Origin of the sequence: Pseudoflavonifractor phocaeensis, from assembly GCF_038439875.1 — a bacterium.
GTDB lineage: Bacteria > Bacillota > Clostridia > Oscillospirales > Oscillospiraceae > Vermiculatibacterium.
Window position 1 is genome coordinate 394464 of the sequence record NZ_JBCDMT010000005.1, and the last position, 57323, is coordinate 451786.

A 57323-nucleotide genomic window follows, 5' to 3' on the forward strand; every position below is an offset into this window, starting at 1 on the left:
TGCTGGAGCATATAGCCCTCAATGGCTTGAAATTCAGCCCGATCCATAACGCAGCCTCCTTTTTATCGCTGCCTTCCCACAGCGGCACCGCAAGGCGAACTCCTGTAAGGGACGCCCCCGCAGGGGCCGCTGTCCCCGGCGGCCCTCCGGCGCATCCTCACTCCCGGTCGGTTTCCCGAATGGGCGTCCCCGCCCCCAGGGCGGCAATTTTCTCCTTCAGCCACCCGGGCGCCTGGTCCAGGGCCACCTTCTCCTGCGCCCCGGACCTCATATCCTTCAGCGACGCCACGCCGTTCGCCACCTCGTCCTCCCCCAGGAAGGCCACAAAGGGCACGGCGATCTTGTCGGCGTAGTTCATCTTGGCCTTAAACTTCTTGGGCTCGGTGTACAGCTGGGCCCGCACCCCGCCCGCCCGGCAGGCGGTGGCGAAGGCGATGGCGGGGGAGAGGTCCTCCGTCATGGGCAGTACCAGCACGTCGGCGGGGGCGGTGGGCAGGTCGGGATTCAGCATCCCCTGCTCCTGCAAAACGTAGAACAGCCGGGTCAGACCAATGGAAATCCCCACTCCGGGCAGTTGTTTGTCGGTATAATATTCCGCTAAGTTATCATACCGGCCCCCGGAACACACCGATCCCACCTCCGGGTGGTCCAGCAGCACCGTCTCGTACACCGTGCCGGTGTAGTAGTCCAGCCCCCGGGCGATGGTCAGGTCCACGGCGAAGTGGTCGCCGGGCACCCCGAAGGCCCCCAGATAGCGCACCACCGTGGTCAGCTCCTCCACACCCCGGTCGAAGCCCTCGTCCCGGCCCCGGAACTCCTCCAGGGCCCCCAGGGGGTCCCCGGCCTGGAGCACGGCCAGCAGCTTGTCCGCCACCTCGCCGGGGACGGCGAAGTCCTCCACCAGGATGGCCTTTACCTTCTCCTCGCCGATCTTCTCCAGCTTGTCGATGGTCCGCATCACATCCCCGGCCTGCTGGGTGAGGCCCAGGATGGCAAACAGTCCGTTCAGGATCTTCCGGTTGTTGATGCGGATGCGGAACCGCTCCAGCCCAAGGCCGGTAAAGGTCTTGTAGATGATGGCGGGGATCTCCGCCTCGTTGATGATGTCCAGGCTTCCGTCCCCGATCACGTCGATGTCGGCCTGGTAGAACTCCCGGAACCGGCCCCGCTGGGCCCGCTCTCCCCGGTAGACCTTGCCGATCTGGTACCGCCGGAAGGGGAAGGAGAGCTCGTTGTGGTGGAGGGCCACATATTTGGCCAGGGGCACCGTCAGATCGAACCGCAGGGCCAGGTCGCTGTCCCCCTTGGTAAAGCGGTAGATCTGCTTCTCGGTCTCCCCGCCGGCCTTGGCCAGCAGGACCTCGCTGGCCTCAATGACGGGGGTGTCCAGGGGGGTGAAGCCGTACAGCTCATAGGTCCCGGCCAGCACCTCCCGCACCCGCTCGAACTGATTCTGCTGCGCGGGCAGCAGCTCCATGAACCCGGACAGGGTCCGTGCTTTCACGCGTTCCATTCTCGTCGCTTCCTTCCTGTTGTAAATCGCAAAAAAGGCGGGAGATTCCATCCCAGTCACGGGACGAAAGCTCCTGCCTTCGTGGTGCCACCCATGTTCAGCGGGCGCTGGAAGACCTTCCAGCGCCGCCCTTTGGCCTCCTGTTACGGGGAGGCGGGCCGTGGGCGTCTCCGCCCCCGCTCCCGGGCCGTCTTTCCCCGACGCCTTGCCGCAGACCCTTCCAGCCCCAGGGGTCTTTCTCTGTCCGGCGGTGTGTCGGCTACTCATGCCCGCTCTGCGCGGTCAAACTGAGGCAATCTTATCCCAAAAACCGGGGCCTGTCAAGTGGGAAAGGGTGCCGCTCCCGGCTTGATGATGTCGCGCCAGTCCAGGTCGCCCCGGGCCAGGCCCAGGATGAGCATCTCGGCCGTGGCCACGTTGGTGGCCATGGGGATATTGTACTGGTCGCACAGCCGGGTGATATAGTCCAGGTCTTGATCCAGCTCGTGGGACTGGGGATCGGTGAAGAAGAGGACCATGTCGATCTCGTTGTAGGCGATCCTGGCCCCGATCTGCTGGCTGCCGCCGTGCTCGTGGGAGAGGTAGAGGGTCACCGGCAGCCCGGTGGCCTCGCTCACCAGCCGCCCGGTGGTATTGGTGGCGCAAATATGGTGCTTGGACAGGATGCCGGAATAGGCGATGCAGAACTGTACCATCAATTCCTTTTTCCTGTCGTGGCTCAAAAGCGCGATGTTCATATCCTATGACCCTTCTTTCTCAGGAAGTTGTCTCGATTGCCCGCCGGGGGCGGGGGGATGGCAGGGCGGCCCTGCCGGGGGCCCGCCTCCGGCGGGGCAAAGCCCATTTCTTTTTTCGTGAAAAAAGAAACGGTCTTTGATGCCAAAGAAAAAAGCCGAACTAAATTTATGGGTGGCGGCTCCTAACGACCGGCGCTCACGTCTGTCAACTCGTGCTTCTCTTAGCGCCGCTGCCGCTGAGTATTGCTGTACAGAAACCTTTTGCAACTCATAGGCGCGCCTGGACGGGTGAAAGTTTGTCAAATAGGCTTCCCCCGGGGGAAGCTGTCTGCGAAGCAGACTGATGAGGGGAGCTTATCGGTTTGGTAGAGCCTTTTTCCCATGTCCCTAGTTCCCCTCATCCGTCAGCGACTTCACCGCTGCCACCTTCCCCCAAGGGGAAGGCTAAGGGTACGTAAACGGCACCTATCAATCAAGCACACGTCAGCGGCGAGCGGCGCAAGAGGAATAACGGGTCGCACAGACGCTCCCGTGCCTTTCCCCCTATCAACGGGCAGTAGACCTTCTACTAAAAAGGGAATCTGCGAGCAAGTTAGCACAAGAGACTTTTCTTTGGGGGTCTGGGGCGGCATTTCTTTTCCTCGGGAAAAGAAATGTCCCCCAGAATCACGCACGTTTGACGTGCAAGCACTTAACATTCAAACGCCCAAACTCTCCCGCAAGGCCCCTCACCGAATCCGCATCAGTGGCACCTTCTGCCCATCGTCGTCGCAAAGTCCGCTTGGCTCCGTTTCCCCCTGCGGGGAAAACTCCGCCCGCTCCCTTGCTCCTCCTCTCCCCAACGAAACCTGACGGTTTCGCCGGAGACCCCGCTATCTGATTTTCATCAACGGCACCTTCTGCCCGTCAATGCGTCTGGCAATATTCAGATACGCCACCGCCGCGCCCTTGTTGGCGCAGAGAATCAGCGGCTTCCCTTGATTGGCGGAGAGCATCACCCGGCTGTCCTCGGGCACTACCCCCAAAAGAGGCAGCCCCGCGGCGTCCATAGCGTCGTCGATGGTGGTGTGCAGCCGCCGCAGCAGCTTGGGCTGGACCCGGTTGACCACCAGGTGGATCTGGTCCACCCGGGCCATCAGCTCGGTGACGGTCCGCTGGGCGTCCCGCAGGGCGGAGGCGTCGTTGGTGGATACCACCACCGCCCGGTCGCACCCGCATACCGCCAGCCGGAAGCCCTCCCCCAGTCCGGCGGGGGCGTCCAGCAGGATGTAGTCGAATTTCTCCCTGGCCTGCCGCAGCAGGTCCCGCATAGCGGGCTCGGGAATCCCCTGGGGCAGGGTGAGGGGGGCGGTGAGCAGGTAGAGCCCCTGGATGTCCGGGTGCTCCACCACCGCCCGCTCCAAAGAGCAGCGCCCCTGGACCACGTCGGTGAAGTCCATCAGGGCCCGGTCGGCCAGCCCCAGGGAAAGATCCAGGTTCCGCAGCCCCACGTCCATATCGATGCAGAGGGTCCGGTGTCCCAGGGCCGCCAGACAAGAGGAGACAGCCCCGGTGAAAGAGGTCTTTCCCGTCCCCCCCTTGCCGGAGGTGACGGCGATCACAGTTGCCATGATGAAAAACCTCCCAGATATCCTATTATAACATGCCAGGAAAGGCAGTTCAATAACTTTTCTCCTTCTCTTGTGTGAGAATGGATAAAAACAGGGCCCCAAAATGGGCTTCGTGATGCGATTTCCACAAAAGAACGCTCCCCCGGGACAAAAGCCTTCCCCAGAACGCTTCCCCGAGAACAGCTCCCCCCCAAAAGCCTTCCCCTGGGGGAAGGTGGCCCGCAGGGCCGGATGAGGGGAACCTTCAGCTTCGCTGCCACGCCCCGTCCCTCACAGCGGTTCCTTTTTGATTTTCGCCCACTTCCGGGGATACCCCTTGGGCGTATTGGAGATTTTCCGCACCCGCACCAGCCGGTGGGTCACCCCGGCGCCGGGCACGTCGTAGTCCACCGGCTCCTCCAGCCGCCCTCCCAGCCGCTTCACGGCCCCTTGGGCGGAGAGGATCTCCTGGCCGCTCTCCACGCTCTTCATGGCTAAGAAGGTCCCGCCGGGCCGCACATAGGGCAGACACAGCTCGGTGAGCAGGGGAAGGGAGGCCACCGCCCGTGACACGGCCGCGTCGAAGGAATCCCGGAACCCCGGCTCCAACGCCTGCTCTTCCGCCCTGGCGTGGAGGCAGGTCACTCCCTCCAGCCCCAGCTCCCGGCAGACCGTCTCCAGCCACTTCACCCGCTTCCCCAGCGAATCCAGCAGTGTCAAAGAGAGGGAGGGTTCCAAAATCTTCAGAACCAGCCCCGGAAACCCGGCCCCGGTCCCCACGTCAATGACCCTTAGACCCGGGGCGTCCCCCCGCAGGGAGGCTCCCCCTCCGGGGGAGCTGTCGCCGCAGGCGACTGAGAGGGTGTTATCTCCACCGCCCGCGTGTCCCGCCCCCCTCAAATACCCCAGCACCGCCGCCGAATCCAAAAAATGCAGCCTTGCCACGGCCTCCGGCTCGGTAATGGCGGTCAAATTCATGACCTTGTTCTGCTCCACCAGCAGCCGGGCATAGATTTCCAGCCGCTCCACGGCCCCCTCGGGGGCCGTCAGCCCCATCTGTTCCAGCCCCCGGTTCAAAATCTCTCTCATCCGATGGCCCCCACCTGGCTGACGATGGCGGGAATGGAGCGCACCACGTTCAGCACCGCCAGAACAAACCCGGCCCCGGCCACCAGGATACAGACGGCCAGCCCTCCCCGGCCCTCCCCGGAGCGGTACCGCACGATGGCGGAGGCCCCCACCCCCGCCAGGGCGGGGGAGAGCATCAGCGGCCCGATACCGTTCAAATACCCCCCGGAGGCAAGTCCGTAGGTCATCAGCAGCACCAAAATGACCATGTACACCACCCCCACCCAGGCCCAAACCCGCTTCATGGGCGTGGCGTACACGATCTCCTCTTTCGGCGTCTCATTTTCCAAGTTTTTCTCGTCAGGCATCGGCTTTCTCCTTCAAAAGGTCCCGTATCTCGGTCAGCAGCACTTCCTCCTTGGAGGGCGCGGGGGGCGCCGCCGGCGCCTCCTCCTTCTTGCGGTGGAAGGAGTTGATGCCCTTGATGAGGCAGAACACCACCAGCGCCATGATGAGGAAGTTGAGCACGGCGTTGATAAAGTTGCCGTAAGTAATGACCGCCGACCCCACGGTGACGCTCAAATCCGCAAAGGAGTTTTCCTTTACAAAGATGCCGATGACCGGCATGATGATATCGGCGGTCAGGGAGTCTGCGATGGCCTTGAACGCGCCGCCCACGATAACGCCCACGGCCATGTCCATCACGTTCCCCCGTGCGATAAACTGCTTGAACTCGGCGATAAAGCCGCCGGTTTTCTCTTTCATGAGCCATTCTCCTTTTCGTCTTTATTTTGCTGGGGCCGTTATGGCGTTATGACTCCCAGCAACCGGAGGGCCATATAGAGCTGGTCATCCGGGGAAACCTCTTCCGCCGTCAGGAGAAGCTCGGTACCGTCCGGCTCCAGATGCCCAAATATCAGAGTTTCCCCCTCCTGCCGGACGAAGCTGGCCGTTCCATTTTCAAAGGGGGTGAGGAAGTCGTATATCAAAGGAATAACGATGGTTCCCTGGGTGTCGATCATGCCCTTTTTACCGTTGTAATGGAGGGGGCTGGCGTAGTCGCCGGCGGTTCCTACCACGACAAGGCCCTCCTGGTCGGGAGAATTGTAAATGCGGGGATAGAGACAGGGCAGGATCACGTTTCCGTCCACGTCCAGGATACCCTTGTTGCCATGGAGGTCTGTGACCACCACAGCGCCATCTTCCTCCACCACCAGATAGGCGTATTGAGCGGGGATATGCACCGCTCCGGAGGCGTCTTTCAGCCCATAGAACCCATTTTCCTGGAAGGGGACAAAGGCGGCCTGGGGGATCGGAGAGATGGTCTTGCGCAGTTCGGGCCGCAGCACCCGGGCGCAGATGCCCGCGGCCTCCGCCCGGGTCAGCCCCCACTCGCCGTGGAATGTCCCGTAAGCGTCGCTCCCGGTCAGCACCCCGGCGCTGTAAAGGCCCAGGATGATTTGTTCGTACTCCCCGTCCGGCCCCACGTCGGGCAGCTCGGTCACCTGCCCGAGGGCCGGCAGCTCCCCGGCGGCAATGGCAAGGGGCTCGGCGAAGGCCCACCTGGTGATTGGAGGCTGCCCCGGCTGACCGTCCCACAGCAGCGAAGAAAAGGCGCTGTTGTACTCCAGAAGGCCCTGGGAGTAGGCGTAATAGCTCGCGTCTCGCCACCAACGCTCCGGCGCCGGACGGAGGTAGCGGGCGGTGGTGAGCTCACTGGAGGAAGGGCCGATCTGGTTGCCGTCCAGGTCCCGGGCAAAGTCGAAATAGAGGATTTTTTCCGAGTCACCAGCATAATAAACGGCGGTGCCGGCCCACTCCTTCCCCACCAGGACGAGGGTGGCGTCCTTGCCGTCCTGGGCCTGTCCCCAGGCATCCAGCTCCGGGGTGTCCAGGGAGATGCCGGGCCGCCCGGGGTCGGAACGGCTCAGGGCCGTCCACCGCCAGGAATCCTCGCCGCCGTAGCCGGTGACGGCAGTGCCGTCGGCGGTGGTAAAGGTGATTTTCCCCCATTCCTCCGGTGCCGGTTCAAAGGTCCCGGCCCCGCCGTGCCCCAAATCATAAAGCCGTAGAAGCAGCACGCCGCACTCGACATCAGAAAGCGGGGCCTCCGGCGCGAACCGCCCGTCCCCCACGCCCTCCATCAGCCCTTCCTCCACGCAGACCCGCACGCCCTCTTCATACCAGCTCCCAGGTTCCACGTCGGAAAACGCGGGGACCTCCGCCCCCCAAGCAGGGGAGGCGAGCATCAGCGCCCCCGCCAGCAAACCCGCCGCCAAGCGTTTCATCTTCCGCGCCTCCATCTCACAATGTAGGGGCGGATATCATCCGCCCGCCCCAGGCATCCATGTTCCCCTCACTCAAACTGGATGCGGTAAATCCCCCCGTCCATCCCCACGAACCCGGCCCCATCCGGCCCGATGTCGCTGGCGAAGGTGAATTCCGCGGGGGTGATGGGCCTCAAATCCCGGTCCAGATAGCAGTAGTAGTACCCCGTCCAGCTGTCCGCCTCTCCCCAGGTGCAGGCCACGAACCCGTTCTGCCCCCGCGCGTCGGAGAACTCACAGCAGACCTCCCGGGCCTCCCCGCCGGGCCGGACCAGCCAGCTCGCCCGACTTTTCCAGTCCTCACCAAAAAACTGCCCGTTCCCGGCGTAGATCAGTTTAGGATAGGCGTAGTCCACGACCAGGGCCCCGTCCCGGTCGATGGCCCCCTGGAGCCCGTCCAGCTCCACCACGGCGTACCCGTCCCGGAAGCTCCCGGCGTAGGTCCACGTGGGCTCCACCGCCCAGTCCCCCCGGGCGTCCACGTACCCCCAAAGCCCGCTCTCGGCATCCTTCCAGGGGCAGACCCCCTCGCCGAAGGCCCACCAGGAGTTGTCAGAGCCGTTTTCCACCCTGGGCAGCTCGGCCTCCACCGTCCCGTCGGCGGCCAGCAGGAACCACTGGATCTGGTCCATCTCCCCCCAGGGGTCGTCCACCTTCGTCCCCACAAACCGCCCGTCGCCGGTGGAGTGGAGGCTGTCATATTCCCCCATGGGCACGGGGAAGGCCCCCGTCCGGTCCATCAGCCCGGTGTTCATCTCCCAGGGCCGCCGGTTTTCGTCCTTCCAGGCGGAGAAATAGCAGTATTCCCCGTCCCGCTCCAGCCCGAAGGAGGGCACCGCCCCCGGCCATTCCAGCAGCCGCCCGTCCAGGGTCAGCACGCCGCTGGCCCCGCCGTCTCCGCCCCCCAGGACGCACACGGGGTAGTCCACCCCGCAGTCGGGGGTCCCGTCCATCAGATAGGTCAGGGTGTACCCCCGCGCGGCGGCGGGAGCCGTAAGGGAAAACTCCTTGCGCAGCTCCGGCTTCAACACACGGGCCGTCATGACGGCGGCCTCGGCCCGGGTCAGCCCGGCCTCCCCGCCGAACCGGCCGTACTCGTCGGTGCCGGTCAGCACCCCGGCGTTATAGAGCGCCAACACCTGCTCGTCGGAGGTGTCGGGCAGGTCGGAGATATGGTTGACCTCCCCCAGCTCCGCCCCCGTCCTGGCCAGCGCCCAGGCAAACTGCGCCCGGCTGGCGGCGACGCCCTCCTCAAAGGAGAAGGAGGAATACTGCTCGCTCAACCCATTCTCTTCCAGATAATACCAGGCGTCCCGGTACCACGCCTCCGGGCTGGGCACCCGCCACACCTGCTGGGTCAGCTCGTCGTAGACCGGGTAGAAATCGGTGCCGTACTCCACGGGGAAGAAGAGCGCGGCATCCTCGATCCACGTGGCGAATTCCAGCGCGGCGGAGTACCGACCGCCCTGGTAGCCCAAAACGGCCTCCCGCCCCGCCAGTCCTTGGGCCCAGTCCCGCTGTTCCTCGTCCAGGTAGAACAGGATACCCCTGGGCTGAAAGCTGACGGCCTCCGGGTCGCTGACGTAGGGGTTGAGGACGGTCCCGTCCTCCAGCTCCAGGGTAAAGCGCCCCAAGCTCCACTCCGCCGGGGCGTGGGGGAGCGCCCCGTCCCCGCCGTGGCACAGATCGTAGAGCCGCAGCGCCAGAGTGAGGCACTCGGGCTGGCTCAGCCGGTCCCCCGGCGCGAACCGGCCCTGGCCGACGCCCTCCATCAGCCCCGCTTCCACGCAGACCTTCACGCCCTCCTCGTACCAGCTCCCGGCCTCCACGTCGGAAAAACCAGAAGCCTCCGCTCCCAGAGCGGGGGAGGGGAGCATCAGCGCCCCCGCCAGCAAAAAAACCGCCAAGCGTTTCATCTTCCGCGCCTCCGTTTCACAATGTCGGGGCGGCTTTCAGCCGCCCGCCTGTGACCCCGTGGGCCCATGGGGCCGCCCGCACCCGGGCGGCCATCCCCCGGCCCTCCGTCTCACAATGTAGGGGCGGATATCATCCGCCCGCCCCCGCGCCTCTACTCAAACTGAATACGCCAAATCATCCCGTCCATCCCCACGAACCCGGCCCCGTCCGGCCCGATGTCCCCGCACCAGTCGAAGCGCTCGCTGGCGCGCAGGGTATCCGGCCCCAGATAGTAGCTGTAAGCCTCGTCGTACCCCCCGTCCCAGCAGGCGGCGTAGCCGTTTTGATAGGCGGGATCCTCATTCAGCCCCGAATCCCGGTCATACCACGTCCCGTCAGGAGCGACCCACCCGGCCCGCCCGTCCCGGTCGGTGACAGCGAAATACCCGGGCGCCTCGCACCCCGGCGAGTTCCAAAACGGCTCGATGTCGGTGTATTGGTAGGGGAGAACCAGCTCACCGTCCAGCCCCAGCACCCCGTACAGCCCGGTGGCGTAATCCCGCACCACGGCGTACCCGTTCTGGAAGGGCCACGCCTCGGCCCAGGTGGGTTCAACGGCCCAGCCCCCCTCCTGGTTTTTGTAGCCCCAGAGGAACTGCTCCTCGTCCCGCCAGGGGCACACCCACTGGTTGAACCCCCACCAGTTGTTTCCGCCGGTGCCCACGGTGCCGGGCAGCTCGGCCTCCGCCTCCCCGGCGGCGTTCAGGTGGAACCACCGGGCGGTGTTTCCCTCCCATTTAATGCCAATCAAGTGCCCGTCCCCGGTGGCCCGCAGGTCGTCATAGACCCCCGGCGGCACGGGAATGTTCCCCTCTCGGTCCATCAGGCAGACCAGCGTGTCCCAGGGGTCCTCGGTGTCCCGGTCAAAGCCCTGGAAGTGGCAGTAGTCCCCGCTCCGGAAAAGCCCGGAGGAGATGGACCCCATGGGCGGCCAGGGCACTGTCCGCCCGTCAAGAAGCAGAATATCCCCGTCCACCAAGGGAAACACCGGGTAATTCACGCCGTCGGAGCCGGTATACGCCCGCAGCGGCGTCAGGGTATACCCCTCGTAGGGGAAGGGGAGCAGCGTAAAGGACAGCCGCAGCTCGGGCCGGGCGATGCGGGCCAGGGCCGCGGCGGCCTCCGCCCGTGTCAGCCCCTTCTGCCCATCGAAGGCCCCGTACCCGTCGGTCCCCGCCAAAATGCCCGCCCGATAGAGGTCCAAAATGCCCTCCTCCCGGGTCCCGGGCACTGCGTCCAAGCGGTTGCGTCCGGGCAGCTCCAGCCCTTGGGCCGCAAAGCCCAGCAGGTGGAAGAAGTCGTACCGGTCGGCAGAGTAGGGGTAGATGAGCCCCCCGTCAAAGGCGGCCCCGGCCTCCCTGGTCCGCCGGAACAGATAGGTATACCCGTCCCAGCTCCAGGAAGATGCGTACTCCTGGGTCAGCTCCGGGCTGTCCAAAAAGGGGAAATTACTGATGTCCTCGCCCACCTCGGCGGCAAATTCCTCCACGCTGGGCCCCTTGGGCAGCGGCCCGGAGCCCCCGTCGGCCTGCCACAGCACCCGCGCGGCCATCACCACGGCCTCGTCGGTGTTCACGGCCCCCATGGGGTCGAACCGCCCGTCACCCAGGCCGATCATCAGCCCATCTTCGGCGCACACTTCCACATAGGGGGCGAACCAGTCACCCTCTTCCACGTCGGAAAACCCCGCCCCCTCCGCCGCCAGGGCGGGGGAGGGAAGGGCCAGCACCGCCGCCAGCAAAACAGCCGCCACGTATTTCATTTCCACCCTCCATTCATTGTGCGGCGGACGGAGATCCACCGTCCGCCGCGGCCTGGATAGGTATAACATTATAATGTTTCACGTGAAACATTCTGCGTTTTAGAAAAATGACATCCTGCCGGCTATGCCGGGCAGGCCCGCGCTGGTGCCGCCCAGCAGCTTTACCGTGGCGTTCCGTTTGCGCCAAAAAGATCAGGGGGCACCGCCGCTGCGTGAAGCATCCCAACGTTCCGCCTCTTAACAAACCTTCCCGGTAAAATGAAATCAGCCCTTGGGCACCAGAATTTCCTTGCCCCCCATATAGGGCTGGAGCACCTTGGGAATTTTCACAGACCCGTCGGCCTGGAGGTTGTTCTCCAGCAGGGCAATGAGCATCCGGGGGGGCGCCACGCAGGTGTTGTTGAGGGTGTGGGCCAGATAGGTCTTGCCGTCCTCACCCTTATAGCGAATCTTCAGCCGCCGTGCCTGGGCGTCCCCCAGGTTGGAGCAGGAGCAGACTTCGAAATACTTCTGCTGCCGGGGGCTCCACGCCTCGATGTCGCAGGACTTCACCTTCAGATCGGCCAAATCGCCGGAGCAGCACTCCAGCTGGCGCACGGGGATATCGAAGTTGCGGAACAGCTCCACGGAGTACCGCCAGAGCTTTTCGTACCACGCCATGGACTCCTCGGGCTTGCAGACCACGATCATCTCCTGCTTCTCAAACTGGTGGATGCGGTACACGCCCCGCTCCTCCAGCCCGTGGGACCCCTTCTCCTTGCGGAAGCAGGGGGAGTAGGAGGTCAAGGTCTGGGGAAGCTTGTCCTCGGGAATGATCTGGTCGATAAACCGGCCGATCATGGAGTGCTCGGAGGTGCCGATGAGGTAGAGGTCCTCGCCTTCGATCTTGTACATCATGGCATCCATGTCGGTCTGGGACATGACCCCCTCCACCACGTTGCCGTGGATCATGAAGGGGGGGATGCAGTAGGTGAAGCCCTTGTCGATCATGAAATCCCGGCCGTAGGCCAGCACCGCCTCGTGGAGCCGGGCGATATCCCCCAGCAGGTAGTAGAAGCCCGCCCCGGACACCCGCCCGGCGGCGTCCATGTCGATGCCGTCAAAGCTCTCCATGATCTCCGTATGGTAGGGGATGGGGAAGTCGGGCGTGGCGGCCTCCCCGAACCGCTCCACCTCCACGTTGGCGGAGTCATCGGGGCCGATGGGCACGGAGGGGTCGATGATGTTGGGAATGACCAGCAGGATCTTGCGGATCTTCTCGGCCAGCTCGTCCTCTTTGGCTTCCAGGGCGGCCAGGGTGTCGGCGTCGGCGGCCACCTCCTGCTTCAAAGTCTCGGCCTGGGCCAGAAGGCTGTCGTCTCCGGTCTTTTTGGCCTGTCCCATGAGCATGCCCACCTGCTTGGACTTGGCGTTGCGGGCGGTGCGCAGGTCCTGGGCGGCCTGGATGGTCTCACGGTTCTCCTTGTCCAGGGCGATGACCTCATCCACCAGGGGGAGCTTCTCGTCTTGGAATTTCTTCTTGATGTTCTCTTTGACCACATCCGGGTTTTCCCGAATAAACTTGATATCCAGCATAATCAATTCACCTCATTATAATGTTGCGCCGGGGCAGGGGGGGACCGGTCGGTCCAAATCAGTACAGGCTGTCGTAGATCTCCTGATACCGCTGGGCGGGGGAGAAGCGGTCGGTGTCGGTGGCGCTCTCCGTGGGCAGATAGTCCTTCAGGGCGGTTCCTTGGGTGACGTCCTCCATCTCCTGGATCAGGTCCCGGCACAGGCCGTACCGGCCCCGGACGTAGGCCTCGTCCACCTGCCAGAAGTAGTCCATGGCCGCCTGGGTCTTTTCCAGCCGGGCCGTCAGGTTGCCCGTCAGGGTCTTTAGGCTCTGGTTTTCCTGGTCCAGCGTTGTCGCCTCAGCTTCCAGCTGTTCCACCTGTTCCCGCAGCTGTTCATTTTCCGCGATCATCTTTTCGATGGTGTCCACGGCGGAGACCGACTGTTTCAAGGCATCCGTGGCCTCGGCGTTGGCCCGCTGCTGCTGGAAATAGGCCAAAAGCAGCAGGAGGAAGGCCACGGCAAAGAGGACCAGCAGATATCCCAGCACAGACATACGGCGCCGGGGGCGGGTGTGCTCCGCCTGGTGCTGGAGATTTTCCCGGTGTTTCCGCTCGCTCAACCCACGGACCCTCCCTTCGGGACGGATTTGACCTGTTCCAGAAGGTCCAGCAGGGTGTTAAGGTCGTTGTCGTCGTAGTACTCCAGCTCCACTTTGCCCTTTTTGGCCCCGTGGACGATGGAAACCCGGCGGCCGAACCGGTCGGAGAGCTCCTTGGCGGCGGCGTCCCGGTAGATCTTATAGGGGTCGCCTGGCTTGGCGGCGGGGGTCTCCTCTGTCTCCTCCCGGAGCATCCGCTTTACCGCCTGCTCGGTCTGGCGGACAGAGAGCCCCTCTTCCACCACCCGCTGGGCCAGATTCCGCTGCTGAGAGCCGGAGGGGGCGGCCAGGAGGGCCCGGGCGTGGCCCGCGGAGAGCTTGCCCTCCTCCAAAAGCTGGCACACCGCGTCGGGCAGGTCCAGGAGCCGGGTGGCGTTGGCAATGGCGGGGCGGGACTTGCCCACCCGCTGGGCCACCTCCTCCTGGGTCATGCCGTACTCGTGCATGAGGACCTTGTAGCCGTTGGCCTCTTCGATGGGGTTCAGATCCTCCCGCTGGAGGTTCTCGATGAGGCCCAGCTCCATGACCTTCTTGTCGTCGGCCTCGATGACCACAGCCGGGACCTCGGTAAGGCCCGCCAGCTTGGAGGCCCGCCAGCGCCGCTCGCCGGCGATGATCTGGTAATAGCCGGAGGCCAGCCGCCGGACGGTGAGGGGCTGAATGACCCCGTGGGTGCGGATGGAGTCGGCCAGGTCGGCCAGAGCTTCCTCGTCGAAACGCTTCCGGGGCTGGTTCAGCCCCGGCTGGACCTGCGAGATGGGGAGGGAGAGGGAACCCTCACCCTGGTTTTGAAGGGCGGCGTCGCCCAGCAGGGCGCCCAGGCCCTTGCCCAGGCCGTGTTCCACTGCCATATTCATTCCTTCTTTCTGTGGGGTAGGGGACAGGCCTCTACCTTATCTATGTAGTCAGCTGTTTTTCCCGATGACCTCGTCGGCCAGGGAGGCGTAAGCCTCTGCGCCTCTGGAATAGGGGTCGTAGGCATCAATGGGCTTGCCGTGGCTGGGGGCCTCGGAGAGGCGCACGTTCCTGGGAATGACGGTGGAATAGACCTGCCCGGGGAAGTGGCGCTTGACCTCCTCGGCCACCTGCATGGACAGGTTGGTGCGGGAGTCGAACATGGTGAGGACCACCCCCTCCATGGCGATGCCGGGATTCAGGGACCGCTTGACGATGCGGACGGTGCCCAGCAGGTCGGAGAGGCCCTCCAGGGCATAGTACTCACACTGCACCGGCACCAGCACGGAGTCGGCGGCGCACAGGGCGTTGAGGGTGAGCAGCTCCAGGGAGGGGGGGCAGTCGATCAGGATATAGTCGTAATTGTCCGCCACCCCGTCCAGGGCCTTGCGCAGCAGGTGTTCCCGGTCGTCCATGCCGATCATCTCGATCCCCGCTCCCGCCAGGGATTTGTTGACGGGGATCACGTCGCAGTAGGGGGTGGAGATGACTGCCTTTTCGCAGGGGGCGCCGGCGATGAGCACCTCGTAAATGCTGGGGTTGGCGGTGGTCTTATCGATCCCGAAACCGGAAGTGGCGTTGGCCTGGGGGTCAAAGTCGCAGACCAAAACCCGCTGCCCCTTGGCGCGCAAGGCGGAGGCCAGATTCACACAGGTGGTGGTCTTTCCCACACCGCCCTTCTGATTCACGATCGCGATTCGTTTTACCATAACGCACAGCCTTTCTCGTGAAGTAAATAGGGTCGTAAAACTTATTATACCCGTCAGGAGAAAGGTTTTCAATAAGAAGCGGGAAAAAAGCCTGCCGGAGCAGAAAGAAACCCGCCGCCAGCGGGTTTTCAGCAAAGGTCCCGGCGGCTGTTCCGCCGGAGTGGCGCGGCGGGAGGACACAAAAGGGGGAAAAGAACAAACAAAACAGGGAAGGCCTGGATGTTTCACGTGAAACATCCAGGCCTTCCCTGAAATCATAAACTTTTCAATGTTTCACGTGAAACAAATGGGCGAGATAAACGTACAACTTTCCCCCGTATCCCTTGCGAGTGTTCGGTACCGCCGTTTTACCCAAGGAAAAGCCCTCCTTTTAGGCGGACTGGCGGGGGATGCGGATAGTGAGGAGAATGGCTTCGTCGGTGTCCCGGCGCTGGCAGTCGGCATGGACACCGGCGGTCTGCATCATGGACAGGCCCCGGGTGACGGTGTTGAGGAAGAGGCGGACGTCCTTAATGATGAAGGTGGGCTTGGTGCGCTTGGGGGCGGGGGAGAGAAGGGATTGGACATAGTCCTCGGTCTTGGCTACGGTGAGGCCGTGCTCAATGACATAGCGGGCGGCGTTTTCCTGCTGGACGGGCAGCTCCAGGCGAAGGAGGGCCCGGGCGTGGCGCTCGGTGAGGCCCGCCTCCCGGAGCAGGCGGAGGGTCTCGGGGGTAAGCTTCAGCAGGCGGAGCTTGTTGGCCACGGCGGACTGGGATTTGCCGATCTGGCGGGCCACCGCCTCCTGGGAGAGGCCGGTGGCCTCCAGAAGGGCCTGGAGGGCCTGGGCCTCCTCCACAAAGTCCAGGTCCCGCCGCTGGACGTTCTCGATGAGGGCCAGGAGGGAGGACTGGTTTTCGTCCACCGTCACCACGATGCAGGGCACCTCGGTGAGGCCCGCCATATGGGCGGCCCGGAGGCGGCGCTCCCCGGAGACCAGCTCATAGCCGGTCCCGTTCCGGCGGACGGAGAGGGGCTGGAGGATGCCGTGTTCAGCGATGCTGGCGGACAATTCCTCCAAACCCTCACGAGAGAAGCGCTTGCGGGGCTGGTTGGGGTTGGGGGCGAGACAGGCAACGGGCAGAAATTGTACCTTGTTACTCTCGAAAAGACCTTTCTTGCGCAGGAACGGCATAATGATCCCCTTCTTTTGAAAAATGGATTAGATAACCATATTTTACCATATTGTTTTGGGAAAGAAGGGGAAGGCCGTCGAGAGGGAAATATTTCCTTGGGGGGCTGCCCTCTCAGTCAGCTTCGCTGACAGCTCCCCCGGAGGGGGAGCTTTTGACAGGGATTGGAGGGGTGGGGCTTTTTTCTTGTCGTTTGCTTGTTGATAGGCGGGCGGGCGGCTGATAGCCGCCCCTACAGGCCTGCGGGGGCGTTGGCGGTGGCGGGGGACGGGGGGCCTTTGGCGGTGGCGGCGAGGGCGGTAAATAAATAGGTTGACATTTGCTTACCAACGTGATATACATGAGGTAAGCAAATGGTTACCTTGAATGGAGGGCTTTGAATATGAACGAGCATGTGAGTTTGTCCCCGGCGGAGTGGCGGGTCATGGAAAAGCTGTGGGACGGGGCGCCCCAGACCATCACGCAGCTGACCGCGGGGCTGGAGGAGGAGACCGGGTGGAGCAAGCACACCGTCATCTCCTTCTTGAATCGGATGGAAAAGAAGGGGGCCGTGACCTACCGGGAGAACGGGCGGGCCAAGGAGTATTTTCCCGCCTACGTGCGGGAGGAGGCCACGGTGGAGGAGGCCGAGCGGTTTTTGGACCGGGTGTTCTCCGGGAGCCTGGGGCTGATGGTCAGTTCCCTGGTGGAGGGGAAGCATTTAAAGGAGGAGGAGCTGCGGGAGCTCCGGGACATTTTGGACCGGGCGGAAGGAGGCGGCGGGGATGCGTGAGGTGGTTTTGTCCGCCACGGTGCTGCTGTGCGCGGTGTTCCTGATTCGGGGCGTATTGAAAGACCGCATCCCGGCGGGGGCCAGGTACGCCCTGTGGGCGCTGGTGGCTCTGCGGCTGCTGGTGCCGGTGAACCTGGGGGCCAGCGCGGTGAGCGTGGCCAATTTGGGGGTCCGGGCGGCGGGCGGCGGCGCTGGGGTGCTTTTGGAACGGGAGGCCGGGTTGGTGGGGGAAGGTTCCCCTCATCCGGCCCTGCGGGCCACCTTCCCCCAGGGGGAAGGCATTGGCAGTGATGTGGAGGGAGCTCCGCAGACGGTCATGGGGGGCGGGGTTTCTCAGGGGGACCCCTCTCAGTCCGGCGTCGCCGGACACGAGGTGAATTTGCCCGAAGGGCAAAGAGAGGGCACCCTAGGGGGGCTCCCCCAGGAGGGGGGAGCCATTGGCAATGGATCGGAAGGTGTTCCGGGGACCGGAGAGGGCGGGCGGATGATATCCGCCCCTACGGTTGGAAGTGGTGAAAGCGTAAGAAGCGTTGGGGTTGGGGAAATCGTTAGAATTGTTTGGATGATTGGCGTGGTGGGGATGGCGGCGTGGTTCGTTGTCTCCAATCTGAGATTGTGGGGGAGGCTGAGGCGGAGCCGGAGGGAATATCCCGTGGAAGGGTGCCCTGTGCCGGTTTATCGGGCGGATTTCTTGGCCTCTCCCTGTCTGGCGGGGGTGTTTCGGCCCGCCATTTACCTCAACCGGGAGGCGGCGGAGCACCCCGGGCGGGTGAAGTACATTTTGGCCCACGAGCTGGCGCACCGGCGGCACGGGGATAACTGGTGGGCGCTGGCGCGGGCGGCGTGTCTGTGCCTGTGGTGGTTCCATCCGCTGGTGTGGATTGCGGCGGTGTGTTCCAAGCGGGACTGTGAGCTCTCCTGCGACGCCGCCGCGGTGCGGGCGCTGGGAGAAGAGGAGCGGGTGCCCTATGGGCGGACGCTGGTGGAGATGGTGGCGGCGGGACGGCCCCGGGCCGGGGAATTATTGAGCGCCTCCACCGCCATGACCGAGGGGCCGAAACAGATCAAGGAAAGGGTGGTTCAGGTGAGTATGTACCGAAAAATTCGGAAAAAGGCGGTGGCCGCCGCCGTGTGTTTGGCGATGCTGGCCGGACTGTGCACCTTCACCGGGGCGGTGGAGCGGGGCGTGGAGACCCAGACGCCCCTTCACGTGGAAGCTGTGCCGGGGGTGACGGCCCTCGATCTGGAGGCCACGGACGAGGTGAGCATCCCCGACTTCGAGTGGGCGGGGAACGAGGCGAGCTACTCCCGGGAGGTGGTGGTGCGGTTCCTGGCGGAGTACGGGAAGCGGCTCTACGGCCTGCCCGACGGGGCCCCCTGGAAGGCCGCCGACGTGGCGGTGCTGGGGACGGGGTACGAGTGGACCGGCGTGCCCGACGGCCAGGGCGGCTGGGGGCAGGAGCCCCATAAGAACGGCAGGACCCGCGAGGTGTGGGAGACCGGGGCGCTGGCGGTGAAGCCCGCGGGCGGGCTGGAGGCCGTGGCGGCGCTCTACAACGGAGGACTGCCCCGGGGAACGGGGGAGTTCGAGGACTACGCGCTGATGGAGCTGGCCTGTTCCCTGACGCTGGAGGACGGGCGGTGGTACGCCCACGGGAACGGGGCGTACAGTCTGGCCCTCCGGGCCAACGTCACGCCGCCGGGAGAGGAGCGGGATTGGACCGACGAGCAGGTCAAGATGTGGAGCCTGGACGCCAGGGTGTCCGCCGCCGTGGCCGGGGACGACCGGGCGGCCTGGGAAGAGGCGGGGCGGCTGTGGGCGGAGGCGTATGTCCGCCAGCACTTGACCGCTTCGGACAACGGGTCCCCCGCCAAGGCGGACGACGTGAGGCTGACCACTATGGAATTGGTGGGGTGGACGCCGTCGGAGACGCCGGAGGCGCTGATGTTCCATTTGGAGTACGCCTTCCGGCCCGTGTGGGGGAAGCGGGCCGGGGCGCGGCTCGTCAACGACATGGACGACAACTATGTGGGGGCCTATTGGCTTGAGGACAGCGACTACGTGACCGTCACCGCCGCCGTTACCCTACGGCGGGGCGGGACGGACAACGGGAAAACCGTTTGGAGCGGCTACCAGTACCAGGGGCAGTACGCCCAGAATTACGCCAATGGAATGGATTTGTCTTTGCCCTTCGCTGTGCCCGAGGCGGCGGGGGCGGGGGTCAAGGACGTGGAGCCCGTGGGGGTCTCCGTCACCTTCCCCGCCGGGACCGACGAGACCCGTCAGAGGTACGCCGTGTTCGGGCTGTGGGCGGCGGAGTTTGGGCAGCAGTTCTACCGGCTGCCGGAGGGTCACCCCCTCCGCTGCGACAGCGTGGAGGTGAACTATGGGCCCAGCTTCACGCCCAGCAAGGTCACCAGCTCCGGGGCCGCCTTGACGGTGATGGGGACCACCGAGGATGTGGGGCTGATGCTGCGGCCGGTGAACGGGCAGAAGGGGGCCGCCGAAGCGCTGGGGTCGGACCGGACGTATGTGTTTTCGCCGGGGACCAACGGCAGGACTTACTACGACGGGAAAATCGACACCCAGTGGCATGTGACGCTGGAACGGAGCTACAACGCCGACGGGTCGGTGACCTGGACCTGCGTCCAGGGGCGGGCGGCCCAGGACAGTGACCGGGAAAAGCCCGCCGCCACGGAGCCCATCGCTCTGCCTTATCACGTGGAGCCCAAGGCGGGGCTGAGCCTGTCCACCCTGGACGGGGACATCATCTGCGTGCCCGACGACGGGAAGGGGGACCTGGGGACCCGGTGGGCGATTCAGTTCGGGCAGCAGTTCTACGCGCTCCCGGACGGGGCGGCGTGGAAGGCCAGCGACGTGGTGGTCTACGACGCCGGGGACAATGTCGGCCTGGCCGTCAAGCCCGCGGGCGGGCTGGCGGCCCTGGAGGGGCAGTTCCCGGAGGGGTACCCCTGTCCCGTGGGGAAGGGGGAGCTGGAGGGGTACGCCCTCGTGCAGTACAACGTGAGCTTCCGGCGGCAGACGGTGGACGCCTTCGGCACCGAGCCGGTGTGGGTCAAGGACCGGGGGGGCATCCAGTGGATCCCCGGGCCCCCCGAGGTTGGGAGCGAGGACTGGCAGGATGCCGCCGAGCACAGATGGAAAAACTTTTTGAACGGAAATTACTCCTATCTCAACGTGTACGCCAACGAGCCGGGGGACCCGGACGAGGCCTGCCGGGCCTGGGCCGAGCGGTATCTGGACGGGCTGCGGGGAGACGGGATGTGTGACAGCGGGAGAGCCCGGGGCGGAAGCCCGCTCCAGGCCGACGACGTGAGGCTGTTGGGGCTGACCCGGACGGCGGTTGGAGAAGTCGACGGGGAGGAGAGTGTCACATTTACCCTGCGGTACGCCCTGCGGCCGGTTTGGGGGATGGAGGTTGCCAAGGCCTGTGCCCCGGATTTGGCCGAGGGGAGCGGGGAGCTGGCGGGGTACGTTGTCAGGTCCGCGTCTGTGGAATTGAGGTTCCGGGCCGGGGAGGCTGACGAGGACGACGGGTATGGGTACCAGAGGGAGCCCGAGGGGGGCTGGTACTGCGTTGGGGTGCGGTATCGGGCGCATCCGATGGGGTGAGTTTGGCCACCTCTGGGAGGTGGAGCCTCCTGGGGGACCATCTTTTCCGCGTGGAAAAGATGGCACCCCCAGACCCCCCAGAAAAGACGCTTGGGGGAGAGTTTCGATTCTCTCCCCCAAGACCCCCTCTCAACGACCAAAGGAGGGGGACTGCGGTCCCCCTCCCTTTGGAAACCTTCCCGGGTTGTTCACAAGAAGGTAAGAAGACCCCGTGGCCACACTTTGTGGCGGCCACGGGGTTCGTTTGTTTAAAACTTCCCCTGGGGGAAAGCTGTTGAGCGAAACGAGACTGGTGAGGGGAACCTGTCTCTTTAGCAGGGCCTTTTCCTTTTTCCGCAGGTCCCCTCATCCGTCAGCCCTTTGGGCTGCCACCTTCCCCCAAGGGGAAGGCTAAGGGCGTACGCAAAACGGCACTTATCGATTAAGCACACGTCAGCGGCCGAGCGGCGCTAAAGGGACTACGTGTCGCACAGACGCACCCGTGCTTATCCCCCTTCTTCGAGCAGTAGACCTTCTACTAAAAAGGGAACCTGCGAGCAGGGCTACACCAAAAGACTTTTCTTTGGGGGTCTGGGGTGGTGTTTCTTTTCCTCGGGAAAAGAAATATCCCCCAGAACTGCGCACGTCTTGATGTGCACACAGTCAAACACCTTACTTACGCCCGGAGGAAGCCTTTGCCGAAAATCTCGCTGGAGTTGGTGATGAGCATGAAGGCGTTGGGGTCTGTTTGGCGCAGGTGGTTGCGCAGCTGGACCGCCTGGTGGCGGGAGAGGGCCGTCAGGATCACGTATTGGTCCTGGTGGGTGTAGGCGCCCTGGCCCTGCCAGACGGTGGCGCCCCGGCCCAGGGTTTCGGTGATATAGCGGCAGACCGGTTCCGGATCGTGGGTGACCACGGTGAAGGATTTGCGGCGGTTGAGGGACTCGATGACGCTGTCCACCAGGATGGATTTGAGGGCCAGGCCCAGCAGGGAGAAGAGGCCGGTCTCGATGTCGAAAATGAAGAGGGCGGCGGCGGCGATGAGGACGTCGGAGATCAGAAGGGCCCGGCCCACGTCCAGGCCGGTGAACTTCTTGAGGATCATGGCCATGATGTCGGTGCCGCCGGTGGAGGCGTCCAGGTTGAAGAGGATGGCCGAGCCCAGGGCCGGGAGGATGACGGCGAAGAAGAGCTCCAGCATTTTCTGGTCCGTCAGGGGGCCGTTGAGGGGGCAGACCCACTCCAAGGCCTGGACCAGGACGGAGTAGAGCAGGGAGCAGTAGACCGTCTTGAGGCCAAAGCCCCGGTTGAGGACCGCGAAGCCCAGGATCAGGTAGAGGACGTTGATGGCGGTGTTGATGACGCCGGGGGTGACCACGGTGGCGGGGATGAGCTGGCCCAGGAGGATGGACAGGCCGGAGACGCCGCCCATGGAGAAGTGGTTGGGGAATTTGAAGAAGTAGACGCCCACCGCCACCAGGGCGGAGCCTAAGGTCATGAGGGCGAATTCGTGGAGGCGGTGTTTTGGGTTCATGGGAGGTTACCTCGATTCGGAAGGTGATGGGGGGATTGGGGGGCGGCCCTCTCAGTCCGGCGAAGCCGGACACAGGGTGAATTGGCCCGGAGGGCCAGGAGAGGGTGGCCTGGGGTGCCCCCGGAGGGGGAGCCCTTGGCAATGAGCGGGGGCGGGTCCTTTTTACGTTCACGTTTTGCTTATTGAAAGGGGAGCGGGCGGATGATATCCGCCCCTACGGGGGTGCGGGGGACGGGGCATTGGCAAGTGACGGGGGCGGGAGGGCTTCCGGCGTTCCCCTCATCCGTCAGCCCTTCGGGCTGCCACCTTTCCCCCAGGGGAAGGCAAAGGGGCGCGGCGTCAGCGGGCGGAGAGGGTGGTCCAGACGTCGTAGTTGGGGATGTCCTTGTAGTCGGGGATGGTGCCCAGGCGCCAGACCGAGACGCTGGTGACGCCGAACATGCGGGCCAGCTGGAGCTTGTCGGCCACGCTCTGGGCGTCCTCGTACCAGAGCTTGTAGCGGCCGCCGTCCTCGGTGGTGTAGGTCAGGCAGGGGTTGTGGCTGGCCTCGTCCCAGACCCGGAGGGAGTCGGGCTGTTGAAGGCGTTTGGCGATGGTGTCCTTACCGGGGTGATAGAAGGTGGTGTCCAGCAGGAGGCCGTTTTCGTCCACGTGGAAGCCGGTGGTGTTGAAGGAGACGGCCAGGGCCGCCCGGCTTAGGTCCTGGACCCCGGTGGCGGGGTCGGTGAGGTGCTTGAGGGCGGTGTAGACCTGGTCGAAGGGGGTGACGGGGCAGTATGTATTGTCCGTGCCCACGTAGTAGTCGGGGATGGAGGACCACTGGTAGTCGTGGGCCATCAGGATGACCTTGTCGCAGGACTCGCCCAGGGACCGGTAGTCGTAGCCGCCGAACCAGGTGTCGGGCTGGACGCAGACGTAGAGGGACTGCTGGGCGGGGAGGGCGGAGCGGAGGGAGGCCATAAAGAGGGAGAAGTTCTCCCGCTGGTCGGTCTTGAGCCCCTCCAGGTCGATGGTGAGGCCGGAGTAGGGCCGGGCGGCGGCGGTCAGGCGGTTCACGGCCTCGGTCTGGAGCCCGGCGGCCACCAGGGAGGCGAAGGTGGAGGCCGAGGCGAAGACGTTCAGGTTGCAGGGGATGGAGTTGGCCGCCAGGCGGCCGGTGACCAGCTCAGAGCCCTCGGGCTTCACCCAGTCGTTGTTGTTGGCAGCGGTGTTGTTGACGGTAAGGGCCCCGTCGGTGTACTCCAGGCGGGCCCAGCCCACGCTGACGGCGTCCATGGCGTCGGTATAGTCCAGCTGGGAGAAGGAGGAGGTGGCGTAGAAGCCGTGGAGCCAGGAGGTGGAGGAGGTGTACCGCTCATAGCAGCGCACCAGCATGGCGGCCGCCTGCTCCCGGGGGGCGGAGAAGGTGGGGAGGAATTTCAGCTGGCCCTTTTCCTCCACGCCGTTGATGATGCCCAGGTCATAGGCGATGGAGATGTAGCCCTTGTCCGAGGAGACGTCGGGGAAGGGGAGGACGGTATTGGACAGGGATTGGGCCAGGCGGGTATAGCCCAGGGCCCGGACGAGCATCTGGGCCATCTCGGCCCGGCTGATGTAATCCTCGGGCCGGATGGAGCCGCCGGGGTCCAGCACGCCGTGGGCGGCGGCGGTCTCCATGGCGGAAAAGCCCCAGTAGTCGGCGGGGCAGTCGATGTAGGTGGGAGAGGCGGGGGCGGCGGCATCCCAGTCGAACATGCGGGTGAGGACGGTGACGAACTCCACCCGCTTCATGGGGTCCCCCACGCCGAAGCGGCCGTCGGGATAGCCGTTCATGAGGCCATAGGCCCCGGCCTTTTCGATGACCTCGGCGGCCCAGGTGTTTTCCGAGTCGGAATAGGCCCGGGCGGCGGGGGTGATGGGGGAGCAGGTGAGGGTGATCAGCGCCGCCAGAAAGGCGCTGGTGAAGCGGCGTTTTTGTTTGCCCATAGTTTTATGATCTCCTTTTCAGGCGGAAGGCGGATGAATACGGGGGTATTATAACAGGTTTCGACCATAAGGGCAATGAGATTCCGGGCACTTCCCCGCCGCCGCCGGCGGACGGGGCGGGGTTTGAAATCCGCCGCCCGGGGGGATTGCTTTTTCGAGCCGTTTCTTGTACAATGAAAGCACAGATGAGAGATTTGGGGAGGACGCGAGATGAAACTGCTGGAAGAGCGCATTCAGAAGGACGGAAAGATCCGCAACGGCGGAGCGGTATTGAAGGTGGACAGCTTTTTGAACCACCAGATCGACGTGAAGCTGTACAACGAGATCGGCAAGGAGTTCTTCCGGCTCTTTGGGGACGAGAAGGTCACCAAGATCCTGACCATCGAGGCCTCCGGCATCGGCATCGCCTGCATCGCCGGGCAGTACTTCGACGTGCCCGTTATCTTCGCCAAGAAGAGCAAGAGCAAGAACATCGACGGAAGCGTCTACACCTCCAAGGTGGAGTCCTTCACCCACGGGAAGGTGTACGACATCATCGTGGCCCGGGAGTTTTTGGGGCCGGAGGACCGGGTGCTCCTCATCGACGACTTTTTGGCCAACGGCTCCGCCCTCAACGGGCTGATCCAGGTGGTGAAGAGCGCCGGGGCCACCCTGGTGGGGGCCGGCATCTGTGTGGAGAAGGCCTTCCAGCCCGGCGGGGATCTGATCCGCGGGCAGGGCATCCGGGTGGAATCCCTGGCCCGGATCGAGAGTATGAGTGAGACGGAGGGCGTCACCTTCTGCTGAGAAGGAGCCAAAGGAGCGGGACCAGGGATTCCACCCGTCGGCGCGGGAGCGCCGTTAATTCGGAGCGAAGCGCAGAATTGCGCAGGGAGGCTTGGCCGACCGAGCATGTGAAATCCAGAGGGGGTCCCCGGCCGGCGGAGCCGGTTGGGGAGGTCCCTGGCCCGGATCGAGAGCATGAGTGAGACGGAGGGCGTCACCTTCTGCTGAGAAGGAGCCAAAGGAGCGGGACCAGGGATTCCACCCGTCGGCGCGGGAGCGCCGTTAATTCGAAGCGAAGCGGAGGATTGCGCAGGGAGGCTGTGCCGACCGAGCATGTGAAATCCAGAGGGGGTCCCCGGCCGGCGGAGCCGGTTGGGGAGGTCCCTGGCCCGGATCGAGAGTATGAGTGAGACGGAGGGGGTCACCTTCTGCTGAGCGCGTTTCGCGCGTGACAAGATTTTTTGCTGCCACAGGCGGCCTGGTTCAGGTCGTGATGAGTGGATGAGAAAAGGGCGAGCCAGAGCGGCGGCCCTTCTTTTCTGCTTTTCCACAGCGGAAATTCCGGCGATGGGGCCGTTTATATAACAAACCCAACCACAACGGAAGATTCATGAGGAGGAAAATGAAATGAAAAAGAAGTATTTGTCGCTGCTCCTGGCTGGGGCCCTTTCTCTGTCCCTGGCCGCCTGCGGCGGGCAGGGCGCCGAAGAGTCCAAGACCCCCGAGGCGTCCGCTCCCGCCCCGTCCGCCGCGGCGGAATCCGCCGCCCCCGAGGGCAAGACCATCAAGGTGGGCATGATCAACATCGGCGACGAGAACGACCAGGGCTACACCTACAACTTCATGCGGGGCAAGGAGGAGGCCACCAAGCTGCTGGCCGACCAGGGCATCAATGTGGAGTGGGTGGTCAAGAACAACATCAACGAGGACTCCTCCTGCGAGGACGCCAACATCGAGCTGGCCGACGAGGGCTGTGAGCTGATCATCAACACCTCCTACGGCTTCGAGCCCTTCATGCTGAAGGTGGCCCCCGACTATAAGGACATTCAGTTCGTCTCCTGCACCAACATGATGTCCGCCCTGGACGATCTGGACAACACCCACAACGCCTTCGCCAACATCTTCGAGGGCCGCTACCTGGCCGGTGTGGTGGGCGGTATGAAGCTCCAGCAGATGATCGACGAGGGGGAGATCAAGGAGGACGAGGCCCTCATCGGCTACGTGGGCGCCTTCCCCTACTCCGAGGTGGTCTCCGGCTTCACCTCCTTCTATCTGGGCGCCAAGAGCGTGTGCCCCAGCGCCACTATGCGGGTGAAGTACGTCAATTCCTGGTCCGACGCCCCCAAGGAGGCCAACGCCGCCAGCGCCCTGGCCGACGAGGGCTGCAAGCTCATCTCCCAGCACTCCGACAACACCACTCCCGCCACTTCCGCCCAGTCCGCCGGGGCCTTCCACTGCGGCTACAACAACGACATGACCGGCGTGGCGCCCGACGCCAGCCTGGTGTCCACCCGCATCGACTGGAGCGTGTACTTCGAGTACTGCATCAAGACCGTGGCCGAGGGGGGCCAGTTGGCCTCCGACTGGACCGCAGGCATGGGTGAGGGCGCCGTGGTGCTGACCCAGCTCAATGAGAAGATCGCCGCCCCCGGCACCGCCGAGAAGGTGGCCGAGGTGGAGAAGCAGATCGCCGACGGCACCATCCACCCCTTCCAGGGTCCCTGGACCGGCATCGGCACCGCCTTCGGCGCCGACGCCCCCGATACCAAGACCATGGCCGAGGGCGAGTTCTACGACGAGTCCAACGTGGCCGCCGGGGCCCCCTCCGCGCCCCAGTTCTACTGGATCATCGACGGCATCACCGAGGAGTGACCGGGGTATTCCCCGGGAAAATCGAGAGCGGGCCGCGCGCAGCGCGGCCCGCTCTCGCCGTAGGGCGGAGGCCGGGGCGGCCTTTCCCCGGCGGCTTCGGCGGATGGAAAAGATAAGCCGCGACGGCGCTTCGCGCCTGTGGTATAATGGACCCGAAGAATCCCCCGGGTGGGGGGAGAGAGGATGATAGCCTTGGAAACTATCAGCGGCATCCGGCTCAAGGGCATCACCAAGCGGTTCGGCTCGGTGGTGGCAAACGACGGGGTGGACCTGGAGGTCCGCCGGGGGGAGATCCTGGCCCTGCTGGGGGAGAACGGCAGCGGCAAGACCACCCTCATGAACATGATCGCCGGCATCTACCTGCCCGACGAGGGGCACATCTACATCGACGGCAGGGAGGTGTCCATCCGTTCCCCCAAGGACGCCTTCCGCTACCACATCGGCATGATCCACCAGCATTTCCTGCTGGTGGACGTGTTCACCGCCGCCGAGAATATCGTGCTGGGGCTGGACGAGAAGAGCAAGTTCGACACGAAAGCCATCGGCCGGAGGGTGCGGGAGATCAGCGAGAAGTACGGCTTCGACATCGACCCGGACCAGAAGGTGTACGACATGTCGGTGTCCCAGAAGCAGACGGTGGAGATCGTCAAGGCCCTCTACCGGGGAGCGGACACCCTCATCCTGGACGAACCCACCGCCGTGCTGACCCCCCAGGAGACCGACAAGCTCTTCGCCGTGCTGCGGAACATGAAGGAGGACGGCAAGGCCATCATTATCATCACCCACAAGCTCCACGAGGTGATGGATATCTCCGACCAGGTGGCGGTGCTCCGCAAGGGCAGGTACATCGGCACGGTGAATACCGCCGAGACCGACCCCCAACAGCTGACCAACATGATGGTGGGCCGGGCGGTGACCCTGAACATCGACCGGCCCCTGTGCGAGAGGCGCAACCTGCGGCTGGAGGTCAAGGACCTGACGGTGAAGAACGGCGAGGGGGTCAAAATGCTGGACGGCGTGTCCTTCCAGGCCTTCGGCGGGGAGATATTGGGCATCGCCGGCATCGCGGGCTCCGGCCAGAAGGAGCTTTTGGAGGCGGTGGCCGGGCTCCAGGGGGGGACGGGGAGCATCCTCTACTATCCCCCCGACCCCGGCGAGCCCATCGCCGGGCAGCACGTGCCGGTGGACCGGGACGGGGAGGAGCTGATGGGCAAGACCCCCGGGGAGATCCGGCGCATCGGCGTGGGGCTGGCCTTCGTCCCCGAGGACCGGCTGGGCATGGGCCTGGTGGGGGGCATGGGCATGGTGGACAACATGATGCTCAAGACCTACGGGGAGGCCAAGGGCTTCTTCGTGGACCGCAAGCCCCCCCGGGAGCTGGCCCGGAAGCTGGTGGAGGAGCTGGAGATCGTCACCCCCGGGGTGGACACCCCGGTGCGGCGGCTGTCGGGGGGCAACGTGCAGAAGGTGCTGGTGGGGCGGGAGATCGCCTCCTCCCCCACGGTGCTGATGACGGCCTATCCGGTGCGGGGGCTGGACATCAACTCTTCCTATACCATCTACCACCTCCTCAATGAGCAGAAGGAGAAGGGGGTGGCCGTGCTGCTGGTGGGAGAGGATCTGGACGTGCTGGTGGAGCTGTGCGACCGGGTGCTGGTGCTCTGCGGCGGCAAGGTCTCCGGCGTGGTGGACGGCCGGACCGCCACCAAGGAGGAGCTGGGGCTCTACATGACCCGGGTGGGCGGCGGAAAGGAGGGGGCGGAATGAACGAGACACAAAAGGCGCCCCTGTTCCGCCTGGCCAAGCGGGAGGGGCTCTCCCAGGGGAAGGCCATGGCCATCCGCCTGGCCTCCATCGTGCTGGCCCTGGTGGTAGGGGGCATTCTCATGGGGGCCCTGGGGAACAACCCCGTCCAGGCCTACGCCACCATCATCGACGGGGCCCTGGGCAAGCCCTCGGCCATCCGGCAGACGGTGAAAAATTTCATCCCCCTGCTGGGCACGGCCCTGGCCATCGCCCCCTGCTTCAAGATGAAGTTCTGGAACATCGGGGCCGAGGGGCAGATCACCGCCGGGGCCATCTGTTCCACCTACTTCGCCCTGTTCTGGGCGGACAAGCTGCCCCACGTGCCCCTGCTGCTGGTGATGGCCCTGGCGGGCATCCTGGGGGGCGGGCTGTGGGCCCTGATCCCAGCCTTTTTCAAGGCCCGCTGGGGCACCAACGAGACATTGTTCACCCTGATGATGAACTACATCATCATCGGGGTGGTGAAATGGCTCCAGGGCGGGCCCTGGGAGAAGGCTCCCAAGGGCTGCCAGCAGATCGCCCAGTTCGACGCCAACGCCGTCCTCCCCAAGGTCCTGGGGGTCTACTGCGGCTGGATCGTGGTGCTGGTGCTGACGGTGCTGATGTACGTCTACATGAAGCACACCAAGCACGGCTACGAGATCTCGGTGGTGGGGGAGAGCGAGAACACCGCCCGGTACGCCGGGATGAACGTGGGGAAGATCATCATGCGCACCATGTTCCTCTCCGGGGCCATCGCCGGGATGGTGGGCTTCCTGCTGGTGTCGGGGGCCAACACCACCCTCTACGACGGGGTGGCCAACAACGCCGGGTTCACCGCCATCACCGTGGCGTGGCTTGCCCAGCTCAACCCCTTCGGCATGGTGGGCATCTCCGGGATGCTGGCCATCCTCCAGAAGGGGGCGGACACCCTGGAGACCCGGATGGGGGTGCCCGTGTCCATCTCCGACATCATTACCGGCATCCTGCTGTTCTTCATGCTGGGGTGCGAGTTCTTCATCCGCTACCGGGTCATCGTCCGGGGCAGGGAGCCGAAGGCGGAACAGGAGGCGGCCAAATGAATGGATTTTTGAATATGTTCCTCATCCCCCTGCTCACCGCCGCCGTCCTCAACGGCACGCCCCTGCTGTACGGCACGGTGGGGGAGATCCTCACGGAAAAGTCGGGCAACCTGAACCTGGGCGTGGAGGGCATGATGTACATGGGTGGCGCCTTCGGCCTGGGGGCGGCCTTCTACTATGAAAAACTGGCCGGGGCGGCCACCTCGGGGCCCGTGGCCGTCGCGGTGGCCCTGGCCGCCGCCTTCGCCGCCGGGGCGGCGGGGGCCCTGGTGTTCAGCTTCCTCACCGTGACCCTCCGGGCCAACCAGAACGTGACGGGCCTGGCCCTCACCATTTTCGGCACCGGGGTGGGCCAGTTCATGGGCCAGTTCATGCGGGAGAAGGAGGGCGGATTCGTGGCCCTCAGCAACGCGCTGAAGGACGTGTTCCAGAAGTCTCCCTTCCCGGCGGCCCTCCAAGAGCTGCCCGTGGTGGGAAAGCTGGTGTTCGGGTACAACATCTTCGTGTATCTGGGCCTTGTGATGGCCATCGTGATGTGGTACTTCCTCGCCAGGACCCGGGCGGGGCTGAAGCTGCGGTCGGTGGGGGAGTCCCCCGCCACGGCGGACACGGCGGGTATCAACGTCACCCGGTACAAGTATCTGGCCACCATCGTGGGCGGCGGCATCTCCGCCATCGGGGGCATGGTGTTCATCATGACCATCGCCGGGGCGGTGTGGAACCACGAGGGGCTGTCCGGGGAGGGCTGGCTGGCGGTGGCGCTGGTCATCTTCTGCCTGTGGAGCCCCCTGCGGGCGCTGTGGAGCTCGGTGCTCTTCGGCGGGCTGATGATCCTCTATGTGCGGCTGGCCATCCCGTTCATTCCGGGGCAGCTGTATATGATCCTGCCCTACGTGGTGACGGTGGTGGTGCTTGTGGTGGTCTCCATGCGGCAGAAGCGGGAGAACCAGCCGCCGGCCAGCTTGGGGAGCGCCTATTTCCGGGAGGAGAGGTAGGGGGTTATTGGGGGGTGCCGCCTTTTGGAAGGCGGTACCGACAGGGGGGCCATCTTTTCCGCGTGGAAAAGATGGCCCCCCAGACCCCCCCCCAGAAAAGACGCCCGGAGGGGGATTTCGATTTCCCCCTCCGGGACCACCCCTTGAAACGACCAAAGGAGGGGCGCCTGTGGTTGCCCCTCCTTTGGAAACCTCCCCGAGTTGTCCATAAGAACGTGGGAAAACCCCGGGGCCGCACTTCGTAGCGGCCCCGGGGTTCGTTTGTAAAGGGCTTCCCCTGGGGTCTAGTGGCCCTTAGCGATAGCGTTAGGGCCACTTGATGCAAGCGAAGTCGTTGAAGCTGTCGAGCGTAGCGAGACTGATGAGGGGAACTTATCGGTTTTGCAGGGACTTTTCTATGTCCGCAGTTCCCCTCATCCGTCAGCCCTTTGGGCTGCCACCTTCCCCCAGGGGGAAGGCTAAGACCAACCATCTGTCAAGCACACGTCAGCGGCCGAGCGGCGCTAAAGGGACCACGTGTCGCACAGACGCTCCCGTGCTTTTCCCCCTATCTTCGGGCAGGAGACCTTCTACTAAAATGGGAATCTGCGAGCAGGTTTGCACCAAAAGACTTTTCTTTGGGGGTCTGGGGGACATTTCTTTTCCTCGGGAAAAGAAATGTCCCCCAGAAGGCCCCACGTCCCGACGTGCAGTCAATCAACGGTGAGGAGGAACATCCATATCCTCCAGCTCCGCCGGGGAAGCGGCCTCCACCAGCTGGAGAGCCTCCGGGTGGGACCGGAGGATGGGGGCGCCGCCGGTGTCGCCGGTGAGGGCCATCAGCTCGGGGAAGTAGGGGGCGGGGAAGATGACCGGGTTGCCCCGGCAGCCCCGGTGGGAGAGGGCGGTGATGCGGCCGGGCCGACGTTGGTGGGCGGTCAGGAGGGCTTTTACGCTCTCCTGGGTCAGGCGGGGCTGGTCACAGACCGAGAAGAGGACGGCGGCGGAGCCCTCCGCCACCGCCGCCAGGCCCAGGCGGAGGGAGAGGGACTGGCCCTCCTCCGGGGCGGGGTTGAAAACGGGGAGGTAGCCCGCCCCCTCCGCCGCCCGGAGGATCTCGTCGTAACAGCTCACCACCGCCGCCCGGTGGAAGAGGGGGGCGGGGAGGGCGGCGAAGGCCCGGCGGTAGAGGGGCAGGCCGTCCACGGGCTCCAGCAGCTTGTTGGAGCCGTAGCGGCGGGAGAGGCCGGAGGCCAGAAGGACGGCGGAGACCGGAGCGCTCATCGCCAGAACTGGGCCGGGCCCCGGGGGATGAACCGGCCCCGGCCCTCCAGAAGGAGGGCGCCGTCCCGGACCGCGGGCTCGCCGTTCAGGAGGACGGTGTCCACCCGGCCGGTGACGGGGGTGCCCTCGTAGGGGTCGTAGTCGCAGGCGGAATGGTTGGCGGACGCCTGAATACTACCAGTAGAATTGGGGTCATAAATTACAATATCACCGTCGGAACCCACCGCCAGGGCCCCCTTTTGGGGGTACATGCCGAAGAGCTTGGCCGGGTTGGAGGAGAGCAGCTCGGTCATGCGGGAGAGGGAGATCCGGCCCGCGGCCACGCCGTAGGTATAGAGGAGGCGCACCCGGTCCTCCACCCCGGGCATGCCGTTGGGGATCTTGGAGAAGTCCTCCCGGCCCAGGGCCTTAGTGGCGGTGGAAAAGGAGCAGTGGTCGGTGCCGATGGTATCCACGGCGCCGTCGGCCACCGCCTGCCAGAGGGCCTCCTTGTTTTCGGGGGAGCGGGCGGGCGGGGCAAAGATATATTTGGCGCTCTCAAAGCCGGGGAGGTGGTAGACGCTGTCGTCCAGCATGAGGTACTGGGGGCAGGTCTCCACGTAGAGCTTCTGGCCACGGGCCCGGGCGGCCCGGACCACCTCCAGGCCCCGGAGGGTGGAGAGGTGGACGATGTTGACGGGGACCCCGGCCAGCTCGGCGATGGTGAGGTAGCGGTTTACCGCCTCGGCCTCCACGGCCGGGGGGCGGGCATCCGGGTGGGCGTCGGGGCCCAGGCGGCCCGCCGCCTTCTGGGCGGCGATGCCCTCGTCCACCAGCTCGCCGTTTTCGCAGTGGCAGCCCACCACGCCCCCCTCCCGGCCGATGGCCCGGATGGCCTCGTAGGCCACGGTGTCCGAGACCCGCATGGCGTAGGCCAGGTAGATCTTATAAGAGGTGATGCCCTGGGCGGTCATCCGGGGCAGCTCGGCCCGGATGGCGTCGTTCCAGTCCTTGATGGTCATGTGGAAGGAGTAGTTGCAGCAGGCCCGCCCGTCGGCCCGGCCGTGCCAGGTATCCAGGGCGGACTGGAGGGAGGCCCCCCGGGCGGGCTCGGCGAAGTCCAGGACGGTGGTGGTGCCGCCGCAGAGGGCCGAGCGGGTACCGGTGGCCCAGTCGTCGGCGGTCTGGTTGGGCAGGCCCTTGTTCATCTCGAAATGGGTGTGGGTGTCGATGAAGCCGGGAAAGACCAGCTTGCCTGCGCAGTCGATGACCTGGCTGTCCTGGGGGGGCAGGCGGTCGGCGATGGCGGTGATGACGCCCTTTTCCACCCGGAGGTCGCCCTTCCGGGGGCCGTCGGGGAGGACCAGGGTGCCGTTTTGGAGGAGGATGGACATGGGATCGCTCCTTTCTGTTGATCCGCGGAACTGAAATGGTGGGTTCATTGTACACCGGAGGGTGGGGGAGGTCAAGGGAGGGAGAGGGACGGAGGACGGCCCGGCCCTGGAAGCCCAGGGAAAATAAATTTTTTTGGAAACTGACTTTCTTTTTTGCATGGGATGGGTTACAATGATGGCAATGAAACCGTGCGAAGGAGGTTTTTTTGTGGAAGTTGGCAAAAGCATGATCCGGGTGGACGCCGCCGACAAGGCCGCCGGACGGGCCAAGTACACCGACGACATGATCCCCCGGCCCCATCTGGTGGCCAAGATCCTGCACAGCACCATCGCCAACGGGCGGGTGAAGGCCATCCACACCGAGGAGGCCATGAAGCTCCCCGGCGTGGTGAAGATCGTCACCTGCTTCGATGTGCCGGATATCCAATACCCCACACCGGGGCATCCCTGGAGCGTGGAGGAAGCCCACCAGGACGTGTGCGACCGGAAGATGCTCACCGACCGGGTCCGCTACTACGGTGACGACGTGGCCGCCGTGGTGGCCGAGGACGAGATCACCGCCCAGAGGGCCCTGCGGGCCATCCGGGTGGAATATGAGGAGTGGGAGCCGGCGCTGGATCCCCAGGCGGCCATGACCCCCGGGGCGGCGGCGGTCCACGACGAGCACCCCGACAACGTGCTGCGGCATATGGACCTGCAGATCCTCAGCGAGGGGGCCCAGGTGAAGAACGCGGAGGAGGTGCTCTCCGACCCCCAGTACCTCCACTTTTCCGGCCACTACGCCACCCAGATGGTCCAGCACTGCCACATCGAGCCCGCCGTGTCCTACGCCTACATGGAGGGCGGGCGCATCGTGGTGGTGTCCTCCACCCAGATCCCCCACATCGTGCGGCGGGTCTGCGGCCAGGCCCTTGGCATCGGCTGGGGTGATATCCGGGTCATCAAGCCCTACATCGGCGGCGGCTTCGGCAACAAGCAGGAGGTGCTGTACGAGCCCTTGAACGCCTTCCTCACCCGTGCGGTGGGGGGCCGGTGCGTGAAGCTGGAGCTGACCCGGGAGGAGGTATTCCAGAACACCCGCTCCCGCCACGCCATCTCCATGGACGTGGAGGCGGCGGTGGGGAAGGATATGCGCATCATGGCCCGGCGGACCAAGGCTATCTCCGACCAGGGCTCCTACGCCTCCCACGGCAACGCCATCGTGGCCAACACCATCACCGGCTTCCGCCAGTGCTATCCCGACGCCCTGGCCCACCACGCGGAGGCCTTCACCGTCTATACCAACCTTCCCGCCCCCGGCGCTATGCGGGGCTACGGCATCCCCCAGAGCTGCTTCTTCTCCGAGTGCTTCATGGACGACGTGGCCAGGGAGATGGGCTGGGACCCCTACGCCTTCCGCATGAAGAACATCATGCCCCTGGGCTACGTAGACCCCACCAACGGCATCACCTGCCACTCCACGGCCCTGCGGGAGTGCATGGAGAAGGGCAAGGAGTTCATCCACTGGGAGGAGCTGCGGGAGAAATACCGGGACCAGACCGGGCCGGTGCGCCGGGGCGTGGGCATGGCCATCTTCTCCTATAAGACCGGCGTGTGGCCCATCTCCCTGGAGACCGCCGCCGCCCGGATGGTGCTGAACCAGGACGGGTCGGTCCAGCTCCAGCTGGGGGCCACCGAGATCGGCCAGGGGGGGGACACCGTGTTCACCCAGATGGCCGCCGAGGCCGCCGGGTTCCCCTCCGGGCGGGTACATATCGTCTCCAGCCAGGACACCGACACCGCCCCCTTCGACACGGGGGCCTACGCCTCCCGGCAGACCTACGTCACCGGCATGGCCATCAAGCAGACCGGGGAGGAGTTCAAGGGCAAGATCCTGGACTACGCCGCCGAGATGCTGGAGCGGCCCGCCGGAGAGCTGGACGTGCGGGAGGGGGAGATCGTGGACGCCGGGACCGGGGAAGTGGTTTTGAAGATGTACGATCTGGCCCAGGAGGCCTTCTACTCCTTCCGCCACTCGGTCCACATCGCCGCCGAGGGGACCCACCAGTGCAAGGACAACACCTTCGCCTTCGGCTGCTGCTTCGCCGAGGTGGAAGTGGATATCCCCCTGGGGAAGGTGACGGTGCTTCAGATCGTGAACGTCCACGACTCGGGCAGGCTTATCAACCCCAAGCTGGCCGAGGCCCAGGTCCACGGGGGGATGTCCATGGGACTGGGCTACGCCCTGTCCGAGGAGATGAAGTTCGACGGCAAGGGGCGGCTTTTGAACGGCAACCTGCTGGACTACAAGCTGCCCACCGCCATGGACCACCCCGAGCTCCACGCCCTCTTTGTGGAGAGCGACGACCCCTCCGGTCCCTTCGGGAACAAGGCTCTGGGAGAGCCCCCGGCCATCCCGGTGGCTCCGGCGGTGCGCAACGCCCTGCTCCACGCCACGGGGGTGGCGGTGAACCGCCTGCCCCTGAGCCCCCAAAAGCTGGTGGAGGAGTTCACCAGGGCGGGGCTGATCTGAGCAGCGGCCCGTTTGAACAGACAACCTTGATTACAAAGGGGTGTTATCGTGTACGATATTACATCTATTTATCAGGCCAAGAGCGTGGATGACGCCATTGAGGCCTTGCAAAGGGACCCCCAGGCCATCGTCATCGCCGGGGGCACCGACGTGCTCATCAAGATTCGGGAGGGGAAGGACGCCGGGTGTTCCCTGGTGTCCATCCACGAGCTGAAGGAGGAGCTGGAAGGGGTGGCGCTGGCCCCCAACGGCGACGTGGAGATCGGGCCCCTGACCACCTTCCGGGGCTGCACCTTCAGCGACGTGATCCGCGGGACCGTCCCCGTGCTGGGGGAGGCCGCCGATATGGCGGGCGGGCCCCAGCTCCGGGCGGCGGGGACCCTGGGGGGGAACCTCTGCAACGGCATCACCTCCGCCGACACCGCCTCCACCCAGATGGCCTTCGGAGCCGTCCTGCGGGTCAAGGGGCCCAAGGGAGAGCGGGAAATCCCCATCGACCAGTGGTACAAGGGCGTGGGGAAGGTGGCGCTGGAGCCGGGTGAGCTGCTCGTCAAGATCGTCATTCCCAAGGATCACTATGAGGGCTGGAGCGGACACTATATCAAGTACGCCATGCGAAACGCCATGGATATCGCCACCCTGGGGGTGTCCTGCCTGGTGAAGCTGTCGGCGGACAAGGCCAGGGTGGACAGCCTGCGGCTGGCCTTCGGCGTGGCCGGGCCGGTGCCCTTCCGGTGCCTGGAGACCGAAAAGGCCATGGCGGGGCTGCCCATTGGGGAGGCCATCGAGAAAATCGGCGCCGCCGCCCTGGCGGAGGTCAATCCCCGGGACAGCTGGCGGGCCTCCAAGGCCTTCCGGCTCCAACTGGTGGAAGAGCTGTCGGGCCGGGCTCTGGCCGAGGCCGCCCGGAAAGGGGGCGCGAAGGTATGAGCATGGAAATTTTGAAGTGTATCGTCAACGGCCGGGACGTAGAGGTGGGCATCGACCCCCGGGAGTCCCTGGCCGACACCCTGCGGGAGCGGCTGGGCCTGACCAGCGTGAAGAAGGGCTGCGAGGTGGGGGAGTGCGGCGCCTGCACCGTCCTGGTGGACGGGGAGGCCATCGACTCCTGTATTTACCTGTCGGTGTGGGCCCAGGGAAAGAAAATACTCACCGTAGAAGGGCTCCAGGATGAAAACGGGGAGTTGTCACCCATTCAGAAGGCCTTCGTGGAGGAGGCCGCCATCCAGTGCGGGTTCTGCACGCCGGGCATCATCATGTCGGCGGTGGAGATCGTGGGCAGCGGGAAGCAGTACACCCGGGAGGAGCTGCGCAAGCTCATCTCCGGGCATCTGTGCCGGTGCACCGGGTATCAGAATATCCTCAGCGCCGTCGAGCGGGCGGTGAATGAGGCCCATAAGTTTGTGGGGAAGTAGGAACTGGTTAAACGGCGAAGATGTTCTACTGTGACACCCACTTAGGGAACGAAAGAAGTGGCTTTCAAGCTAATTTCATTAACTTGAGGTTTTGAACGAAAAGAAGCGAGGCCACCTATCTGTTCACAATGGAACAGATAGGTGGCCTCTTTTGTAATTGTTTGATTGTAAAATTCATTCGGAAAGGGTATACAATAGGTTATGTTCTAATTGCAGCATCTTTTTGTCTGCCGGGCAGAACTCATACTGAGCAATTTCATCTGGTGTAATCCAGGCTATTGCGTTATGCTCTTTCTTTTCCAGCGTTCCTGCAATCATATTGCACAAGTAGAAGTGTAGATGTATGGTATAATCGGGGGCGTCGTATATAATGTCTGTCAGTTTACGCTCTACATTCAACGTGATACCGAGCTCCTCCTGACATTCTCGAACGATACACTGTTCGCCGGTTTCGCCCATTTCAATCTTACCGCCGGGGAATTCCCACAGCAAGCCGCAACTTTTGCTCCTCGGACGCTGACAAATAAGAACTTTGCCGTTTTGCCGGATCACGGCTGCTGTGACTTCAAGCCAGTTCATCTGTTAACACTTTCCTTAGGCGGAATTTATATTCTTTACGGGGACTGCCAGTTTCATCGTTCTCTTCTTCATACGTATAATCTACCAGCTCAAAAATGCCCTGATAATAATATTCTTGTGGAGAAAACTTAACAAATAGGTGAATTTGTTTGCCATCAAGAGCGGCGTTCTTTAGTGCGAGGTTCCCCTTAGCCATAGCTTGGTCGCCGGTTTTTCCTTCACCGGAATAGAGGTAGTCACCATCTGCCGTCCATTTGTCGTGATACACAAATTTACCGCCGGATCTACCAATGGAAGAAATCAGAATAACAGTGGTGTCTGTCGGATTAATGCCCCTGCCAAAACCAGAAATTTTGATTCCAAACTGATCCTCAACCTGCCGGTATGTTAGAATAGGTTGTCTTGCCAGCTTTTCAGCATGGTAATCCTCAGAGAACATGTCATCGATCTTCTTTATCTTATTTGACTTTGGAGGTGTAGCCGCTATTGTAATACGCCGTTGTTCCTCGATGGTTTTGCGCGCAAGTTCATCCTCCTGGCGCTGCTGCACAGCCATCCTCTGAGCCTCTTTGATGTCTTTCGCAATTAAAGATTGGATTTGAATATCCTCTGCTCTAAGAAATTGATCAAATGCTTGAGGATACACGAATCTGGCGGTTTTGGATGCAAACTCAACAGTTGTGCAATTCCCCTCTTGTCCGGTAATCACACCTGTTCCAAATGTTGTATGTTTTACTTTTAGTCCGATCAGATCCATGATGCTGCTCCTTTATGCGCGATTTGGTTCGACCCTTGCAACACACAAAATGATATATATGATATATCATAACATATATTTGCTAATACTTCTAGATCCGTCAACGACGTTTCTGATGTCACGCTTTGATGGGGCAGGACGGATCTTCAAGCAAGACCATGTTAGTGCCTGAGCGGCACTGGGGGGATAACGTGTCGTACACACGCACCCGTGCTTTCCCCCTATCAGCGGACAGTAGACTGACTACTAAAAAGGGAATCTGCGAGCAGATTTGCGCCAGAGACTTTTCTTTGGGGGTCTGGGGCCGCAGCGTTTAGAAAATGCGCCGGTGGCGCATTTTTAGCGGAGGCTGGCCGGCTATGCCGGACAGGTTAACCTTCCATGAGACCGAAAAGAAACGCCACCCAGAAGGACGCACCTTTCGAGGAGCAAGCAGGCATCAATAAAAGCCGCCTTCCCTGGCGCCAGGGAAGGCGGTTTCTGTTTTATACCGGCGTTTCCGTCTCTTCCGGCACCTCTTTTACTAAAGTATGGGAGAGGAACAGCGAGGCCTTGGCGCAGGCGGGGCCCACCAGCTCGTAGAGGACGCCGGAGGAGAGGATGATGGTGGACACCAGCGACCCGGAGGGGCCGGGGAGGAGCCGCTCGGCCAGGACGGCCAGGCCGATGGAGACCCCGGCTTGGGGAATGAGGGCCAGGCCCAGGTAACGGCGGGTGGGTGTGGGGGCGTGGGTAATGGCGCAGCCCAGCCAGGCGCCGGCGTATTTGCCCAGGATGCGCACGAAGAAGTAGACCAGGCCCACCACCCCTGCCGTGGCCAGCATGGGGACCTGGAGCCGGGCCCCTGAGAGGACAAAGAAGAGCAGGAGAATGGGAGGCGTGGCGCTGCCCACCTGGTCAAAGGTCTTTTTTCTGCCCCCGGCGTTGATGTAGGCGGTGCCCACCGCCATGCAGGACAGGAGGGGGGAGACCCCGGCGGCGGAGCAGAGCCCCGTGACGGCCAGGAGGGCGGCCACCACCAGGATGAGGCGGTGGTCCCGGGTGCGGGGGTCGGCGGTTTTGGAGAGGATCAGGCCCACCAGGACACCCCCGGCGATGGAGAGCAGGCTGAAGAGGATGGGCTTCAGGATGGCCAGGGGGTGAAGGCGGGCGCCCCCCTCGGCGGAGACCACGGCGGTGCATACGCTGAAGGCGATGAGGCACACGGCGTCGTCCAGGGCCACCACCTCCAGGATGGTGTTGACGAAGGGGCCCTTGGCCCGGTACTGGCGGATGGTCATGATGGTGGAGGCCGGTGCGGTGGCCGAGGAGATGGCCCCCAGCAGGAGGGAGAAGGGGAGGGAGAGGCGGAAGAAAAAGACCATCACCAGGGTGACCAAGGCGAAGGCGGCCAGGGACTCAAAAATGGTGACCACGATGACCCCCGGACCGTTGGATTTGAGCTTGTTCCATTTAAAGTAGCGGCCCACGCCGAAGGCGATGAAGGCCAGGGCCACGTCGGTGATGAAGTCCATGCCCTGGATGACCTCCAAAGGCAGAAGATTCAGGGCGTAAGGCCCGATGGCGACCCCCGCCAGGATATAGCCGGTGACGTCGGGCAGGTGGAGCTTTTTTGTGACCCGGGTGGCCAGGAAGCCGGCCAGGAGCATGATGGCGAGGGAGAGGGTGACACGGGCCGTGGGGGCCGTGAGGGCATCCAGATGAAGCATGACGGAAGTCTCCTTTCAGGAAGGGAATTGGTTCCTTCCTTCCGATCGCTTGATTATAGGGGCAGAGCGTGATAAAATCAAATCATAATATTTAAGACTGACATAAATATTTAGAATGGAATGGGGAAAGCGCCATGATCGATGTCAAAGTAAAGACTTTGCTGACGGTGGTGCGGGCGGGCAGCTTTACCAAGGCGGCGGAGGAGCTGGGGCTGACCCAGCCCGCCGTGAGCCACCACATCAAGCAGCTGGAGGAGGAATTCGGGGTCAGGATCTTCCAGCGCGGGGGCCGGGAGCTTACGGTGACAGCGGAAGGGGAGATCCTGCTCAAATACGCCGGGCGGCTGACGGCGGTGGACCAGAACTGCCGCCAAAGCCTGGAGGACTACCGCCGGCAGGCCCGGCACCTGAACATCGGCATCACCCGGACGGCGGCGGAGAACCTGATGACCCAAGTGCTGGCCCGCTACTGTGACGAACATCCCAAAACACATATGAATATTATTACGGATACCATTCAGAATCTTTATACTAAGCTGGGACTGTACGAGCTGGACCTGGCCATTGTGGAGGGGGTGCTGCCCAACAGCCAGTACCGGTCGGTGCTGCTGGACACGGATTACCTGTGCCTCGTGGTCTCCCCGGAGCATCCCTTTGCCGGGCGGCAGAGCGTGCTGCTCCGTGAGCTGCGTGGGGAGCGGCTCATCCTGCGGCCCCCCACGGCGGGGACCCGGATGCTCTTTGAAAACTTCCTGGCGGGGCACGGGGAGAGCCTGGAGAATTTCAACGTGATGATGGAGATGGACAACATCGCCATGATCAAGAACCTGGTGGCCATGGACCTGGCGGTGTCGGTCATCGCCCACAGCGCGTGCCGGGAGGAGCTGCGTGCCGGGCGGCTGGTGTCCGTGCCCATTGAGAACGCCAGCATGACCCGGGAGATCAACATGGTGTACCACCACGATTTCAACCACATGGATCTGCTGGAGGAGCTGCGGGGGATCTACGCCAAGGTGGACTGATCCGGCGGCGAAGGAAAGAAAAAGGCCCGGCGGTCATAAGACCGCCGGGCTTTTTTGTATATTCAGCTGTTGCGGAAGCGGGAGAGGAACTCCTGGGTGCGGGGGTTTTGGGGGTCCTGGAACAGCTGGGCGGGGGGGCCCTCCTCGGCGATGACCCCGTCGGCCATAAAGACCACGTGGTTGCTGACGTCCCGGGCGAAGGCCATCTCGTGGGTGACCACGATCATGGTCATGCCCGCCCGGGCCAGGTCCCGCATGACGGCCAGGACCTCCCCCACCATCTCCGGGTCCAGGGCGGAGGTGGGCTCGTCAAAGAGGAGGACCTCCGGCTCCATGGCCAGGGCCCGGGCGATGGCCACCCGCTGCTTCTGACCGCCGGAGAGCTGGCGGGGCTTGGCGTTGATGTAAGGGGCCATGCCCACCTGCTCCAGGTACTTCATGGCGTTCTGCCGGGCGGCCTCGGCGTCCTTTTTCAGCACCTTGCGCTGGCCCACGGTGCAGTTGTCCAGCACCGACATATTGCTGAAGAGGTTGAAGGACTGAAAGACCATGCCCACCTTGGAGCGGTAGGCGGTGGGGCTCACCCCCCGGGCGGCCACGTCCTTGCCGTGGAAGCGGATCTCCCCGGAAGTGGGGGTCTCCAGCAGGTTGACGCACCGCAGAAGGGTGGACTTACCCGAGCCGGAGGGGCCGATGACGGTGGTCACGTCCCCGGAGGAGACGGTGAAGTCGATGTCCCGCAGGACCACGTTGGCGCCGAAGGATTTGGAGAGGTGGCGCACTTCCAGAATAGGCTCACTCATGTCAGCGGTCTCCTCTCGTACGGCCGTGTTTTAGGTCTTGCTGGAGCCGGTCCCGGTACTCCTTGCTGTGCTCGTCAAAGGGGGTGCCCCGGTCGGGGTGGGCGTAGGTGCCAGAGGTCATGGTCAGGGGGTCGGCCAGGGCCAGATCGAAGTTGGCGGGGCCGTCCATCCGCTTTTCCACCCAGCGCAGGATGAAGGAGGCGATCAGGGTCATGGTCAGGTAGCCGATCATCTCGATGGCGGCGGAGGGGAAATAGAGGTAGGAGGCTCCTACGGCCGTGCGGTGGACGGAGAAGAACTCGGTGAAGCTGATGATGAACATGACCGAGCTGTCCTTGATGTTGATGATGAAGTTGTTGCCGATCTGGGGCATGATGTTCCGAAGGGCCTGGGGCAGGATGACGCTGGTCATGGTCTGAAAGTGGTTCATACCGATGGCCTTGGCCCCCTCGGTCTGGCCCGGGTCCACCGAGATGATGCCGCCCCGGACCGACTCGGCCATGTAGGCGCCGGTGTTCACCGACACCACCACGATGGCCGCCAGCCACACGTTGCTGCCGAAGCTGACGGCGTTGGCGGTGAAGTAGGGCAGGCCGTAGTAGACGAACACAGCCTGGAGCACCATGGGCGTGCCCCGGAACACCTCCACGTAGATCCGCAGGATGACCCGGACAAGGCCCAGGAAAAACCGCTTGAAGGGGTTGTCGGTCTTGGCGTGGGGGATGGTCTGCAGAATGCCGCATGCCAGGCCGATGATACAGCCGATGACCGTGGCCACCAGGGCCAGGATAATGGTATTGCGGATACCCTCCAGATAGGCTGTGCCGTAACCGGCCCACAGCTTGGAAATATCTCTTCCCAGTTGGGCGAAAACGTTCATGGGCTTTCATGCCCCTTTCTTGCGTCATGGATATACGGGCGGCGCTGTCACGCCGCGGGTTGGACGCATGGGGCGGATACGCCCCCGCGCCTACCCTCCGCGCTTCTTTGTTACTCGCCCAAAGGCTGGACGGCGATGGCCTGGGCCATCAGGTCGTTGAAGTCGTCGGCGGTCATGGTGGACAGCACGCTGTTCATGGCCTCCTTCAGCTCGGTGTTGCCCTTGCGCATGGAGATGCCGATGTTGATCTCCCCCTCGTCGGCCACGAAGTTGTCATCGGAGCCGGTGAAGTCCAGGATGGTCATATCGGGGTAGGCGGCCACGGCGCCCTGGGCGGTGGGCATGTCGGTGCAGACGTAATCCACCATGCCGGTCTCCAGCGCCATGAGCATGGCGGGGGCGGTCTCGGCGGCGGTCTGGACCTTGGCGCCCTCGATCTGGGGGAGCATGTCGTTGTACCAGATGGTGGCGATCTGGGCGGTGCAGGTGCCGCCGGTCAGGTCGGAAATGCCCTTGGCGGAGGCGAAGGGGCTGTCCTTCTTGGTGACGCAGACGATGGAGGCGTAGAAGTAGGGCCCGGCGAAGTCCACCTGCTCGGAGCGCTCCTCGGTCATGGACTGGCCGGCGATGACGGCGTCAAAGATGCCGGTCTGGACGCCGGGGACCAGGGAGTCCCAGTCGGACTGGATGATCTCCAGCTCCCAGCCGTTGGCCTCGCAGAGCTTCTTGGCCATCATCACGTCGTAGCCGTTGGCGTACTGGCTGCTGCCCTTGATAGGCACAGCGCCGTTGGAGTCGTCGTTCTGGGCCCAGTTGTAAGGGGCGTAGGCGCACTCCATGGCGATGGTGAGGACGCCGTCCTCTACGCCGGAGGAGACGGCGGCGGCGGAGGGCGCGGCGGACTCGGCGGCGGCGCTCTCGGCGGGGGCGGAGGGGGCGGCGCTCTCGGTGGTGGTCCCGCCGCCGCAGGCGGTGAGGGTCAGGGTGAGGGCCAGGGCCAGGGGCAGGCCCACGCGGGTCATCTTCTTTTCATTCATAAACTTTTTACCTCGCTTCTCCAATTAAAATCCTGTCTTGCCGTAAAAAAAACGTGAACGCTTTCCGGAGAAAGCGTTCACGAAAAAGCAAGCTGAGTTTTGCGGGAGCGGCATAAGGAGCCCCCCTCGATGCAGTCTCATGATAGCGCTTCACACACGGTGACAGTCCGGCGGGTATTTCCCGGCGGCCCAGGTAAGCGGCGGCAGGCACCTTCGCTTCCTTCGGCGGCGCTCCCTTTCCTCCCCGGCGGCTTGCCTGGCCTTGCCGGAGGGTACTCATGAGAACCGCGCCTCTATCAGATTATAGATTGGGTGTTATAGTATCACTGTTTTTCGGAGGTGTCAAGGGGCGGCGGAGAAAATTCTTTGGGTTCAGCTCTTGACCGGCTCTCCCGCGGCCAGGCGGAACACCTTCTCCACGTCCGCCCGCTCGGCGTGGCCCTCGTGGACCTTCTGGCCGTCCACGTAGTAGGTGGGCACGTAATAATAGTCGAACTGGTCGGCGAAGGCGGGTTCCCTGGTCTCGTCCACGATCTTCAAGGGGATGTCCCGCCACTCGGGATGGTCGGCGAAGAGCTGGTCCTGGAGTTGGAGGGCCAGCCTGCAGTGGGGGCAGCCCGCCATGACGAAGAGGAGAATGTCTTTCATATCATATCGTCCTTTCTTATGTGCTTATTGCCGCTGAAAACGGACGGTGATCCGCCCGCCGCAGACCATGCCCAGGGTGGCGGGGTCCCCCAGGTCGTAGCAGCGCTCCTGGGCATCGCCGCCCTCCCGCCACTGGGCCAGGGCGTCCTGGGCCACCTGGTACTCCACGGCGCCGCCGCCCACGGTGCCGGTAGTTTGCCCGTCGGGGCGCACCAGCATCCAGGCTCCGGGCCCCCGGGGGGCGGAGCCGGTCTTTTTGGTGATGGTGCAAAGCACGCCGGGGTCCGCCGGGGGCGGGGCCAGGGCGGGGCCCAGCTGGGCGCGGACCTGGATGAGCTGGGCGGCGATCTCCACCGCCACCTCCGCCGGGGTCTGGCCCCCCAGGAGGAGGCCGATGGGGGTGTGGACCCCGGAGAGCTGTTGGGGGGAGAAGCCCTGGGCGGAGAGGGCCTCCATCACGGCGGAGATCTTCCGGCGGCTGCCGATCATGCCCACGTAGGCGTAACGGCCCCGCAGGATCTGTTCCAGGCAGTCCTTATCGTAGACGTGGCCCCGGGTGAGGATGCAGTAGAAGTCGGAGGGGCGGCTGCCCAGGGCCTCCAAAGCCTGGGAAAAGGGCTGGGCCAGGATTTGGGCGGCCATGGGGAAGCGGCCGGCGTTGGCGAATTCGGGGCGGTCGTCGATGACGCAGACCTCAAAGTCCAGGCGGGCGGCGATGTGGGCCAACTCCAGGGAGACGTGGCCGCCGCCGCAGAGGATCAGTCGTTCCATAGGGGACTCCTTTCTGGTGTGGAAAAGTGGAGGACGCCCTCCAGGACCCCGCCGGCGATGGCGCGGGCCTTATCGGAGACGGTGAAGCAGTGGCGGGGCTGGCAGCGGGGGTCGATGTCGCCGGATTTCATGCCCTTTTTGACGGGCAGGCCCGCCGGGAGCATCCCCCGGACGATGCCGGTGAGGCCCGCCAGGGCCAGCTCGTCCCCCACACGGGCCACCGGGCAGCCCTTTTCCACCCGGTCCCCGATGGAGACCAGGGGTTGGAAGGGTCCGTCGCCGGGAGCGCGGATGAGCCGCTCCAGGGTGTAGCCCCCCACGTCGCCGGGGACGCCGGTGTTGGGGATGGCGGAGCCCTCCAGGATCAGGCGGCCCAGGTCGTGGCCCCGCATGGTCTCCACCACGCCGTGGCAGTCCGTTCCGGCGGTGAAGCCGGGGCCCAGGGCCAGGACGGTGGGGGCGTCGGTGAGGGCCGTGCCCGTGTTGCGCTTGGCCAGGATGGCGTCCACCAGCACGTCGAAGGGAAGGGCGCGGAGGATGGCGGCCCCGGGGTCGGGGAGGACGGGGACGCACCCCGCCGCCAGGGCGGCACGGGCCTCCTCCGCCGTCTCACAGCGGCGGGCGGTGACCCCCTCCACGGTGGTTGTCCCGTCGTACATGGCCTGGGAAAAGGCCACGGTGCGGCGGACGGCGGTGGGGTGGTCCAGGTCGGTCATGACCACCTGGAAGTGACAGCGGTGGAGGCGCAGGGCCGTGCCCGTGGCCAGGTCCCCGGCGCCTTTGATCAAAACCAGCATGCTCCGCCACGCTCCTCTTCGGTATAGTGATGGACGGCGGCGGGAATGCCCCGGGCCGCCAGGATGGATCGGATCTCTTCCCCGGCCGCCCGGAGGGCGGGGGTGTCCGCCTTGTTGAGCAGGCAGCGGAAGGCCATGGCCGGGGCCACCCGCTTCCGGCCCCCCAGGGGGCTGGAGAGGACGCGGGCCACGTCGGCGGGGGTGAGGATGTGGGTTTGCTCTACGCCCAGAAGGGCGGCCACCCGCTCCGGGCGGTGGCAGGCGGCGGAGACCGTCTGTCCCAGGCAGTCCAGTCCGGCCACGGCGATGACGGCGTCGGCGGCGGGGGGGACGACGGGCTCGTGGTCCGCCGGGGCCTTCAGGGGGCGGATGCGGGCGCCGTCGGCCTCCACCAGGACGGTCTGGGCCAGGCCGGGGAGGGTATCGGGGGGGACGGCGCCGGTAAGCTTGCCCGGCTTGTCCCACCGGCCCAGGGTGGCGGCCCCCGTCTCCGCCAGAAGGCCGGGGAGGGCGGCGGGGTCATCCGTCAGGGGCAGGCGGGGGTGGGGCATGATGTGGGTGGTGGTGGTCACCACCACCCCACGGCCCCGGTCCACGGCCTCCCTGGCCAGGGCGTAGAGGGTGGAGGTCTTGCCGCCGCCCCCCACCAGGGCGATCAGCCGGTGGACATCCATGTCCAAGGTCAAGTCTGTCCAGATGCCCATGGATTACGCCGCCTCCGACAGGTGCTCGAGCAAAATCTTCAGGCCGATGCACACCAGGACCACGCCGCCCAGGAGAGTGGCCCGGCGCTGAAAGAGGCAGCCCAGGCGGCGGCCCAAAAGCCCGCCCAGCATGGCCAGGACGAAGGCCACCACGCCGATGACGGCGCTGGCCAGGAGGATGTTCACGTCCACGAAGGCCAGGGAGACCCCTACGGCCAGGGCGTCGATGCTGGTGGCCAGGGCCAGGAGGAAGAGGCGGCGGTTGGACAGGTCGGTGACCGCGTCCTCCCCACAATCGCCGCCCCTGAGGGCGTCGGCGATCATGTGACCGCCGATGAGGGCCAGCAGGCCGAAAGCGATCCAATGGTCGATGAACTCTATGTACTCCCGGACGCTGGAGCCCAGGAACCAGCCGATGAGGGGCATGGCGAACTGGAAGAAGCCGCACCAGGCGCCGATGCGGGCGGCCTGCCGGGGGCCGAAGCCGGGGACGGCGATGCCGGTGGACACCGACACGGCGAAGGCGTCCATGGCCAGACTGACGGCGATGAGGAGAATTTCAAACAAAAATGATTCCCCCTGAAATTTTGTTAGGTCCAGTGTAGCACACTTTGGTGGCGGGAGCAATAGAAAAGAGGGGCCCCCACGCCTTGCGGGGGGAGAGAAAATCGGGTATGATTAGAATACTGTATGAGGGGAGATGAGCGGGCATGACCGACGAGGCGTATATGGACCGGGCGCTGGAGCTGGCCCGGGAGGCGTTGGAGGCGGGAGAGGTGCCCGTGGGGTGCGTCATCGTCTGGGAGGACGGCCGCATCGTGGGAGAGGGCCGCAACCGGCGGGAGGAGGACGGCGACGCCCTGGGCCACGCCGAGCTGGCGGCCATCCGCATGGCCTGCGGGACCGTGGGGGGCTGGCGGCTCCACAAGGCGGTCATGTACGTGACGCTGGAGCCCTGCCCCATGTGCGCCGGGGCCATCGTCAACGCCCGTATCCCGGTGGTGCGCTACGGGGCCAAGGACGAGGGGATGGGGGCCTGCGGATCGGTGCTGAACCTCTTTGAGGAGGGCTTCGGCCACCGGCCCAGGCTGTACCGGGGGCCCCGGGAGGCCGAGTGCGCCCAGGTGATGCGTGACTTTTTTACCAAGCTGAGGGAAAAATAGGGGCGGGAAATTGTACGATTTAACATAATTGTAACAAAGGATGGTTTGTTTTTTAACAATCTCTTGGTATCTTAAATATCAGCAAGAGACAACAACTTCTTTTCATTCTATCCTCCAATCCTTTTGCAGAAAGACAGCGGTCATGCCGCTGTCTTTTTGTAATTTCCGCAACTTTACAGGAATACGACAAAAAATATTTGAGATTTAATTCTTTTGTAACAGAATTTGTTTTAATCGTTTACAACTCTTGGGTATCATAATACTTGCAAGAGACAGTTTCTTTTCATTTCATTGTATCCTCTTTCCTTGCAAGAAGGGTCAGACGTCAGGAGCAGGCGTCTGGCCTTTCTTGCGTTTTCCACTTTAGGGAAGGCGGGGGCGACTGGGGGACCATCTTTTCCGCGTGGAAAAGATGGCACCCCTGCTGTGCTCCCCTTGAAAGAGAGACCCGCCCGGCATAACCGGGCGGCCTACGCTTGTGCTGTCAGGCAACTTTGCCACGTTATCCCGCTTGCGCAAGAGAGATCCGGGTGGCACAGCCACCCGGCCTACGCTACAAATGCGCCACTGGCGCATTTTCTTAACGCTGCGGTTTCGACTCTCTCCCTCTGAACCCCCTCTCAACGACCAAAGGAGGGGCGCCTGTGGGTGCCCCTCCTTTGGAAACCACCTCTGGCTGTCCACAAGAGCGTAAGAAAACCCCGGGGCCGCACTTCGTAGCGGCCCCGGGGTTCGTTTGTAAAGGGCTTCCCCTGGGGTCTAGTGGCCCTTAGCGATAGCGTTAGGGCCACTTGATGCAAGCGAAGTCGTTGAAGCTGTCGAGCGAAGCGAGACTGATGAGGGGAACTTATCTTTCTAGCAAAGCCTTTCCCATATCCGCAGTTCCCCTCATCCGTCAGCCCTTCGGGCTGCCACCTTCCCCCAAGGGGAAGGCTAAGGGCGTACGCAAAACGGCACTTATCGATTAAGCACACGTCAGCAGCCGAGCGGCGCTAAAGGGACTACGTGTCGCACAGACGCTCCCGTGCTTATACCCCTTCTTCGAGCAGTAGACCTTCTACTAAAAAGGGAACCTGCGAGCAGGGCTACACCAAAAGACTTTTCTTTGGGGGTCTGGGGTGGTGTTTCTTTTCCTCGGGAAAAGAAATATCCCCCAGAACTGCGCACGTCTCGACGTGCACGCAGGTAACAATCAAACGGAACGGCCTCCGTCAAGCCCACCCTCCGTTTTTTGATAGTCCTCGATAAGGAGCCGGGCAAATTTCAGCGGGTCCTCCCCCTTTTTGAGGCGGAGGGTGAGGGCGGGCTTTTCCCCGGCGGAGAACAGGAGGCGGCCCTTGTAGCGGGGCAGGGCGCACAGGGCGGAGAGGCTTTGGAGGTCGAAGGAGTCCAGGGTAAAGAGCAGGTTGGTGCCCTTCTGGGTAATCTCGGACACCCCCCGGCGGGCGGCGTCGGAGCGGAGAAGGGCCACGGCGATGAGGTTGTTGACCTGCCGGGGGGGATCGCCGTAGCGGTCGATGAGCTCGTCGGTGAGGTCGTCGGCGTCGGCCTCCCCCCGGATCATGGCGATGCGGCGGTAGAGGTCCATGCGCTGCTCGGGGGAGGGGACGTACCGGTCGGGGATGGAGGCGGACACCGTCAGGTCGGCGGCGCACTCGGCGGTGGTCTCCGGCTTTTCGCCCCGCTCCAGGAGGACGGCCTCCTCCAGAAGCTTCAGGTACATATCGTAGCCCACACTCATGAGGAAGCCGGACTGCTCGGGGCCCAGGACGTTGCCCGCCCCCCGGATCTCCAGGTCCCGCATGGCGATCTTGAAGCCGGAGCCGAACTCGGCAAACTCCCGGATGGCGGTGAGGCGCTTGGTGGCCACCTCGGAGAGCACCTTGCCCCGGCGGTAGGTGAGGTAGGCGAAGGCCCGGCGGTTGGAGCGCCCCACCCGGCCCCGGATCTGGTGGAGCTGGGCCAGGCCCATCTTGTCGGCGTCCTCGATGATGAGGGTGTTGACGTTGGCGATGTCGATGCCGGTCTCGATGATGGTGGTGCACACCAGCACGTTGACCTCCCCCTCGGACATGCGGGTCATCACGTCGTTGAGTTCCTCCTGGGTCATCTTGCCGTGGGCGATGGCCACCGTCACATCCTCCCCCAGCAGGTCCCGGATGCGGGCGGCGGTGCGGGCGATGGTCTCCACCCGGTTGTGGAGGTAGTAGACCTGGCCCCCCCGCTCCAGCTCCCGGCGCATGGCGTCGGCCAGCACCGACCAGTCCTGCTCCATGACGTAGGTCTGCACCGGCTGACGGTCCTGGGGGGGCTCCTCCAGGGTGGACATGTCCCGGATGCCCGAGAGGGCCATGTTCAGCGTCCGGGGGATGGGGGTGGCCGACAGGGTGAGCACATCCACCTGCTTGGCCAGCTCCTTGAGCTTTTCCTTGTGGGTGACGCCGAAGCGCTGCTCCTCGTCCACCACCAGCAGCCCCAGGTCTTTGAACTTCACGTCCTTCTGGAGGAGCCGGTGGGTACCGATGAGCAGGTCCACCTTGCCCGCGGCCAGGGCGGCCAGGGTGGCGCGCATCTGGGCGGGGGTGCGGAAGCGGGAGATGACGTCGATGTCCACCGGGTACTTGGCGAAGCGCTGCTTGGCCGTCAGGAAGTGCTGGCGGGCCAGGACGGTGGTGGGGACCAGGATGGCGGCCTGCTTGCCGTCCAGCACGCACTTCATGATGGCCCGGAAGGCTACCTCGGTCTTGCCGTAGCCCACGTCGCCGCAGAGGAGCCGGTCCATGGGCCGGGGGGCCTCCATGTCCCGCTTGATCTCGGCCACGCAGCGAAGCTGGTCCTCGGTCTCGGTGTACTCGAACTCCTCCTCGAACTCCTTCATCCAGGGGGAGTCGGGGGAGAAGGCGAAGCCGGGCTGGCGCTGGCGCTGGGCATAGAGCTGAATGAGGCCCTTGGCCAAATCCTGGACCGCCTTCTTGGCCCGGGACTTCTGCCGCTCCCAATCGCCGCCCCCCAGCTTGGAGAGCTTCCTGGTCTCATTGGCGTCCTCGCCGCCGCCGATGTACTTGCTGACCTGGTCCAGCTGGGTGGCGGGGACATAGAGGACGTCGGCCCCGGCGTAGGCGATCTTCACGTAGTCCTTGTCCACCCCGTCCACGGGGATCTTGACCATGCCGGAATAGCGGCCGATGCCGTGCTGCTGGTGGACCACCAGGTCCCCGGGGGAGAGGTCGGCGTAGGATTTCAGCTTTTCCCGGTTGGTGGGGGCCTTGGCCTTGGGCTTCTTCACCGGGGCGGCCTGCCCCTCGGTGAGGATGGCGAATTTGGCGGAGGGGTACTCCATGCCGGTGGAGAGACCCCCGCAGGCGATGACAGCCTTCCCCGGCTCGGGGAGGGCGTGGAGCTGAAAATCCACGGCGGAGCGGATCTTCTGCTCCCGGAGGAGGGACTGGAGGTTCAGGCAGCGCTGTTCCGTCCCCGCCAGGACCACCACGGAATAGCCGGAGTTCATATAGTGGGACAGGTCGGAGACGGCGGTCTCCAGGCTGACGCCGTAAGAGGGGAGCTGCTTGGCCGTCACCGTCAGGAGGGTGCGGGGCCGCTGGGGGTACTGGGAGGAGGGGAAGGAGTCCAGGTAGGCCACCGGCCACTGCTCCAGCCGGGCGGAGAGCTCCTCCGGGGTGCGGCAGAGGATCCCCAGCTCGGGGAGGAGGGTGCCGCTCTCGGCCAGGGCCTTCACATCCTCATTGAGCTGCCACAGGTAGTTTTTGCACCGCTCCTGGAAGCGGGGGCTCTCGCTGATGAGGACGGCGGCGTCCTCGGGCAGGTAATCCGCCGCCGTGGCCAGCTGGGGGTAGATAAGGGCCAGGTAGCGGTCCACAGCGGGGAAGGTAAGGCCGTTTTCCAGCTTTTCCTTGTCCTCCGACAGGGTGGCCAGGAGCTGGTCGGGGGCGCCCTTTTTCCCGGCGGCGGCCAACCGCTGGTCCAGAGCTTGAACCAGGCCCGCCGCCCCGCCGGGGGCGAACTGGGGCAGGACCTCGGCGGCGGGGAGGATGCGGGCCTCCTCCAGCTGCTCGGTGCGGCGCTGGGTGGCGGGGTCGAAAAGGCCCATGGAATCCACGTCGTCCCCGAAGAACTCCACCCGCACGGGCTGGGGATGGGCGGGGGAGAAGAAGTCCAGGATGCCCCCCCGGAGGGCGAACTGGCCCATGCCCTCCACCTGGTCGCAGCGGGCGTATCCGGCGGCGGACAGGGTCTCCGCCAGCTCGTTCAGGTCGTATTGCTCCCCCATGCGCAGCACCCGGCTGGCCCGGGTGAGCAGGCCGGGGGGCATGGTGCGCTGGACCATGGCCTCCGCCGAGGCCACCACGAAGGCGGGGCGGCCCTGGGCCAGGGTCCAAAGCACGCTCAGGCGGCGGTGTTCCCACTGGCGGGAGACCACGGCGGCGTTGTGGAAGGTGAACTCCCGGGCGGGGAGGGTGAGGGCCTCCTCTCCGGTGAGGGCCTTCAGGTCGGCGGCCATACGGCCGCACTCGGCGTCGTCGGCGCAGAGGACCACCACGGGGCGGCCGGTCTCCTGGCGGAGGGCGGCGGCGAAGTGGGCCCGGTGGGCCGGGGAGAGCCCGGACAGGGCCGCCGGGCAGGCACCGTTGTCCAGGGCGGCCAAAAGGGTTTGAAATTCGGGGACCCGCTCCAGGGCGGAGAGGAGAAGTTTCATAGCGGCCTCCTGGAAATAGAAAAAAATGGAAGTGACAGAGACGGCGAAAGCCCCCGATTCGGAGGAATGGGGGGTGTGTTATGTGACAGTATAGACCTTTGGAGGGCGGGGGTCAAGGGGAAAAGGGAGGGGGGGACTTCTGGGGGATGTTTCTTTTCCCGAGAAAAAGAAACATCCCCCAGACCCCCAAAGAAAAGTCTTTGGTACAGCCTTGAGCGCAGTTTCCCTTCTTAGTAGAAGGTCTACTGCTCATTGAAAGGGGGAAAAGCACGGGTGCGTCTGTGCGACCCGTGGTCCCTCTTGCGCCGCTCGGCCGCTGACGTGTGCTTGACAGAAGGTTGGTCTTTAGCCTTCCCCTCGGGGGAAGGTGGCAGCCCGGAGGGCTGACGGATGAGGGGAACTGGTGATAACAGCAAAGGCCCTGCTAAAGAGATAAGTTCCCCTCATCAGTCTGCTTCGCAGACAGCTTCCCCCAGGGGAAGCCTATTTGACAAACTTCCCGGGCTCAGGCGCGCCAATGAGCTGCAAATGTTGGCCGTACAGCAGTAATCAGCGGCAGAGGTGCTAAGAGGAGACGGAGTTGACAGATGTGAGCGCCGGTCGTTAGAAGTTACCAGTTTTATATTTACTCAGCGCTTTTCTTTGGCATCCACCGCAGCGTTAAGAAAACTTGCCGGTGGCAAGTTTTTAGCGTAGGCTGGCCGGCTATGCCGGCCAGGGCTCTGTTCTTGAGAACGAAAACCAGGTTTGGTCCCCCGACAGGGGCCGCCCTGCCCCCGCACCGCCCGGAGGGCGGGAAAATGCCGCGCTCAGTTGAATTTGTTCATAGCCCTGTCCGTGCCCTCCCTGACGATGCACTCCACCGCCTGGGCGGCCCGGCTCACGGCGTCGTCGATGGCCTTGCGGTCCTCGCCCTGGGGCCTGCCCAGGACCCAGTCGGCCATATCGTAGTCGGGGTGGGGCTTCTGGCCCACGCCCACCCGGATCCGGGGGAACTGGTCGGAGTGGAGGTGGGCGATGATGTTTTTCAGGCCGTTGTGGCCCCCCGCCGAGCCCGAGGGGCGGATGCGGAGCTTGCCGGGGGGGAGGGCCACCTCGTCGGAGATGACCAGGATCCGCTCCGGGGGGACTTTATAAAAGGAGGCGGCCTGCTCCACCGCCTCGCCGGAGAGGTTCATAAAGGTCACCGGCTTCATGAGCAGGACCTTTTCCCCGGAAATGACGGCGGTGTTGGTGAGGGCCTTATACTTTAACCGCTGGACGGGGATGTCCAGCCGGTCGGCCAGGGCGTCCACCACGTCGAAGCCCACGTTGTGGCGTGTGTGGTCGTACTCGCCGCCCGTATTGCCCAGGCCCACGATGAGCCAGGTGACGCCGGGGGTCTTGCTTTTGGAAAAAAACATTGGAAGGTCCCGCCTTTTTCGTAGGATGGAGAAAACCGGGGCGGAGCGTCACGCTCCGCCCCGGCGAGATGGAGAGGAAATCAGTTGAAGAGCTTGGAGACCGAGACCTCCTGGTAGATGCGCTCGATGGCCTCGGCGAAGATGTCGGCCACGGAGAGGTACTTGATCTTGGAGCAGGTGACGCCGGGACGGGGGGGCACGGTGTCCAGGAACACCATCTCCTTGATGGAGCTGTTTTCGATGCGCTCGATGGCCGGGCCGGAGAGGACGCCATGGCTGGCGCAGGCGTACACGTCGGTGGCCCCGCCGATCTCCACAAGGGCCTGGGCCGCGCCGCACAGGCTGCCGGCGGTGTCCACCATGTCGTCGAAGAGGATGACCTGCTTGCCCCGCACGTCGCCGATGATGTTCATGACCTCGGAGGAGTTGGCCTTCTGGCGGCGCTTGTCCACGATGGCCAGGGGCATCCCAAGCTTCTGGGCGAAGGCCCGGGCCCGGGAGACGCTGCCCACGTCGGGAGAGACCACTACGGTGGTCTCCTCCTGGCCCACGAAGCGGTCGTGGAAGTGGTGGGTGAAGATGGGGTTGCCCAGCAGGTTGTCCACGGGGATGTCGAAGAAGCCCTGGATCTGGGAGGCGTGAAGGTCCATGGTCAGGACCCGGTCGGCGCCGGCTCGGGTGATAAGGTTGGCCACCAGCTTGGCGGAGATGGGGTCGCGGGGCTTGGTCTTGCGGTCCTGGCGGGCGTAGCCGAAGTAGGGGATGACGGCGGTGATGCGCCCGGCGGAGGCCCGCTTGAAGGCGTCGATCATGATGAGGAGCTCCATCAGGTTGTCGTTGACGGGGGAGCAGGTGGACTGGACCACGAATACGTCGGAGCCCCGGACGGTCTCGTAGATGGAGACGAAGTTCTCTCCATCGGAGAAACAGCCGGTCTCGGCGTTGCCCAGCTCGGTGCCGATCTTGCGGCAGATATCCTCAGCCAGGGCCCGGTTGGAATTGCCGGAGAAGATCTTAATGTCCTTTCCATGCGCGATCATGTGTTTACATCCTCTCATCTCTTATTATCCCCCGATCCGGGGGTGATGTATGAATTCAGCCTTTGCGGCGCTTGGCCGCCCACTGCTTTTTCACGATCTGGCGGTCCCGGGCGATGGCCAGGGAGTCGGCGGGCACGTCGTCGGTGATGGTGCTGCCGGCGGCGGTGTAGGCCCCCTCCCCCACGGTGACGGGGGCCACCAGGTTGGTGTTGCAGCCGATAAAGGCGTGGTCGCCGATGGTGGTGCGGAACTTCTTCTCCCCGTCGTAGTTCACCGTGACGGTGCCGCAGCCGAAGTTGATGTGGGCTCCGGCGTCGGTGTCCCCCACATAGGTCAGGTGGGAGATCTTGGTGCCGTCGCCGATGGTGGAGTTCTTCAGCTCCACAAAGTCACCCACCTTGACCCCCTTGCCCACGTGGCAGCCGGGGCGGATGTAGGCGAAGGGGCCCACGGCGGTGTCGTCGTCCACCACGGACTCGTTGAGCTGGGAGGCGTTGACGGTGACCCGGTCCCCCAGCTGGCAGTCCCGGATCATGGCGTTGGGGCCGATGACGCAGTCCCGGCCGGCGGTGACCCGGCCCCGGAGGATGGCGCCGGGGAGGAGGGCGGAGCCCGCCCCCAGGGTGACTGCGGGGCCCACGAAGGCGCTCTCAGTGTCCATAACACGGACGCCGCAGGAGAGCATCCGGTCCACGCTCAGGCTCCGGGCCATGGGCTCCACCACGGTGGCCCGGTAGGCCGGGTCGGACTTCAGGGGGAGGCAGCGGTCCTGCCAGGGCTTGGGGTCCCCCAGGGCGGCCAGGGCGTCGTCAAAGTCCCGCCCGTCGCTGAGGGCGGCGGCCAGGGCGGCGCCCCGGAGGGTAAAGACGCTCTTGGGCGGCTCCTTGCCCGAGCGGGCGAAGGTGCTGCCCTCGGGAGCCAGAAGGACGGGGCGGGTGACCACCACCACCTGTCCCGGGACCAGGGCCAGGAAGGCGGCCAGCCGGGCGGGGGCGTCGGCGGCGCCGGTGGTGACGATGTCCGTCCCCACGGGGAAGCAGGCGGCGGCCTTTTCCCGGTCCCCCTCCCCGCAGACCACCAGGAACCGTTCCACGCCCTGGCGGCGAAGGGTCTCGGACAGCCAGAGGGCCGCCGGGTCGAAGAGGATATCCTCCAGATAGAGGGAGGAACCATGCTCATCCTGAGGTAAAAATACGATGGCGCCCGACGCTTCCATAGCGCACGCTCCCATTCTGTTAAAATAGCACCTTTATTATAACAAAGGAAGGCAGAAAATGCAAAGAAAAAGACCCGCCGAAGGCGGGTCGGTTTTTGGGAAAATTGACGGGATTTTGACCATATCGCAACAAAAGAGCAAAAAATGTAAAAATGGGCGGACCGTTCCGGAAAACACAGCTCACGTATCCCGCGCAAGGTCCTTGACCAACGCCACGACAAAAAAGACGCTTAGGGCCCACAAAAGGCCGAACAGGCCAAAGCTCACGGAGTTCGAGATGGAATCGCTGCCGGGGTGGAAATTCAGCCAGTTGGCGAACACACTCCGAACCAGGAAGAAGAAGCCCGCCGCCATAGAGACCACGTGCCCAACCAAATAGGTCCGTGCCGCTTTCCTGCCCCGCAGAAAAACAAGCCCAACAACCAGCTCCAGCACGCTCACGGCGAGAATGCCGCCGATGAACAGGGGGATCACCTCGGCCTCAAAGGACATAAAAACCTTCCCTTTCTTCAATCGGCGCGGCGCCTGGGTCAGGCCACCAGCACCGCCCGCATCTTCAGCCGTTTCCACACCCCGGAGACCTCCAGGGTGGCGCAGATTTTGTCGGCCAGGGACACGGCCCAGGCCTCCCGGCTGCGGGGAAGGTGGACGGCCAGGGGCCACATGTGGGCCTGGATGATGTTGCGCTCCACCTCGGACAGGTGGGTCAGGGCGCTGGCGTTGCGGAGGGCGAACTCCGGGTGGTCCAGGCATTGGTTGCCGGGGTGGGCGGAGGCGTCCCGGCAGTCGTAGAGGTAGAGATCGTGGAGGAGGCCGCCCCGGGCGCAGGCCCGGTAGTCCAGGCCCCAGCGGCGGCCCAGGCGGAAGGCCACATAGGCCACGAAGACCGAGTGCTCGTAGCAGTTGACCCCGGGGTGGTGGGGCAGGCAGCGCATGGACTGGACCTGGGGGGTGTTCAGCAGCCCGTCCAGGCAGCTCAAAAAGCCGTTCCAGTTGGCGGCGTCGATGGTGACCATGGTCGCGTCCGCTCCTTTCCGATGAGGGATGATCTCTGACAGCAAGGCCATTATAGCGTCTATTTTCCCACTTGTCACGGGAAAAAAGAAAATCCACCGAAAAACGTAAGACTTT

48 protein-coding genes and 1 riboswitch (1 of these 49 only partly in view) are annotated in these 57323 nt (G+C 64.2%); of the genes, 12 read left to right on the plus strand and 36 right to left on the minus strand.

Annotated features, from left to right (window positions below):
* From AAEU42_RS11570 to AAEU42_RS11640, 15 genes are all read right to left on the minus strand, one after another.
* Positions 1 to 47, minus strand: partial view of an HD domain-containing protein gene (locus tag AAEU42_RS11570; RefSeq protein WP_342233712.1) — the 5' portion only. The gene continues 646 nt to the left of window position 1, outside the view; 47 of the gene's 693 nt are visible here — the first part of the coding sequence; it begins with the start codon at positions 45 to 47; the stop codon falls past the left edge of the window.
* 110 nt (positions 48 to 157) lie between these two features.
* Entirely contained in the window at positions 158 to 1513 is a 1356-nt protein-coding gene (hisS, locus tag AAEU42_RS11575; protein WP_342233713.1) for a histidine--tRNA ligase, read from the minus strand.
* 320 nt (positions 1514 to 1833) lie between these two features.
* Positions 1834 to 2250, minus strand: coding sequence for a methylglyoxal synthase (locus AAEU42_RS11580; RefSeq protein ID WP_342233714.1), 417 nt, complete (start codon positions 2248 to 2250; stop codon positions 1834 to 1836).
* Positions 2251 to 3122: 872 nt separating this feature from the next.
* A complete protein-coding gene (gene minD / locus AAEU42_RS11585; protein ID WP_342233715.1) occupies positions 3123 to 3860 on the minus strand; it encodes a septum site-determining protein MinD in 738 nt (245 codons plus the stop codon).
* Between the two features lie 270 nt (positions 3861 to 4130).
* Entirely contained in the window at positions 4131 to 4928 is a 798-nt protein-coding gene (gene rsmG, locus AAEU42_RS11590; RefSeq protein ID WP_342233716.1) for a 16S rRNA (guanine(527)-N(7))-methyltransferase RsmG, read from the minus strand.
* On the minus strand, positions 4925 to 5275 hold the full coding sequence (locus AAEU42_RS11595; protein WP_342233717.1) for a hypothetical protein: 351 nt from the start codon (positions 5273 to 5275) through the stop codon (positions 4925 to 4927). Before AAEU42_RS11595 ends, rsmG begins: the two co-directional genes overlap by 4 nt.
* Positions 5268 to 5672, minus strand: a complete 405-nt coding sequence (gene mscL, locus AAEU42_RS11600) for a large-conductance mechanosensitive channel protein MscL (protein WP_342233718.1) — start codon at positions 5670 to 5672, stop codon at positions 5268 to 5270. The genes AAEU42_RS11595 and mscL overlap by 8 nt, the downstream gene beginning before the upstream one ends.
* A 38-nt stretch (positions 5673 to 5710) precedes the next feature.
* The gene (locus AAEU42_RS11605; RefSeq protein WP_342233719.1) at positions 5711 to 7195 is read right to left on the minus strand and encodes a WG repeat-containing protein; all 1485 of its coding nucleotides are present in this window, start codon (positions 7193 to 7195) and stop codon (positions 5711 to 5713) included.
* A 68-nt stretch (positions 7196 to 7263) separates the two neighbouring features.
* Positions 7264 to 9150, minus strand: a complete 1887-nt coding sequence (locus AAEU42_RS11610) for an S-layer homology domain-containing protein (protein ID WP_342233720.1) — start codon at positions 9148 to 9150, stop codon at positions 7264 to 7266.
* Positions 9151 to 9302: 152 nt separating this feature from the next.
* On the minus strand, positions 9303 to 10952 hold the full coding sequence (locus AAEU42_RS11615; RefSeq protein WP_342233721.1) for an S-layer homology domain-containing protein: 1650 nt from the start codon (positions 10950 to 10952) through the stop codon (positions 9303 to 9305).
* 264 nt (positions 10953 to 11216) lie between these two features.
* Positions 11217 to 12527, minus strand: a complete 1311-nt coding sequence (gene serS, locus AAEU42_RS11620; RefSeq protein WP_342233722.1) for a serine--tRNA ligase — start codon at positions 12525 to 12527, stop codon at positions 11217 to 11219.
* A gap of 58 nt (positions 12528 to 12585) precedes the next feature.
* A complete protein-coding gene (locus tag AAEU42_RS11625; RefSeq protein WP_342233723.1) occupies positions 12586 to 13128 on the minus strand; it encodes a cell division protein ZapB in 543 nt (180 codons plus the stop codon).
* On the minus strand, positions 13125 to 14018 hold the full coding sequence (locus tag AAEU42_RS11630; RefSeq protein ID WP_342233724.1) for a ParB/RepB/Spo0J family partition protein: 894 nt from the start codon (positions 14016 to 14018) through the stop codon (positions 13125 to 13127). Before AAEU42_RS11630 ends, AAEU42_RS11625 begins: the two co-directional genes overlap by 4 nt.
* 54 nt (positions 14019 to 14072) lie before the next feature.
* A complete protein-coding gene (locus tag AAEU42_RS11635) occupies positions 14073 to 14831 on the minus strand; it encodes a ParA family protein (RefSeq protein WP_342233725.1) in 759 nt (252 codons plus the stop codon).
* Between the two features lie 370 nt (positions 14832 to 15201).
* Positions 15202 to 16005, minus strand: a complete 804-nt coding sequence (locus tag AAEU42_RS11640; RefSeq protein ID WP_342233726.1) for a ParB/RepB/Spo0J family partition protein — start codon at positions 16003 to 16005, stop codon at positions 15202 to 15204.
* A gap of 380 nt (positions 16006 to 16385) precedes the next feature.
* Here AAEU42_RS11640 and AAEU42_RS11645 point away from each other — a divergent pair, with 380 nt between their 5' ends.
* Positions 16386 to 16775: a BlaI/MecI/CopY family transcriptional regulator gene (locus tag AAEU42_RS11645; protein WP_342233727.1), complete on the plus strand. Its 390-nt coding sequence runs from the start codon at positions 16386 to 16388 to the stop codon at positions 16773 to 16775.
* Positions 16768 to 20409: a M56 family metallopeptidase gene (locus tag AAEU42_RS11650; protein ID WP_342233728.1), complete on the plus strand. Its 3642-nt coding sequence runs from the start codon at positions 16768 to 16770 to the stop codon at positions 20407 to 20409. Before AAEU42_RS11645 ends, AAEU42_RS11650 begins: the two co-directional genes overlap by 8 nt.
* A gap of 655 nt (positions 20410 to 21064) precedes the next feature.
* On the opposite strand, the gene AAEU42_RS11655 is transcribed toward AAEU42_RS11650, so the two are convergent.
* Both AAEU42_RS11655 and AAEU42_RS11660 read right to left on the minus strand, forming a co-directional pair.
* On the minus strand, positions 21065 to 21922 hold the full coding sequence (locus AAEU42_RS11655; protein ID WP_342233729.1) for a YitT family protein: 858 nt from the start codon (positions 21920 to 21922) through the stop codon (positions 21065 to 21067).
* A 339-nt stretch (positions 21923 to 22261) separates the two neighbouring features.
* Positions 22262 to 23887: an S-layer homology domain-containing protein gene (locus AAEU42_RS11660; RefSeq protein WP_342233730.1), complete on the minus strand. Its 1626-nt coding sequence runs from the start codon at positions 23885 to 23887 to the stop codon at positions 22262 to 22264.
* 210 nt (positions 23888 to 24097) lie between these two features.
* Here AAEU42_RS11660 and AAEU42_RS11665 point away from each other — a divergent pair, with 210 nt between their 5' ends.
* The 5 genes from AAEU42_RS11665 (at position 24098) to AAEU42_RS11685 (ending at position 30386) form a co-directional block, all read left to right on the plus strand.
* Entirely contained in the window at positions 24098 to 24673 is a 576-nt protein-coding gene (locus tag AAEU42_RS11665; RefSeq protein WP_342233731.1) for a xanthine phosphoribosyltransferase, read from the plus strand.
* 606 nt (positions 24674 to 25279) lie between these two features.
* On the plus strand, positions 25280 to 26524 hold the full coding sequence (locus AAEU42_RS11670; RefSeq protein WP_342233732.1) for a BMP family ABC transporter substrate-binding protein: 1245 nt from the start codon (positions 25280 to 25282) through the stop codon (positions 26522 to 26524).
* A gap of 183 nt (positions 26525 to 26707) precedes the next feature.
* The gene (locus tag AAEU42_RS11675) at positions 26708 to 28291 is read left to right on the plus strand and encodes an ABC transporter ATP-binding protein (protein WP_342233733.1); all 1584 of its coding nucleotides are present in this window, start codon (positions 26708 to 26710) and stop codon (positions 28289 to 28291) included.
* Complete coding sequence (locus AAEU42_RS11680; RefSeq protein WP_342233734.1) at positions 28288 to 29391, plus strand: ABC transporter permease; 1104 nt, start codon at positions 28288 to 28290, stop codon at positions 29389 to 29391. Before AAEU42_RS11675 ends, AAEU42_RS11680 begins: the two co-directional genes overlap by 4 nt.
* The gene (locus AAEU42_RS11685) at positions 29388 to 30386 is read left to right on the plus strand and encodes an ABC transporter permease (protein WP_425288213.1); all 999 of its coding nucleotides are present in this window, start codon (positions 29388 to 29390) and stop codon (positions 30384 to 30386) included. The genes AAEU42_RS11680 and AAEU42_RS11685 overlap by 4 nt, the downstream gene beginning before the upstream one ends.
* 696 nt (positions 30387 to 31082) lie before the next feature.
* On the opposite strand, the gene AAEU42_RS11690 is transcribed toward AAEU42_RS11685, so the two are convergent.
* Both AAEU42_RS11690 and hydA read right to left on the minus strand, forming a co-directional pair.
* The gene (locus AAEU42_RS11690; RefSeq protein ID WP_342233735.1) at positions 31083 to 31649 is read right to left on the minus strand and encodes a nucleotidyltransferase family protein; all 567 of its coding nucleotides are present in this window, start codon (positions 31647 to 31649) and stop codon (positions 31083 to 31085) included.
* Positions 31646 to 33022: a dihydropyrimidinase gene (hydA, locus tag AAEU42_RS11695; protein WP_342233736.1), complete on the minus strand. Its 1377-nt coding sequence runs from the start codon at positions 33020 to 33022 to the stop codon at positions 31646 to 31648. Before hydA ends, AAEU42_RS11690 begins: the two co-directional genes overlap by 4 nt.
* A 208-nt stretch (positions 33023 to 33230) precedes the next feature.
* On the opposite strand from hydA, the gene xdhA reads away from it, so the two are divergent.
* Genes xdhA through xdhC form a run of 3 tightly spaced genes read left to right on the plus strand, consistent with a single transcriptional unit; the run spans position 33231 to position 36949 of the window.
* Positions 33231 to 35534 (plus strand): xanthine dehydrogenase subunit XdhA, encoded by a 2304-nt coding sequence (gene xdhA, locus AAEU42_RS11700; protein ID WP_342233737.1) that lies wholly within the window; start codon positions 33231 to 33233, stop codon positions 35532 to 35534.
* A gap of 48 nt (positions 35535 to 35582) precedes the next feature.
* On the plus strand, positions 35583 to 36464 hold the full coding sequence (gene xdhB / locus AAEU42_RS11705; protein WP_342233738.1) for a xanthine dehydrogenase subunit XdhB: 882 nt from the start codon (positions 35583 to 35585) through the stop codon (positions 36462 to 36464).
* A gap of 2 nt (positions 36465 to 36466) precedes the next feature.
* Entirely contained in the window at positions 36467 to 36949 is a 483-nt protein-coding gene (xdhC, locus tag AAEU42_RS11710; RefSeq protein WP_425288217.1) for a xanthine dehydrogenase subunit XdhC, read from the plus strand.
* Between the two features lie 174 nt (positions 36950 to 37123).
* Here the strand turns inward: xdhC and mutT are convergent, their stop codons facing one another.
* The 3 genes from mutT to AAEU42_RS11725 all read right to left on the minus strand — a co-directional run bounded on the left by mutT (position 37124) and on the right by AAEU42_RS11725 (position 39994).
* Entirely contained in the window at positions 37124 to 37528 is a 405-nt protein-coding gene (gene mutT, locus AAEU42_RS11715) for an 8-oxo-dGTP diphosphatase MutT (protein ID WP_342233740.1), read from the minus strand.
* A complete protein-coding gene (locus AAEU42_RS11720; RefSeq protein WP_342233741.1) occupies positions 37515 to 38285 on the minus strand; it encodes an SRA domain-containing endonuclease in 771 nt (256 codons plus the stop codon). Before AAEU42_RS11720 ends, mutT begins: the two co-directional genes overlap by 14 nt.
* A gap of 485 nt (positions 38286 to 38770) precedes the next feature.
* Positions 38771 to 39994 carry a cation:proton antiporter gene (locus AAEU42_RS11725; protein WP_342233742.1) on the minus strand — a complete coding sequence of 408 codons (1224 nt, stop codon included), beginning with the start codon at positions 39992 to 39994 and terminating at the stop codon, positions 38771 to 38773.
* A gap of 134 nt (positions 39995 to 40128) precedes the next feature.
* Here AAEU42_RS11725 and AAEU42_RS11730 point away from each other — a divergent pair, with 134 nt between their 5' ends.
* Positions 40129 to 41016, plus strand: a complete 888-nt coding sequence (locus tag AAEU42_RS11730) for a LysR family transcriptional regulator (RefSeq protein WP_342233743.1) — start codon at positions 40129 to 40131, stop codon at positions 41014 to 41016.
* Positions 41017 to 41078: 62 nt separating this feature from the next.
* On the opposite strand, the gene AAEU42_RS11735 is transcribed toward AAEU42_RS11730, so the two are convergent.
* The 8 genes from AAEU42_RS11735 to AAEU42_RS11770 all read right to left on the minus strand — a co-directional run bounded on the left by AAEU42_RS11735 (position 41079) and on the right by AAEU42_RS11770 (position 47223).
* Positions 41079 to 41819: an amino acid ABC transporter ATP-binding protein gene (locus AAEU42_RS11735; protein WP_342233744.1), complete on the minus strand. Its 741-nt coding sequence runs from the start codon at positions 41817 to 41819 to the stop codon at positions 41079 to 41081.
* Between the two features lies 1 nt (position 41820).
* Positions 41821 to 42699 carry an amino acid ABC transporter permease gene (locus tag AAEU42_RS11740; RefSeq protein ID WP_342233745.1) on the minus strand — a complete coding sequence of 293 codons (879 nt, stop codon included), beginning with the start codon at positions 42697 to 42699 and terminating at the stop codon, positions 41821 to 41823.
* Between the two features lie 110 nt (positions 42700 to 42809).
* The gene (locus AAEU42_RS11745) at positions 42810 to 43736 is read right to left on the minus strand and encodes a transporter substrate-binding domain-containing protein (protein WP_342233746.1); all 927 of its coding nucleotides are present in this window, start codon (positions 43734 to 43736) and stop codon (positions 42810 to 42812) included.
* A gap of 135 nt (positions 43737 to 43871) precedes the next feature.
* A riboswitch (Lysine riboswitch) is annotated at positions 43872 to 44040 on the minus strand.
* Between the two features lie 68 nt (positions 44041 to 44108).
* Positions 44109 to 44384 carry a thioredoxin domain-containing protein gene (locus AAEU42_RS11750; RefSeq protein ID WP_342233747.1) on the minus strand — a complete coding sequence of 92 codons (276 nt, stop codon included), beginning with the start codon at positions 44382 to 44384 and terminating at the stop codon, positions 44109 to 44111.
* A gap of 24 nt (positions 44385 to 44408) precedes the next feature.
* The gene (locus AAEU42_RS11755; RefSeq protein WP_342233748.1) at positions 44409 to 45155 is read right to left on the minus strand and encodes an XdhC family protein; all 747 of its coding nucleotides are present in this window, start codon (positions 45153 to 45155) and stop codon (positions 44409 to 44411) included.
* On the minus strand, positions 45143 to 45952 hold the full coding sequence (gene yqeB, locus AAEU42_RS11760; protein ID WP_342233749.1) for a selenium-dependent molybdenum cofactor biosynthesis protein YqeB: 810 nt from the start codon (positions 45950 to 45952) through the stop codon (positions 45143 to 45145). Before yqeB ends, AAEU42_RS11755 begins: the two co-directional genes overlap by 13 nt.
* Positions 45940 to 46656, minus strand: a complete 717-nt coding sequence (yqeC, locus tag AAEU42_RS11765; RefSeq protein ID WP_342233750.1) for a selenium cofactor biosynthesis protein YqeC — start codon at positions 46654 to 46656, stop codon at positions 45940 to 45942. The genes yqeB and yqeC overlap by 13 nt, the downstream gene beginning before the upstream one ends.
* A 3-nt stretch (positions 46657 to 46659) precedes the next feature.
* On the minus strand, positions 46660 to 47223 hold the full coding sequence (locus AAEU42_RS11770; protein WP_342233751.1) for a manganese efflux pump MntP: 564 nt from the start codon (positions 47221 to 47223) through the stop codon (positions 46660 to 46662).
* Positions 47224 to 47366: 143 nt separating this feature from the next.
* Between AAEU42_RS11770 and AAEU42_RS11775 the strand changes: the two genes are divergently transcribed.
* Complete coding sequence (locus AAEU42_RS11775; protein ID WP_342233752.1) at positions 47367 to 47819, plus strand: nucleoside deaminase; 453 nt, start codon at positions 47367 to 47369, stop codon at positions 47817 to 47819.
* Between the two features lie 1192 nt (positions 47820 to 49011).
* Here the strand turns inward: AAEU42_RS11775 and mfd are convergent.
* From mfd to AAEU42_RS11805, 6 genes are all read right to left on the minus strand, one after another.
* A complete protein-coding gene (gene mfd / locus AAEU42_RS11780) occupies positions 49012 to 52533 on the minus strand; it encodes a transcription-repair coupling factor (RefSeq protein WP_342233753.1) in 3522 nt (1173 codons plus the stop codon).
* Between the two features lie 809 nt (positions 52534 to 53342).
* Positions 53343 to 53936, minus strand: a complete 594-nt coding sequence (pth, locus tag AAEU42_RS11785; RefSeq protein ID WP_342233754.1) for an aminoacyl-tRNA hydrolase — start codon at positions 53934 to 53936, stop codon at positions 53343 to 53345.
* An 80-nt stretch (positions 53937 to 54016) separates the two neighbouring features.
* Complete coding sequence (locus AAEU42_RS11790) at positions 54017 to 54976, minus strand: ribose-phosphate diphosphokinase (RefSeq protein WP_342233755.1); 960 nt, start codon at positions 54974 to 54976, stop codon at positions 54017 to 54019.
* Positions 54977 to 55031: 55 nt separating this feature from the next.
* Positions 55032 to 56192 (minus strand): DapH/DapD/GlmU-related protein, encoded by a 1161-nt coding sequence (locus AAEU42_RS11795; RefSeq protein ID WP_342233756.1) that lies wholly within the window; start codon positions 56190 to 56192, stop codon positions 55032 to 55034.
* 180 nt (positions 56193 to 56372) lie between these two features.
* Entirely contained in the window at positions 56373 to 56762 is a 390-nt protein-coding gene (locus AAEU42_RS11800) for a hypothetical protein (RefSeq protein ID WP_342233757.1), read from the minus strand.
* Positions 56723 to 57259 carry an HD domain-containing protein gene (locus AAEU42_RS11805; protein ID WP_342233758.1) on the minus strand — a complete coding sequence of 179 codons (537 nt, stop codon included), beginning with the start codon at positions 57257 to 57259 and terminating at the stop codon, positions 56723 to 56725. The genes AAEU42_RS11800 and AAEU42_RS11805 overlap by 40 nt, the downstream gene beginning before the upstream one ends.
* Positions 57260 to 57323: the final 64 nt, after the last annotated feature.

Coding starts and splice junctions, on each gene's coding strand:
- serS (WP_342233722.1), bottom strand. CDS start 12,527: ATGCTGGATATCAAGTTTATTCGGGAAAACCCGGATGTGGTCAAAGAG.
- hydA (WP_342233736.1), bottom strand. CDS start 33,022: ATGTCCATCCTCCTCCAAAACGGCACCCTGGTCCTCCCCGACGGCCCC.
- xdhC (WP_425288217.1), top strand. CDS start 36,467: ATGGAAATTTTGAAGTGTATCGTCAACGGCCGGGACGTAGAGGTGGGC.
- minD (WP_342233715.1), bottom strand. CDS start 3,860: ATGGCAACTGTGATCGCCGTCACCTCCGGCAAGGGGGGGACGGGAAAG.
- AAEU42_RS11690 (WP_342233735.1), bottom strand. CDS start 31,649: ATGAGCGCTCCGGTCTCCGCCGTCCTTCTGGCCTCCGGCCTCTCCCGC.
- yqeC (WP_342233750.1), bottom strand. CDS start 46,656: ATGGGCATCTGGACAGACTTGACCTTGGACATGGATGTCCACCGGCTG.
- AAEU42_RS11675 (WP_342233733.1), top strand. CDS start 26,708: ATGATAGCCTTGGAAACTATCAGCGGCATCCGGCTCAAGGGCATCACC.
- AAEU42_RS11745 (WP_342233746.1), bottom strand. CDS start 43,736: ATGAATGAAAAGAAGATGACCCGCGTGGGCCTGCCCCTGGCCCTGGCC.
- AAEU42_RS11615 (WP_342233721.1), bottom strand. CDS start 10,952: ATGAAATACGTGGCGGCTGTTTTGCTGGCGGCGGTGCTGGCCCTTCCC.
- AAEU42_RS11630 (WP_342233724.1), bottom strand. CDS start 14,018: ATGGCAGTGGAACACGGCCTGGGCAAGGGCCTGGGCGCCCTGCTGGGC.
- AAEU42_RS11720 (WP_342233741.1), bottom strand. CDS start 38,285: ATGGATCTGATCGGACTAAAAGTAAAACATACAACATTTGGAACAGGT.
- AAEU42_RS11775 (WP_342233752.1), top strand. CDS start 47,367: ATGACCGACGAGGCGTATATGGACCGGGCGCTGGAGCTGGCCCGGGAG.
- AAEU42_RS11650 (WP_342233728.1), top strand. CDS start 16,768: ATGCGTGAGGTGGTTTTGTCCGCCACGGTGCTGCTGTGCGCGGTGTTC.
- rsmG (WP_342233716.1), bottom strand. CDS start 4,928: ATGAGAGAGATTTTGAACCGGGGGCTGGAACAGATGGGGCTGACGGCC.
- mscL (WP_342233718.1), bottom strand. CDS start 5,672: ATGAAAGAGAAAACCGGCGGCTTTATCGCCGAGTTCAAGCAGTTTATC.
- hisS (WP_342233713.1), bottom strand. CDS start 1,513: ATGGAACGCGTGAAAGCACGGACCCTGTCCGGGTTCATGGAGCTGCTG.
- AAEU42_RS11795 (WP_342233756.1), bottom strand. CDS start 56,192: ATGGAAGCGTCGGGCGCCATCGTATTTTTACCTCAGGATGAGCATGGT.
- AAEU42_RS11665 (WP_342233731.1), top strand. CDS start 24,098: ATGAAACTGCTGGAAGAGCGCATTCAGAAGGACGGAAAGATCCGCAAC.
- AAEU42_RS11750 (WP_342233747.1), bottom strand. CDS start 44,384: ATGAAAGACATTCTCCTCTTCGTCATGGCGGGCTGCCCCCACTGCAGG.
- AAEU42_RS11610 (WP_342233720.1), bottom strand. CDS start 9,150: ATGAAACGCTTGGCGGTTTTTTTGCTGGCGGGGGCGCTGATGCTCCCC.
- mutT (WP_342233740.1), bottom strand. CDS start 37,528: ATGAACTGGCTTGAAGTCACAGCAGCCGTGATCCGGCAAAACGGCAAA.
- AAEU42_RS11680 (WP_342233734.1), top strand. CDS start 28,288: ATGAACGAGACACAAAAGGCGCCCCTGTTCCGCCTGGCCAAGCGGGAG.
- AAEU42_RS11685 (WP_425288213.1), top strand. CDS start 29,388: ATGAATGGATTTTTGAATATGTTCCTCATCCCCCTGCTCACCGCCGCC.
- AAEU42_RS11790 (WP_342233755.1), bottom strand. CDS start 54,976: ATGATCGCGCATGGAAAGGACATTAAGATCTTCTCCGGCAATTCCAAC.
- pth (WP_342233754.1), bottom strand. CDS start 53,936: ATGTTTTTTTCCAAAAGCAAGACCCCCGGCGTCACCTGGCTCATCGTG.
- AAEU42_RS11645 (WP_342233727.1), top strand. CDS start 16,386: ATGAACGAGCATGTGAGTTTGTCCCCGGCGGAGTGGCGGGTCATGGAA.
- AAEU42_RS11730 (WP_342233743.1), top strand. CDS start 40,129: ATGATCGATGTCAAAGTAAAGACTTTGCTGACGGTGGTGCGGGCGGGC.
- AAEU42_RS11595 (WP_342233717.1), bottom strand. CDS start 5,275: ATGCCTGACGAGAAAAACTTGGAAAATGAGACGCCGAAAGAGGAGATC.
- AAEU42_RS11660 (WP_342233730.1), bottom strand. CDS start 23,887: ATGGGCAAACAAAAACGCCGCTTCACCAGCGCCTTTCTGGCGGCGCTG.
- AAEU42_RS11605 (WP_342233719.1), bottom strand. CDS start 7,195: ATGAAACGCTTGGCGGCGGGTTTGCTGGCGGGGGCGCTGATGCTCGCC.
- AAEU42_RS11805 (WP_342233758.1), bottom strand. CDS start 57,259: ATGGCCTTGCTGTCAGAGATCATCCCTCATCGGAAAGGAGCGGACGCG.
- AAEU42_RS11725 (WP_342233742.1), bottom strand. CDS start 39,994: ATGCTTCATCTGGATGCCCTCACGGCCCCCACGGCCCGTGTCACCCTC.
- AAEU42_RS11640 (WP_342233726.1), bottom strand. CDS start 16,005: ATGCCGTTCCTGCGCAAGAAAGGTCTTTTCGAGAGTAACAAGGTACAA.
- AAEU42_RS11635 (WP_342233725.1), bottom strand. CDS start 14,831: ATGGTAAAACGAATCGCGATCGTGAATCAGAAGGGCGGTGTGGGAAAG.
- yqeB (WP_342233749.1), bottom strand. CDS start 45,952: ATGCTGGTTTTGATCAAAGGCGCCGGGGACCTGGCCACGGGCACGGCC.
- mfd (WP_342233753.1), bottom strand. CDS start 52,533: ATGAAACTTCTCCTCTCCGCCCTGGAGCGGGTCCCCGAATTTCAAACC.
- AAEU42_RS11740 (WP_342233745.1), bottom strand. CDS start 42,699: ATGAACGTTTTCGCCCAACTGGGAAGAGATATTTCCAAGCTGTGGGCC.
- AAEU42_RS11580 (WP_342233714.1), bottom strand. CDS start 2,250: ATGAACATCGCGCTTTTGAGCCACGACAGGAAAAAGGAATTGATGGTA.
- AAEU42_RS11755 (WP_342233748.1), bottom strand. CDS start 45,155: ATGGAACGACTGATCCTCTGCGGCGGCGGCCACGTCTCCCTGGAGTTG.
- AAEU42_RS11670 (WP_342233732.1), top strand. CDS start 25,280: ATGAAAAAGAAGTATTTGTCGCTGCTCCTGGCTGGGGCCCTTTCTCTG.
- AAEU42_RS11655 (WP_342233729.1), bottom strand. CDS start 21,922: ATGAACCCAAAACACCGCCTCCACGAATTCGCCCTCATGACCTTAGGC.
- AAEU42_RS11735 (WP_342233744.1), bottom strand. CDS start 41,819: ATGAGTGAGCCTATTCTGGAAGTGCGCCACCTCTCCAAATCCTTCGGC.